Genomic DNA, 43,567 nt, shown 5'->3' with positions numbered 1-43,567 from the left:
GCGCCGCGGAGCTGGCCAACACCATCAGCACCGTCGTGACGATCATGGGCGAGGTCGTCTCCTTCGTCCGCGAGTTCGTCCGAGACCTGGTCGCCGACTGCATCTCCCGGCTCATCACCTACGCCCTGGAAGCGCTGGCCCCGCCCGGGGTCTCGCTGGCATGGGTGGTGCCGCAGGCGGTGGGGTTCATCGGCAGGACCGTTGCCCGCATCGCGAAGATCGTCACCAAACTGATCAGGACGATCAGCAACGTGGCGCCGAAGCTGGCCAAGCTGGTCGAGGTCTTCGGCGACATCATGAAAGCCCTGGGCAAGCTGGGGAAGCAGGCGGCCGACGGCGTCCGCGCCGCGGCGGGCCGCATCGGCAGGGTCGCGGACAGGCTCGACGTCGCGGGCAAGCTCTCGGACAAGGTCGCCGAGAAGGCGTGGAAGAAGGTCGACGACACCTTCGGCACGGACGTCGTCGGCAGGCACAACGCGACGTTCGACGCCCCGGGCGAAGGCTCCGACGGCAGCGGCTCGAGCAACGGCTCGGGCTCGTCCGGCAGTTCTGGTGCATCCGGCAGCGGGTCTGGCTCACCGGGCGACGGCTCGGGTCCGGGTGGGAATGGCTCGGAGTCGTCCGGCGGTCCGCCCGGTCCCGCTGGCGCTTCGCCCGGGGACGGCTCCGCGAGACCGACCGGCTCCGGAACCGGTGGCGGTTCGCCGGAGGCGTCCGCCCGGACTGGCGCCCCCGCTTCGTCGTCCGCAGTGGACAGTCCGACCGCTACGGCGGAAAGTCCCCGCGCTGCCGCCGTTTCCGACGGTGGTGCTGCGGCGCACTCCGGCTCCGGTCCGTCCAGCGCGCCGCAAACCGGTGGATCGGGGATCGGTCCATCCGGTGGCGGCGTCGATTCCTCCGGTGGTCCGCACCCGGGCGGTTCCGGGTCATCGCCCCACGAGGTGCCCACCCACCCGGCGGGCACGTCGTCGGCGAGTGTGGAAGCCCCGACTCGACCGGACGCACCCACAGCTCCGCCGAGCATCGCCCCGCCGCGCGCCGACCAGCCGGTCGCCGGCAGTGGCGCGATGGGAGGTGGCCCCGTCGGCGGCCCAACGACAGGTGCCGCACCGAGTGTGCCCCACACCGGCCGCCCCGGCGCTGGAGGCTGGACAGGCACGCCCGGCAACCCGGGCGCGGCAGGCCGTCCGGTGGGGCCGCACCCGGGTGGTCAGCGGCCGACCGCCCCGCGCCCGGTTGCCCCGGTGCAGGCGCGTTCCGCTGACGCGCAGCGGTGGGACGGTCTCCGGCGTGACGACTTCGCGACCGCCGAACCCCAGGGCTCGCCGAGCTGGGGACCGGGCAGCGCGCCGGAGCGGCCGGTCGACCCGGAACCCGCACCGGACGGCTGGTCCACGACGGAGTCGATGGCTGCCGAAAGGCCACCCGAAGGAGACCCGTCCCAGCACCGGTGGGACGTCCGGGCCGGGGTCAGGGACAGCTCCCCGCTGAACATCTCCGACGAGCTGAAGGCCAAGCTCGGCACAGACGGCCTGCAGCGCATCCTGCACAGCCGCGCCGGGCTCTCGATGGTCCACGGGCGACCAGACATGCACGACGTGGCCGGGAGGCGCCGGTTGCCGGACCCCATGCCGGACCCGCGCCGCTTCACGGTCGAGGTGCACGGCAGCCCCAACGGCGTGTCGGTCCGGGGCGTCGAACTCAGCGCGAAGGGCCTTGCCGAGATCATCAAGGGGTCCCCGGCCTACGAACCGGGCACGCCGGTCCGCCTGCTGTCCTGCCGGACCGGCGCGGACCTGCCGGACGGCAGCCCGAGCTTCGCCGAGCAGCTGTCGAAGGAACTCGGCGTCGAAGTGCTGGCGCCGAAGACGGACGCCTGGGTCGACAACCACGGCAACATCTACGCGAGCGGCAGCCAGGCGAGGTTCGAACCGGACGCCTCCGGCACCCCGCAACCCCACCTGGACGACCCGGGCGAATGGGTCGCCTTCCGCCCGGACGGCACCACAGCGGTCCACGAGAGCCCCTACCCCCCGGGCCACGAACCGGAATGGATCCGCCACGGCGTCCAGGCCGACGCAGCGGAACGCCGGGGCATCCCCCGCGAGTTCCTCCATCCTGGTGGACCCGCGTTCAGCGGCATGCACCACCGCCTGGACGACTACGGGACGCCGATACCCGGACATCTCTCACCCACCGGCGAGTTCGTCCCGCACGGTCATCTCGACGCCTACGGGACGTGGGTGCCGCACGGCCACGTCGACGACCTCGGCCGCTGGGTACCGGGACGCCTGGACGCCGACGGCAGGCTGGTTCCGTGCGGGCACTACGACGCCCACGGCCAGTGGATCGCGCACGGCCGCACGGACGAGCTCGGCCGCTGGATCCCGGTTCACCGGGACGCCAGCGGCTACCACGACCTCGGCCGCTTCAACCCCCGCACGCACCAGTGGGAGCCGCTCGGCCACGTCGACCCGAACACGGGCAGGTTCCACCCCGGTCAGACTCCGCCGGCGGCGGCACCCCACCATGTCCCGCGCGCAGGCCACGGGCCGAACCCGGCCACCACGCCTGCGCACGCTGGGCAGCCGCCGTACCCGCCGCGCAGGCCGCAGCCACCGGTGATGCCCCAGCGTCCGCATGCGGGACCGCTGGCTCCGCCGCGCCCACCACAGCAGCCCGCCGGGCCGCCGCACGCCCCGCGTCCCGGCGAGGGCTTCGGTCCGCGGGGTTCCGGTGGTCGTACCGACGGTGGTTCCGGTCCGGCTGGTGGAAGTGCCAGAAGCGACTTCGATCCGATGGGTGTCGGCGATGGGCGTGCCAAAGGCGGCTACGTTCCGGCGGACCCGAATGCGACTCCTGAAGCACGCCAGCGACTCAGAGAGAAGTACATCAGTCAGTTCGGCGAAGACCCGGACATCCTGGACTGGATTGACGAAGAAGTTGACAAGGAGCTGGGGCCGCGCAAGCCCCAGCCTCCCCTGCTGAACTTCGAAGTCGACAAATCCGTTCAGCCGGTCGCCGCTCCGGACAGCAGGAACCCGTTCGGCAGCGTGGCGGACAGCAGCGGGATGGACCAGGCAGCCGTCGAGCACGCCCTTTCCCATGGGCGACACGACGTGCATCTGCACTGGCGCGACGACCTTGGCGAGCTCTATCGGCATGACAATCGCCATCCCAACGAGATCTGGGGCGGGAAGGTCGGTTTTGAGCCGAAAACTGATGAGCTCAGCCTGCGCAACCACTTCGACGGGAACAACGGCCAGGGTGGTGGCCTGGTCTCCACCACCCGCGACCACGACTACGCGCGCGACCGAGCCATCGCCGGAGCAAGGGGAGCGGGCCAGAGATTCGCGTTCGTATACCGGATCGACGCAGCGGGCGGTCTCGACATGAACATGTCATCGAGCAATCTGGGGCACGACGTGGATGAGTCCGAAGTGGCCTTCGTCGGCGGAATTGACTTCCGGTACATCCCGAGTTGCGACGTCTACGATGTGCAGACCGGGGAGCTGCTCGGGACGTACCACAACCCCTACTACTACAAGAACCTCCAGGGCTGATGAGCATGTCAGAGAGTGAACAGCCAGTCGGTGTGCCGCCGATCACGCCTGCGATGCGGGCGGAGGCACGCAAGCGGGCTGGGGGTTACCTGTACGTGGTTGATCGCATGTACGACCCGAACGGTGATGTTCCGGCGCATGCGATCAAGGGTGTGTTCGCGGTCGATGACAACGGCGAGATCGGGCAGTTCCAGGCCAATCCCCACTATCGGCCGTCGCCGGTCGAGCGCGGGGTGCCGTGGGTGAACTGGCTCGACCGCGGCATGCGGTTGACCATGGCCGGCCGGATTGACCAGTACGTTTTCCTCCAGCTGATCGCCAAGGCCGTGTTGCCCGTTCTCGTGACACCGGACGGGCAGCTGATGATGCTCACCACTCCGGATGCTCCTCGTCTGACGGCGTATGTCGGGTCCAGCCTGGTGCCGGAGGATGCGCGCGCGGAGCTGATGTACCTGCCGAGGTTGTTGCGGGTGCTCCCGCCAGAGGTGGTCCTGGTGGTCAACGGGAGTGCCGAGTTGCAGGTGCAGTACCCGGTTGCGGACCTGGTTGCCGCGCTGCGCAACGACGGCCTGCTCCTGGCCAACCCCTCGGGTGGTCTCGACGTCGGCCCATCGCATTGGGTACAGCACAGTGCACGGCTTGCCGAGCTGGTCGACATGCCGACGTTCACGGCGATTGAGCAGGCCCTGGCCCGGTGGGGAAAGCTCGCCGAGGTCAAAACCGACCGCAGTCGCGCCGTCGAGGTCGCGATCACCGCCGTCGAGGTGCTGGTCAAGGGCGGGGTCACCGATCCGGACGTGCTTGCGGCCACGGCGGTTTTCAACGCCATTGACCCCCTCTACGGCGGTGATCGCCTCCGCGTGACCAATGCGGACGAGGAGCAGACACGGGTGCTGGCGCTCCTGCGGTCGGCAGTGAGCCCACAGGATCCGTCCGAGGAGGACGGTGTCGAGGTCGCGGACGGACTCGTGTACCACCTCTACGCCGAGCACCTGAGCACGATGCCCTGGCAGGTGCGGGCGATCGTGCTCGCCAACCGGATCGCCGATGCCGTCACGCCCTGGGTGCCGGCTGACATACGCGATCACCGGCAGTACGAGCTCTTCAAGCCGCTGCGGGCGTGCTCGGTCGACTTCCCGGCCGCCCTGCGAGTGCAGGTCGCCGAGCACGTCGGTACCGACCCGCGCCGAATGCGGCCGTGGAAGCTGGATCCGGAGCCGCGGGTCTCCATCACCTCCCCTGCCCAGGCCATCGAGCGCGCTCGTGCTGCCACCGGCGAGCCGGCCGATCCGGCGCACACGGAGGACATCGGGCTGGCGTACCTGGTGCGCTTCGAGAGCGACCCCGAGCACGTCCACTTCGTGCACAAGGTGTGGGAGACCGTCATCCGCGACAACGACGGCCCGAACGCCATCGACCACTACCGCGCCAAGTACGACCTGTTCCCGTTCGAGGAGCCGCGTCAGGAAGCCGGTCGGCAGGCAGCGGCGCAGGTGTCCGTTGATCCCCATGAGCGGTTCGTCGGGTCGATGCTGGCCGGCGCGATGGGGGATGCCCTGGGCTTCGCCATCGAGCCGCATGACATGCCGACGATCCGGCAGGATCACGGGCGCGTCGGGCTTTTCGTTCCGGTGCTGCGGGATGGTGTCGCGTGGATCTCCGATGACACGCAGCTGATGTTGTTCACGTTGGAGGGGCTGATCCGGGCGCATGTGGCGCGGCGGCTCAAGCCGACCGACAACGATCCGGTTCCGGAGGTGCAGCACGCCTACCAGCGGTGGTTGCACACCCAGGGGCAGCCGTGGGCGGAGGTCGGCGGGCCGTACGTGCGGCATCTTCCGCAGCCGGATGGTTGGTTGATCGGCAACCCCGGGTTGTTCCGGCAGCGTGGTCCGGGGGCGACCTGCCTTTCGGCGTTGCGGGCGTTCGCGCGGACGCACCGGCACGCGAGTCCGCAGTTCCCGGGCAACGACTCCCAGGGCTGCGGTGGCGTCATCCGGGCCGCGCCGGTTGCGGTGTGGTCGAACGACCCGGCCGAGGTGTTCTTCGCGGCGGTCGGTACCGCTGCGTTGACCCATGGTCACCCCAGCGGATTTCTGCCCGCTGGAGTGCTGGCGGTGATCGTGCACCAGTTGATCCGGGGCGTGTCGTTGCCGGACTGCGTCGGGTTGGCGCGGGATCTGTTGCTGCGGTGGCGTGGGCATGAAGCGCAGCTGCGGGCTCTCGACGCCGCGGTGGAGCTGGCGAAGCGGGGGCCGGTCAGTCCGGAGGAACTCGAGAAGACGCTGGGCCGGGGCACGGTCGGTGCGGAAGTTCTCGCGATCGGCCTGTACGCGGTGCTGGCCACCGACAACGTGCGGGACGCGCTCGTGCTGGCGGTGAACCACTCCGGCTACTCCGCCTCGACGGGGATCGTGGCGGGCAACATCGCCGGTGCCCGCCACGGTGCGCGGGCCGTTCCGCCGGAGTGGCTCGCGACTCTGGAGTTGCGTGACGTCGTCGAGACGATGGCCAAGGACGCCCTGGCGGAATTCAGCCCCGGGCCACCGAACGACCAGGTCTGGATGCGGCGCTACCCGGCGTGGTGAGACACGACGGTCCACTGGGGACGAGGAGGTGGCATGACGGAATCGCAGGATGCGCGGATGACCGCGCGTGAGCAGGTGACCGGACAGCACGCCGCCGAGCAGCCGCCGATCGATCCGCATGAGCGGTTCATCGGGTCGATGTTGGCCGGGGCGATGGGGGATGCGCTGGGGTACGCGATCGAGTTCCACGACATCGGGATGATCCGGCGTCATCACGGGGAGGCCGGGCTGACGTCACCGGTGTTGCGGGACGGCGTGGCGCAGATCTCCGATGACACGCAGCTGATGTTGTTCACGTTGGAGGGGCTGATCCGGGCGCATGTGGCGCGGCGGCTCAAGCCGGCGGACAACGATCCGGTTCCCGAGGTGCAGCACGCCTACCTGCGCTGGTACCACACGCAGAACCAGCCGTGGGAGAGCGCCGGCGGGCCCTATGCGCAGCACCTCCGGCAGCCCGACGGGTGGTTGATCACGCACCCGGAGCTGTTCAGCACCCGGGCGCCGGGAAGCACCTGCATGTCCGCACTGGCCACCTTCGCGCGGACCCACCAGCACGCCACGCCGGAGCACCGGATCAACGACTCCAAGGGCTGCGGTGGCGTCATGCGGGCCGCGCCGGTCGCGGTGTGGTCCCACGACCCCGCCGAGGTGTTCCACGCCGCGGTCGGGACCGCCGCGCTGACGCACAGCCACCCCAGCGGCTACCTGTCCGCCGGGGTACTGGCGGTCGTTGTGCACCAGCTGATCCGGGACGTCCCGCTGCCCGACGCCGTGCGGATGGCGCGGGATCTGCTCATCCGGTGGCGCGGGCACGAGGAGCAGCTGCGCATCCTCGACGCCGCCGTCGAACTCGCCAGGCGAGGCCCGATGCGACCCGAGGCGCTCAGGGACAACCTCGGTGAGGGCTGGGTCGGCGAGGAAGCGCTCGCCATCGGGCTCTACGCCGTGCTGGCCACCGACACCATGCGGGACGCGCTGCTGCTGTCGGTGAACCACTCGGGGGACTCGGACTCCACCGGGATCGTGTGCGGCAACATTGCTGGGGCGCTGTACGGGGCGCGGGCCATTCCGCCGGAGTGGCTGGCGACCCTCGAACTGCGCGAGCTGGTCGAGGCGCTGGCCGGCGACGCGCTTGTCGAGTTCAGCCCCGGCCCGCCGACCGATCCGGCCTGGAGCCGGCGTTACCCCGCCTGGTGACCACGAGGGAGACCCTGCGATGACCGACGCTCCATCCGGCTCGCCGCTGACCTGGGCCGATCGCTTCCGCGGCGCGATGCTCGGCGGCGCCGTCGGCGACGCCCTCGGCGCCGGGGTGCGGACCGCGACCACCGCCGAGATCCAGCAGTGGTTCGGCCCGCGAGGCGTCGTCGACTACCTGCCGGTGTTCGGGCGGCGCGGCGCGGTCACCGACGTGACCCAGCTGACCGTGTTCACCCTGGAGGCGCTGCTGCGTGCCCGGGCGACCGGCGCGTCGTCGGCCGTGCCGGCCATCGAGGCGAACCACCTCGCCTGGCTGCACACCCAGGGCGTGCCGTGGGCGTACGCCACGTCCAAGTACGCGGCCGGCGAACCGACCGGCTGGCTGCTGCAGCGACGCGAGCTGTACTCCACCCGCAATCCCGGCGGCCCGGCGCTCTGTGGCATCGGCCGCCTGGTGCATCGGCCGCCCTTCCCGGACGCCCAGCAGCTGGACCCGCCCCTCCCGGACGGACTGAGCGACTGCATTGCCTGGACCGCGCCGGTGGCCGCGTGGAGCCAGGACCTCAACTCCGTCAACCAGGAGGCCAAGGCCGCGGCGGGCCTGCTGACCGGGCTGGCCGACGTGCTCACCGCGACCCGCCTGCACGCCGACGTGCTGGCGCAACTGCTGCTCGGACACGGCCTGTGGCCGTCCGTCGAATCGTGGCAGGCGCAGCGCGCCTTCACCTCGAACACCCGCCCCGGCGGCGCGCTGCGGGCCGTGCACGCCGCGATGTTCGCGACCAGCGGCGGACGCCGCCCCACCCCCACCCAGCTGGACATCGAGTTCGACACCCGGAGCGGCCCCGGCGACCTGGGCGTCGCGCTGGCCGCGGTCGCCGCCGGCAGCAGCTTCGCGGACGCGGTGGTCATCGCCGTCAACCACTCCGGCGACAGCGCCGTCACCGGGGCGCTGGCCGGACAGCTGGCCGGGGCCCTCCACGGGCCGTCCGCGATCCCGCGGCGCTGGCTCGACGAGCTCGAGGTGCGGGAGGTCATCGAAACCCTCTGCCAGGACGCCGCCGAGGCGTTCGCCCCGCCGCAACGGCCGCAGTGGGCCCAGCGGTATGTGGCGAACCCGCGGCAGCTCGGCGCCCCCGCGGCGAACACCGTGGAGGGTTCTGCCGAGCAGACCATGGTGATGCCGGCCATCGGGGCCGCACCGCCGACACCGTCCCAGGGCATCGGCGCCCCGACATTCCCGGCGCAGCGCGAGCCCTTCGAGGTCACCGAACCATCCGACACCGGCCCCATCCCGGCGCCGCGCCTGCGCTCCGCGGAGACCGCGGTGGAGTCCACGGCCGTACTACCGGTCGTCGACGACGACCGGTCCGGGGCCGAGCCGAGCGTCCCGGCCGACGACCTCCCGGCGCAGCCCGAGGACGTCGCGGTCCAGCAACCGCCGGGTTCGCAGGACGACGTCGAGCAGCCCGAGGACGCTCGTGACCTCGACGAGGTGCCGAGCGTGCGCCGGGCGTCGTTCGAACGCATGCCGGTCGACCTGGAGCCGCCCGCGCGGGCCCCGATCGACCTCGAACCGACCACACCCAGCAGCGACGCCCCGGCGCCCGCTCCGGAGTCGCAGGTCCCCGAACCCTCGCTGGCGCAGGCGCCGGAGGAACGCGACGCCGACCTCACGACCCATGAGTCAACCCAGGAGGACCTCCCGGCGGACGGCATCGAACCGCAGCGACCCGATCAGCCGTCGGACCCCGCATCCGGTCGCTCGGTGGCGGGTGCCTCACGCCCGGCCGACGACGATCCGGCAGCCGCCGAGCCCGCGGCGGTCGAGGAGTCCGTCGGCAGCGAAGCCGAGGAAGCGGAGTCCACGGGCGAGCTTGGCCCCGTCGATGCCGAGGCTTCGGCCGTGGCCGAAGCTGCTCCGGGGCAGGAGCCCGCAGCGGGACCGGACGGTGCGACCGGGCTCGGAGAAGAACCGGAGCCGGAGGCCGCGGCCGGTATCGATGACCTGGCATGGCCCGGTGGCGTGGCCACGCCGGGGGCCTCGGCCGAGCCGGACGGCCCAGTCAGGCCGGACAGCACAGTCGAACCGGAAGCTGGGGCGGACCGGGAAGTGGGGTCGACGGCTGAGCCGGAGACCGCAGGCGGACCGGAACCGATGGACCACGAACCCGTTGCCGCCCGCTCGGTCGAACCCGATTCGGTCGGCGATCCCGCTCATGCCGCCGAGTCCGTCGCCGACGCCATGCCGGAGACCGATGTCGCCGACGTCGACCGGGATGGCGACCCCGGATTCCCCCACACCCCGGAACCCGCCCTCGACCGGGAACCGGCGGCCGAGGCGGAGCCGGACGGTGCTGCCGCCGAGACAGCTCCCGCCGCCGCGCCGATCGCGCGGGGGGAACACGCCAAAGTAGAGGGTCCCGGGGACAGCGCTCCGTCGTTGACCGAGCGTGTGCTGGGTTGCTTCCTCGGCGGTGCGCTCGGTGACGCGTTCGGCGCGGACCTGGAGTTCAGCACCGCCGCGGAGATCACCGCCCGCTTCGGCCCCGACGGGCCGCGCGGGCTGCGCGAGGCGTACGGCGTGCACGGCGCGATCACCGACGACACCCAGATGACGCTGTTCACCGCGGAGGGCCTGATCCGCGGCAGCGTCGCGCAGCGCATGCTCGGCACCGAGGACCCCCTGGCCGAGGTGCAGCTCGCCTACCAGCGGTGGCTGCACACCCAGGGCGTGGCGTGGGAGTCGGCCGCCGGACCGTTCCTCGCCGACTACCCCGCTCCGGACGGCTGGTTGATCGAGGTTCCCGGCCTGTTCAGCACCCGTGCCCCCGGCAAGACCGTGTTGCGCGCCCTGCAGGACTTCGGGGCGGGCCGCCCGGCCGGTTCGTTCACCGAGCGCATCAACGACTCCAAGGGCTGCGGTGGCGTGATGCGCGCCGCCCCGGTCGCGTTGACCTCCACCGATCCCGCGGCGGTGTTCCGGCTCGCCGCGCGCACCGCGGCGCTCACCCACAGCCACCCGGCGGGCTACCACTCGGCGGGCGCGCTGGCGGTGATCGTGCAGCAGGCGCTGCTTGGCCGCAGCCTCGACGACGGGGTGTGGCTGGCGCTGCAGGTGCTGGAGACCTGGGAGGACCACGAGGAGACCACCGCGATGCTCAAGGCCGCGGTGGAGCTGGCCGAGGCCGGTGTGCCGACCCCGCAGCGGATCGCCGAGCGGCTCGGCGGTGGCTGGGTCGGTGAGGAGGCGCTGGCCATCGCGGTGTGTGCGGCGCTGGTCGCCGGTGACGACGTTGAGCTGGCGCTGCGCGTCGCCGTGCACCACGACGGCGACAGCGACTCGACCGGGGCCATCTGCGGCAACATCGTGGGCGCCCTGCACGGCGTTGGCGCGTTGCCGGTGGACTGGCTGGCGGAGCTGGAGCTGCGTGACGTGGTCGAGCAGGTGGCGCTGGACTGCGTGGCCGAGTTCGGCCGGGGTGCGTTCCAGCCAGGCCAGTCCTCGATCGAGCCGCCGACCGACGAGGACTGGCACGAGCGTTACCCTGTCCGTCCACAGTGGTCGTCCGTGGTGGAGCCCGCACCGCGGTCCGACACCGGCGCCGCGCCGGAGTTCCCGGCGCCCAAACCCGCACCGCGGCACATCAACGGCGTCGTCCACACGCGAGCGTTCGAGGGGGACAACCAGTGATCCTGGGGCGGCCGATCGCCGGGGCGGTCTGCGCGGTCGACGGCGAGCTGCGCCCGTTGCTCGACATCACCGAGGCCGGTGCGCAGGTGGGTGGCAGCCCGCAGCCGGTGCCGGTCGAGCAGGTCGCGGCGGTCTTCGTCGAGCAGGAGGACGCCCCCCGGCCGGTGCCGCACCAGTTCCCGGCGCGCGCCGCGTTCGGTTCGGTGCCGGACCGCTCGGCCGAGCACCGCGACCTCCTCGACGCCCTGCGCGACGCCGTCGAGGCCGGGCTGCCGGAGGGCTGGCGCGCCGCCCAGGTGGACTGCACCGCGCTGGGCACCCGCGTCGAGATCACCGCGACCGTGACCACCGACGCGGAGCACCCGTGGCTGCCGACCCAGGAGGTCGTCGACTGCCTGCGTCGGCTGCGCGCGATCGACTACGCGCCGGAGCCGGGCGCGTGGACCGCGGCCCGCTTCCGCCTGGACCGGGACGGCGCGGACCTCCGCACCGGGTACGACGCCCCACGGTGGCTGCGCTCCGGTGACCACCAGCGCACCCACCACGACGAGCTGCGTTACTTCCCGCGGCACGACGCCCCGGAGTGGCTGCTCGAACCGGCCTGGGCGTATCACCAGGCAGCCCGCGGCGAGGCCGAGCTGCCCACCGGGGTGCGGATGGTGCAGGTCTTCGACGGCCGCGGGGCCGACGACCGCCCCACGGCCCACCGGCCCGCCCTGCCGTGGACGGAGAAGCGGATGGTCCTCGACTACCTCGCTGCCGGCGAGATCCTGCTGACCGCGCACGGCGGCTCCCCGGACGAGCTGGACCCGCAGCGCCCGCCGGAGGTGCCCAAGCAGTTCCACACCGACGGCACCTGGGTGTGGCCGCTGGCGATGGCCTACTACCTGGACGTGCACGACGTGGCACCCCCGCGGGACTTCCTCGACCACATCCGCCGCAACGGTCACCGGCCGCCGGAGGTGGTCGCCGAGCGCGCCGCCGCCGAGGCCAAGGCGCTGGTGCTGGGCGCCGACGCCGACTCGCTGGAGGTGTCCAAGCCCGCCGAGGCGATGGACCTGGCCCGCGGGTTCATCGGTGCCATGGGCATGAGCCGCCGCTACTACAGCTTCGAGCAGCCGATCGAGGGCGGCTGGAGCATGCTGCGCGAGTCCGACGGCTGGTGGTCGGTGTTCTGCGTCGACGGCGGCGCGGTCAAAAACCGCTCCCGGTTCCCCGAGCCGTTCGCCGCCGCCGCGCACCTCATCGGTGCCATGGCGCTCACCCGCGACCGGTTCCTGCGGGCCCCGGACGAGCCGCTGGAGGACTTCGAGTGCCCGATCCGGCCGCTGCCGGGCGAGCCGCCACTGTCCGCCTACGACGGCAAGCGGCTGGTCGACCTGCGGGCCGGTGACGAGGTCGACCGGTTCGGCCCACCCACCGGGAACACCGTCTTCGTGGCGGGCACGACGCTGCCGCAGCGCTCGATGCCGCCGCAGCAGCCCCCGGGCGACTACCGCCGGTACCGGGTGCTCCACGGCTTCGAGGTGGTCTCCGGGGTGGTCCGGCCCGAGCACGGGCAGGTCGGCGGTGGCACCGCGTTCGTGCTGCCGAACACGCTGGAGCAGCTGGTCGCCGACGGCTGGCTGGCGGAGGTGTGACCGATCTCGCTCAGCGGGAAGCCCTTGTCAGGGCGGGTACAGTGTGTGGCGAGCAAGACGTGAGCTCGCACTCGGGAAGGTGGCCGCGATCGGCGGCCGGTGATCGAACAGAGTGATCGAGCAGGTCAAGAGGGACCCCGTTTTGACCCCCTGAGAACGGGGCGGGTATCTTTGTTTATCGGACCCGACAGCCATCGGGTCGATCCGCATGCCCGTGCATGACGTGGTCGCCACGTGTTGGTCGGCCGCGGCAGCGCCGAGGATGTGTGGAACTCCTCTCGACAACCCTCTGGGGTCGTTCCCGTTGGGGCGCACCGGCGCCGAAAGGCCGAGGAGCGGGCGACACGCCCGACCTCGTGGTGTGGGGGGAGCCTGGAGAACACAGTGCCTGACAGGTGCTCGACGCCAGGGCACGCGGAGCTCGAACGAGCTGCTGCTTGGTCGAGTACCCAGAAGACGCGAACGCTGACAGAAAGCCGGTCCATGCCCACCATCCAGCAGCTGGTCCGTAAGGGCCGCCAGGACAAGGTCGCGAAGACCAAGACTGCGGCGCTCAAGGGGAGCCCGCAGCGGCGTGGCGTGTGCACCCGCGTGTACACCACCACCCCGAAGAAGCCCAACTCGGCACTGCGCAAGGTCGCTCGTGTCAAGCTGTCCAGCGGCATCGAGGTCACGGCCTACATCCCGGGTGAGGGCCACAACCTGCAGGAGCACTCGATCGTGCTCGTTCGTGGCGGCCGTGTGAAGGACCTCCCCGGCGTGCGCTACAAGATCATCCGCGGTTCCGCTGACACCCAGGGTGTGAAGAACCGTAAGCAGGCTCGCAGCCGGTACGGCGCGAAGAAGGAGAAGAGCTGATGCCCCGCAAGGGTCCGGCCCCGAAGCGGCCGCTGCATGCCGATCCCGTGTATGGCTCGCCGCTGGTCACGCAGCTGGTGAACAAGGTCCTGGTGGACGGGAAGCGTTCGCTGGCCGAGCGGATCGTCTACGCGGCGCTGGAAGGCTGCCGGGAGAAGACCGGCACCGACCCGGTCGTCACGCTCAAGCGTGCCCTGGACAACGTGAAGCCCACCCTGGAGGTGCGCAGCCGCCGCGTCGGTGGCGCCACCTACCAGGTGCCGATCGAGGTGCGCGCCGGTCGCTCCACCACCCTCGCGCTGCGCTGGCTCGTCAGCTTCGCCCGGCAGCGCCGCGAGAAGACCATGGTCGAGCGCCTGATGAACGAACTGCTGGACGCGAGCAACGGCCTCGGCGCGAGCGTCAAGAAGCGTGAGGACACGCACAAGATGGCGGAGTCCAACAAGGCCTTCGCGCACTACCGCTGGTGATGTCGGTCGGGTCTTGCCCGCCTCGGCTCACCGGTTCGACAGCTTGCACCTGCTGTAGGGAACGGGGAAGAAACTCGTGGCACGCGACGTGCTGACAGACCTGACCAAGGTCCGCAACATCGGCATCATGGCCCACATCGATGCGGGCAAGACCACCACGACCGAGCGGATCCTCTTCTACACGGGGATCAACTACAAGATCGGCGAGGTGCACGACGGCGCCGCGACGATGGACTGGATGGAGGAGGAGCAGAAGCGAGGGATCACCATCACCTCGGCTGCTACCACCACCTTCTGGAACGACAACCAGATCAACATCATCGACACCCCGGGCCACGTCGACTTCACCGTCGAGGTGGAGCGGTCGCTGCGCGTCCTCGACGGCGCGGTCGCGGTGTTCGATGGCAAGGAAGGTGTCGAACCGCAGTCCGAGCAGGTCTGGCGTCAGGCGGACAAGTACGACGTCCCGCGTATCTGCTTCATCAACAAGATGGACAAGCTGGGCGCGGACTTCTACTTCTCCGTGCGGACCATCGAGGAGCGGCTCAACGCCCGCCCGCTGGTCATCCAGCTGCCGATCGGCGCCGAGTCGGAGTTCGAGGGCGTCATCGACCTCGTCCGGATGAAGGCGCTGACCTGGCGTGGTGAGGTCAAGAAGGGTGAGGACTACGAGGTCGAGGAGATCCCGGCCGAGCTCGCCGACAAGGCTGCCGAGTACCGCGAGAAGCTGATCGAGGCCGTCGCGGAGTCCGACGAGGAGCTGATGGAGGCCTACTTCGGCGGCGAGGAGCTGACCGAGGAGCAGATCAAGGCCGGCATCCGCAAGCTCACCCTGGCCCGCGAGGCGTTCCCCGTGCTGTGTGGCACCGCGTTCAAGAACAAGGGCGTGCAGCCCATGCTCGACGCGGTCGTGGACTACCTGCCGTCGCCGCTGGACGTCCCGCCGGTGCAGGGCCTCCTGCTCGACGGCGAGACCCAGGCCGAGCGCAAGCCGAGCATCGACGAGCCGTTCTCGGCCCTGGTGTCGAAGATCGCGGTGCACCCGTTCTACGGCAAGCTGACCTACATCCGGGTCTACTCCGGCAAGGTCGCCGCCGGCACCCAGGTGATGAACTCCACCCGGGAGCGCAAGGAGCGCATCGGCAAGATCTTCCAGATGCACTCCAACAAGGAGAACCCGGTCGACGAGGCCCAGGCCGGTCACATCTACGCGGTGATCGGTCTCAAGGAGACCACCACCGGTGACACCCTGTGCGACCCGGCGAACCCGGTCGTGCTGGAGTCGATGACCTTCCCGGAGCCTGTCATCGAGGTGGCCATCGAGCCGAAGACGAAGGCGGACCAGGAGAAGCTGTCCACGGCGATCCAGAAGCTCGCCGAGGAAGACCCCACGTTCCAGGTCAAGCAGGACGAGGAAACCGGTCAGACCATCATCAAGGGCATGGGTGAGCTGCACCTCGAGGTGCTGGTCAACCGGATGAAGAGCGACTTCAAGGTCGAGGCGAACATCGGTAAGCCGCAGGTGGCCTACCGGGAGACGATCCGCAAGTCGATCGACCGGTACGAGTACACGCACAAGAAGCAGACCGGTGGTTCCGGTCAGTTCGCGCGCGTGATCATCGCCCTGGACCCGATCGAGCAGTCCGCGGACAGCCCGACCTACGAGTTCGAGAACAAGGTCACCGGTGGCCGCGTCCCGCGGGAGTACATCCCGTCGGTGGACCAGGGTGCGCAGGACGCGATGCAGTACGGCGTGCTGGCCGGCTACCCGCTGGTCGGCGTGAAGGTGACCTTGCTCGACGGCCAGTACCACGAGGTCGACTCGTCGGAAATGGCGTTCAAGATCGCGGGTTCGATGGCGCTCAAGGAGGCCGCCGCCAAGGCGAGCCCGACGCTGCTCGAACCGATGATGGCGGTCGAGGTGACCACGCCCGAGGACTACATGGGCGATGTCATCGGCGACCTGAACTCCCGCCGTGGTCAGATCCAGGCCATGGACGAGCGCAGCGGTACCCGCGTCGTCAAGGCTCTCGTGCCGCTGTCCGAGATGTTCGGGTATGTCGGCGACCTGCGGTCCAAGACCCAGGGTCGGGCGAACTACTCGATGGTGTTCGACTCCTACGCCGAGGTTCCGGCGAACGTGGCTAAGGAGATCATCGCCAAGGCAACGGGCGAGTGACCTGGTGCTCCGGTCCCGCCCGGGACCGGAGCACGGGAAGCGCACGCGTTGGCGACGGGGAGCAATCCCCTCCATTCGGCGGCGGATGGGCGGCTCCCGGCGGGGCTGCCCCGTTCGCCACCTACCCGACAGGACTCCGCCTGGCAACAACAAGTCGTACGGCGGAAAGTGAACAAGTCCAGGAGGACAATCCAGTGGCGAAGGCGAAGTTCGAGAGGGACAAGCCGCACGTCAACATCGGGACCATCGGTCACGTTGACCACGGCAAGACCACGCTCACGGCAGCCATCACCAAGGTGCTGCACGACAAGTACCCGGAGCTGAACCCCTTCACGCCGTTCGACGAGATCGACAAGGCGCCGGAGGAGAAAGAGCGCGGCATCACGATCCAGATCGCGCACGTCGAGTACCAGACCGAGAAGCGTCACTACGCCCACGTCGACGCCCCCGGTCACGCCGACTACGTGAAGAACATGATCACCGGTGCCGCGCAGATGGACGGCGCGATCCTGGTGGTCGCGGCGACCGACGGCCCGATGCCGCAGACTCGTGAGCACGTCCTGCTGGCCCGCCAGGTCGGCGTGCCGTACATCCTGGTGGCGCTGAACAAGGCCGACATGGTCGACGACGAGGAGATCCTCGAGCTCGTCGAGATGGAGGTCCGCGAGCTGCTGTCGGCCCAGGAGTTCCCGGGTGACGACGTGCCGGTCGTCCGCGTTTCCGCGCTCAAGGCGCTGGAGGGCGACAAGGAGTGGGGCGAGAAGATCCTCGAACTGCTCAACGCGGTTGACGAGAACGTGCCGGACCCGGTCCGCGAGATCGACAAGCCGTTCCTGATGCCGATCGAGGACGTCTTCTCGATCACCGGCCGCGGCACCGTGGTCACCGGCCGCATCGAGCGCGGTGTCATCAAGGTGAACGAGGAGGTGGAGCTGGTCGGCATCAAGGACAAGTCGATCAAGACCACCGTCACCGGTGTCGAGATGTTCCGCAAGCTGCTCGACGAGGGCCAGGCGGGCGACAACGTCGGTCTGCTGATTCGCGGTATCAAGCGCGAAGAGGTCGAGCGCGGCATGGTCGTCGTGAAGCCGGGCACCACCACCCCGCACACCGAGTTCGAGGCCCAGGTGTACGTCCTGTCCAAGGACGAGGGTGGTCGGCACACGCCGTTCTTCAACAACTACCGGCCGCAGTTCTACTTCCGGACCACCGACGTGACCGGTGTGGTGACCCTCCCGGAGGGCACCGAGATGGTCATGCCGGGCGACAACACCGACATGAAGGTGCAGCTGATCCAGCCCATCGCGATGGAAGAGGGTCTGCGCTTCGCCATCCGTGAGGGTGGCCGCACCGTGGGTGCCGGTCGCGTCACCAAGATCATCAAGTGACGTGGCGAGGGCCCGTTCCCGTGCTGCGGGGGCGGGCCCTCTTCGCTTTCGCCGAGCACCGCTGGCGAAGCGGTGATGCCGCTCGGTCCGCCCGTGCAGGGCGGGGCCAGGGCGGGTCCTCGGCGGAGAGCGACCCCCGATTTGGGGTGGCATCTCGGGTATGCCATCCTGTATGGGTTGCTCGTTCAGGGCGGCCGGATTCTTCGAACAGCATCGGAAGGTCCGGCCGCCCTGCTGCGAGGGCCTCGCGCCCTTGTTCGTGGTAGACCGACCGCCTGTGCGGTGGGCGGTGCCGAACGGGGCACACGAAGGTGTACGGGCCGTCAGGCCCATCCACTCGGCGACGTTCGAGGGGACCGGTGTGCGGTAGCCGGGCGACACGCCCGACCGCGTGTACCGGGCACCAGAAACCTGAACAGGGGCGGACCGAGGGCTGTGGCTCCCGGTATTGCATTCGGGGACGACACAAGGCTGAGGCCGCGTGGGGCACCACCGCCCGCAAGGGTGCGGTGCGCCCGCCCCAAGACCAAACCGCGGCACGAGACTAGAGGAACGGCAAGCCACTATGGCGGGACAGAAGATCCGCATCCGGCTCAAGGCCTACGACCACGAGGCGATCGACGCGTCCGCGCGCAAGATCGTCGAGACCGTGACGCGCACCGGCGCTCGGGTCGTCGGGCCGGTGCCGCTGCCCACGGAGAAGAACGTCTACTGCGTCATCCGCTCCCCGCACAAGTACAAGGACTCGCGGGAGCACTTCGAGATGCGGACGCACAAGCGGCTCATCGACATCCTCGAACCGACGCCGAAGACGGTCGACGCGCTGATGCGCATCGACCTGCCGGCCAGCGTCGACGTGAACATCCAGTAAGCGCGGCGACGAGGTAGCTGGAGAGAACGAGACCCATGTCTGACAGGCAGATCAAGGGGATTCTGGGCACCAAGCTCGGCATGACCCAGGTCTTCGACGACCAGAACCGGGTGGTCCCGGTGACGGTCGTGCAGGCCGGGCCGAACGTGGTCACCCAGATTCGAACCCCCGAGAAGGACGGCTACTCGGCCGTGCAGCTGGCGTTCGGCGCCATCGACCCGCGCAAGGTGAACAAGCCGCGTGCCGGCCACTTCGCCAAGGCCGGCGTGACCCCGCGTCGCCACCTGGTCGAGCTGCGCACCGCGGACGCCTCCGAGTACGAGGTAGGCCAGGAGATCAACGCCGACGTCTTCGAGGCGGGGGCGCTGGTCGACGTGGTGGGCACCAGCAAGGGCAAGGGCTTCGCGGGCACCATCAAGCGCCACGGCTTCCGCAGCCAGGGCGCCAGCCACGGTACGCAGGCCGTGCACCGCAAGCCGGGCTCCATCGGCGGCTGCGCCACCCCGGGCCGCGTGTTCAAGGGCATGCGGATGGCCGGGCGGATGGGCCGTGACCGCGTCACCGTCCAGAATCTGACCGTGCACAAGGTCGAGGCCGAGACCGGCCTGCTGCTGATCAAGGGTGCCGTGCCCGGCCCCAAGGGCGGCCTGGTCCTGGTCAAGACCCCGGCGAAGATCGCGAAGGGTGGTGCGTGATGAGCCTGACCCTCGATGTCCGTACCCCGGACGGCGGGACCGACGGCACCGTCGAGCTGCCCGCGGAGATCTTCGACGTACCGGCCAACGTGGCGCTGATGCACCAGGTCGTGGTGGCCCAGCTGGCCGCCGCGCGCCAGGGCACGCACGCCACGAAGACCCGCGGCATGGTGTCCGGCGGTGGCAAGAAGCCGTACCGCCAGAAGGGCACCGGCAACGCGCGGCAGGGCTCCATCCGGGCCCCGCAGTTCACCGGAGGTGGCATCGTCCACGGGCCGCAGCCGCGGGACTACTCGCAGCGGACCCCGAAGAAGATGAAGGTCGCCGCGCTGCGTGGCGCCCTCTCCGACCGGGTTCGCGCCGGCCAGCTGCACGTGGTCACCGGGGTGGTCGGCGGCGAGAAGCCGTCCACCAAGCAGGCCAAGGCCGCGCTGCGCAACTGGACCGAGGCCAAGAAGGTTCTGGTGGTGCTCAACCGCCGCGAGGAGGAGACCTCGTGGCTGAGCCTGCGGAACCTGCAGAACGTGCACCTGATCGACCCGGGCCAGCTCAACACCTACGACGTGCTCAACAGCGACGACGTGGTGTTCACCAGGGCCGCGTTCGAGCGCTTCGTCGCGAGCTCGGCCAAGGGCCGGTCGGTCAAGGCCGCCGCGTCTTCCGCAGAGGAGGCAGAGCAGTGAGCACCGACCCGCGAGACATCATCCTGGCGCCGGTGATCTCCGAGAAGAGCTACGGGCTCCTCGAGCAGGGGCAGTACACGTTCCTGGTCGACCCGCGCTCGAACAAGACCGAGATCAAGATCGCGGTCGAGAAGATCTTCGGCGTCAAGGTGACCAACGTCAACACGATCAACCGCCAGGGCAAGCGCAAGCGGTCCCGCACCGGGTACGGCAAGCGCAAGAACACCAAGCGGGCGATCGTCACCCTGTCGCCGGAGAGCAAGCCGATTGAGATCTTCGGCGGACCGGCCGTCTGACCCGGCGCTGATGAGGACGAGGTTGCGTTAGAGATGGGCATTCGCAAGTACAAGCCGACGACGCCGGGCCGTCGTGGCGCGAGCGTGTCCGACTTCGCCGAGATCACCCGGTCGGAGCCGGAGAAGTCGTTGGTGCGTCCGCTGAACCGCAAGGCGGGCCGCAACGCTCAGGGCAAGATCACCACGCGGCACAAGGGTGGCGGGCACAAGCGGGCCTACCGCCTGATCGACTTCCGCCGCAACGACAAGGACGGTGTGCCGGCCAAGGTCGCGCACATCGAGTACGACCCGAACCGCAGCGCTCGGATCGCGCTCCTGCACTACGCCGATGGCGAGAAGCGCTACATCATCGCGCCGAACAACATCAAGCAGGGCGACGTCATCGAGAGCGGTGCGCGGGCGGACATCAAGCCGGGCAACAACCTGCCGCTGCGCAACATCCCGACCGGCACCGTGATCCACGCGATCGAGCTCCGCCCCGGTGGCGGCGCCAAGATCGCGCGGTCCGCGGGCGCCCGGGTGCAGCTGGTGGCCAAGGACGGCCCGTACGCCCAGCTGCGGATGCCCTCGGGCGAGATCCGCAACGTGGACGCGCGGTGCCGGGCCACGGTTGGCGAGGTTGGCAACGCCGAGCACGCCAACATCAACTGGGGCAAGGCGGGCCGCATGCGGTGGAAGGGCAGGCGCCCCACCGTCCGCGGTGTCGTCATGAACCCGGTCGACCACCCGCACGGTGGTGGTGAGGGTAAGACCTCCGGTGGTCGCCACCCGGTCAACCCGAAGGGCAAGCCGGAGGGGCGCACCCGCCGCCGCAAGCCCAGCGACAAGCTCATCGTCCGCCGTCGCCGCACCGGCAAGAAGCGCTGAGCAGGGAGGTAAGGGAACATGCCACGCAGCCTGAAGAAGGGCCCGTTCGTGGACGACCACCTGCTCAAGAAGGTGGACGCGCTCAACGAGTCGGGCAAGAAGACCGTGATCAAGACCTGGTCCCGCCGGTCGACGATCATCCCGGACATGATCGGCCACACCTTCGCGGTGCACGACGGCCGCAAGCACGTCCCGGTGTTCGTCACCGAGGCGATGGTCGGGCACAAGCTGGGCGAGTTCGCCCCGACCCGCACCTTCAAGGGTCACGTCAAGGAAGACCGGAAGTCGCGCCGCCGCTGAGCGGGTCTGTGACACGAACGAGTAAGAGCAAGGGGTAGCAGGATGACAGCCCGTTCCGACGACACTGCCGCGGAGGAGACCCCGCGCGCAGTGGCGCGGGCCCGGTTCGTCCGCGTGTCGCCGATGAAGGCACGCCGCGTGGTCGAGCTCATCAAGGGCCGGAGCGCCAGCGATGCCCTGGCCGTGCTCCAGTTCGCGCCGCAGACCGCCAGCGGTCCGGTGTCGAAGGTGCTCGCCAGTGCGATCGCCAACGCGGAGAACAACCTTTCTCTCGACCCCGAGACGCTGTGGGTGCACCACGCGTACGTGGACGAGGGTCCGACGTTGAAGCGGTTCCGGCCGCGCGCGCAGGGCCGTGCGTACCGGATTCGTAAGCGGACCAGCCACATCACGGTCGAGGTCGAGTCGCGGCCGAAGGCGGCCAAGTCCCGAAAGAGCCAGAAGGGGAGTGCCCGGTAGTGGGTCAGAAGATCAACCCGCACGGCTTCCGACTCGGCATCACCACGGACTGGAAGTCCCGCTGGTACGCCGACAAGCAGTACGCGGAGTACGTCGCGGAGGACGTCAAGATCCGCCGGCAGCTGTCTCGCGGGATGGAGCGCGCGGGGATCTCCAAAGTGGAGATCGAGCGCACCCGTGAGCGGGTCCGGGTGGACATCCACACCGCCCGGCCGGGCATTGTGATCGGCCGTCGCGGTGCCGAGGCGGACCGCATCCGCGGTTCGCTGGAGAAGCTGACCGGCAAGCAGGTCCAGCTCAACATCCTCGAGGTCAAGAACCCCGAGGCGGACGCCCAGCTGGTCGCGCAGGGCGTGGCCGAGCAGCTGTCCAATCGCGTGTCGTTCCGGCGTGCGATGCGCAAGGCTATCCAGTCGGCCATGCGCTCGCCGCAGGTCAAGGGCATCCGGGTGCAGTGCTCCGGTCGTCTCGGCGGCGCCGAGATGTCCCGCTCGGAGTTCTACCGCGAGGGCCGCGTGCCGCTGCACACGCTGCGCGCGGACATCGACTACGGCTTCTTCGAGGCCCGCACCACGTTCGGCCGCATCGGCGTCAAGGTGTGGATCTACAAGGGCGAGCTGGTCGGCGGCCTGAAGCAGAAGCAGCAGGAGTCCGAGGTCCGCCCGCCGCGCGGCGACCGCGGGGGCCGCTCCGAGCGCGGTGGCCGTCGTCGTGGCGGTGGTGACCGCGCCGCGGCGGACAAGTCCGCCGACAAGGCCAGGGCCTCGGAGGGCGAGCAGCCGCAGGCTGCTGCGGCCGAAGAGAAGACGGAGGGCTGAGACGTGCTCGTCCCACGCAGGGTGAAGTGGCGCAAGAGCCACGCGCCGAAGCGGAAGGGATTCGCCAAGGGCGGCACCCGGATCAACTTCGGTGAGTACGGCATTCAGGCGATCGAGCACGGCTACGTGACCAACCGGCAGATCGAGTCGGCCCGTATCGCCATCACCCGGCACGTCAAGCGCGGCGGCAAGGTGTGGATCAACATCTTCCCGGACCGCCCGCTGACCAAGAAGCCGGCCGAAACCCGTCAGGGTTCCGGTAAGGGTTCGCCGGAGTCCTGGGTCGCCAACGTCAAGCCCGGTCGCATCATGTTCGAGCTGACCTTCCCGAACAAGAAGACGGCGATCGAGGCGCTGACCCGTGCGGCGCACAAGCTCCCGATGAAGTGCAAGATCGTGTCCCGCGAGGGTGGTGACTTCTGATGGCAGCGGGTGTCACCGCTTCTGAGCTGCGCGAGCTGAGCGACGAGGAGCTCGTCCAGCGGCTGAAGGAGGCGAAGGAGGAGCTGTTCAACCTCCGCTTCCAGATGGCCACCGGTCAGCTGCAGAACAACCAGCGGCTGCGCACGGTCCGGAAGGACATCGCCCGGATCTACACGATCATGCGCGAGCGCGAACTGGGCCTGACGGTTTCCCCCGAGGGCGCTGAGGAGGGCGCGGCATGAGCGAGAAAGGACAGGGCGTGGAGCGCAACCGCCGCAAGGTGCGCGAGGGCTACGTCGTCTCGGACAAGATGGACAAGACGATCGTGGTCTCCCTCGAGGACCGCAAGAAGCACGCCCTCTACGGCAAGGTGATGCGCCGCAACACCAAGGTCAAGGCGCACGACGAGGCCAACTCGGCCGGTGTCGGCGACCGGGTGCTGCTGATGGAGACCCGTCCGCTGTCGGCGACCAAGCGCTGGCGGCTGGTGGAGATCCTGGAGAAGGCCAAGTAAACGTCCGGGGGGCGACATGAGCGGCACTGCGCTTTCTGTGGCGCCTCATGTCGTCCGACTGGGTGCGGGTATCCCGCACTGGCACAGTCCGCGGTCGGCCGATCGCTGCGGGACACCCGCACCCGAGCAACGCAGGGGCGATTGTCCCAGCGATCGGCCGGTTCGCGTGCCGGAAGTTGACCGCGCGCGTCAGGTCGGAAATTTGGCGTGCCAGAGTGTGCCCGGGTAGAGCGCTCGGGCACTTAGGGTCAGGAGTCAGACGTGATCCAGCAGGAGTCGCGACTGCGTGTCGCCGACAACACCGGGGCCAAGGAGATCCTCACGATCCGGGTCCTCGGTGGGTCGGGTCGGCGGTACGCGGGCCTGGGGGACATCATCGTGGCGACCGTCAAGGAAGCCATCCCCGGTGCCGGCGTCAAGAAGGGCGATGTGGTCAAGGCCGTCATCGTCCGGCAGAAGAAGGAGAAGCGTCGGGCGGACGGGTCCTACATCCGCTTCGACGAGAATGCCGCGGTTTTGATCAAGCCCGGCGGCGAGCCGCGGGGCACCCGTATCTTTGGGCCGGTCGCCCGCGAGCTGCGCGACAAGAAGTTCATGAAGATCATCTCGCTCGCGCCGGAGGTTTTGTGATGAAGATCAAGAAGGGTGACACGGTCGTCGTCATCTCCGGCAAGGACAAGGGCGCCAAGGGCAAGGTCATCAAGGCCATGCCCAAGGAGCAGCGTGTGCTGGTCGAGGGTGTCAACCGCATCAAGAAGCACACCAAGGTCTCCCGGACCGAGCGTGGTGTGCAGTCCGGCGGCATTGTCACCCAGGAAGCGCCGATCCACGTGAGCAACGTGATGATCCTGGACTCCGACGGCAAGCCCACCCGAGTCGGCTACCGCATCGGTGAGGACGGCAAGAAGGTTCGCATCTCTCGTCGTAACGGTAAGGACATCTGATCATGACGACCGCTGAGAAGATCGTCCCGCGGCTCAAGGTCCGTTACCGCGAGGAGATCCGCCCGGCCCTCAACGAGGAGTTCAGGTACTCCAACGTGATGCAGGTGCCGGGTGTGGTCAAGGTCGTGGTCAACATGGGTGTTGGCGACGCCGCCCGGGACAGCAAGCTGATCGAGGGTGCGGTGCGCGACCTGGCCACCATCACCGGTCAGAAGCCGGAGATCCGCCGGGCCCGCAAGTCGATCGCGCAGTTCAAGCTCCGCGAGGGCATGCCGATCGGTGCGCGGGTCACCCTGCGCGGCGACCGGATGTGGGAGTTCCTGGACCGCCTGGTCACCATCGCGCTGCCGCGCATCCGCGACTTCCGCGGGCTGTCGCCGAAGCAGTTCGACGGCAGGGGCAACTACACGTTCGGCCTCACCGAGCAGTCGATGTTCCACGAGATCGATCCGGACACCATCGACCGTCCGCGGGGCATGGACATCACCGTCGTTACCACGGCCACCAACGATGAGGAAGGCCGAGCGCTGCTGCGGCGCCTGGGCTTCCCGTTCAAGGAGAACTGAAGCGATGGCCAAGAAGGCGCTGGTTATCAAGGCGGCGCGCAAGCCGAAGTTCGCTGTTCGTGGCTACACCCGTTGCCAGCGCTGCGGGCGGCCGCGTGCGGTGTTCCGCAAGTTCGGGCTGTGCCGGGTGTGCTTCCGCGAGATGGCGCACGCGGGCGAGCTGCCCGGCGTGAGCAAGTCCTCCTGGTGAACCTCCCGCCTGCCGGGGCGCTGCCGGACACCGGTACCCTCGGCAGGCGTTACCAGGGCTGATGCCCACGCTCCGCGGCGAAGGCCGTGCTTGCACGCGAATTGACAAGGGGCCTGCCGCCCGCGGTAGGCGACCCCGAACTTCGTCCAGGCCAGGGCCCAGACGACCACCCGGTCCGCCGGGTGGGACCCGGTCGGGGCCCGTCGGAACCAGACGAGAAAGGTTGAGCAGGTCATGACGATGACCGATCCGATCGCAGACATGCTGACGCGTCTGCGCAACGGGAACTCGGCATACCACGACGAGGTCGTGATGCCGCACTCGAAGCTGAAGGCGAACATCGCCGAGATCCTCAAGCGGGAGGGCTACGTGGCCGGTTCCCGCGTCGAGGAGGGCGAGAAGGGCAAGCAGCTCGTCGTCGAGCTGAAGTACGGCCCGAACCGCGAGCGGAGCATCGCGGGCCTGCGCCGGGTCTCCAAGCCGGGTCTGCGGGTCTACGCCAAGTCCACCAACCTGCCCAAGGTGCTTGGTGGCCTGGGTATCGCGATCATCTCGACCTCCGGCGGTCTGATGACCGACCGGCAGGCCATGAAGAAGGGTGTGGGCGGGGAAGTTCTCGCCTACGTCTGGTGAGGGAGGAGGAACGGCTATGTCGCGCATCGGAAAGCTGCCGATCACCGTCCCCTCCGGCGTCGAGGTGACCATCGACGGCCAGACGGTGACGGTCAAGGGCTCGAAGGGCACCCTGCAGCACCGGGTGGCCGAGCCGATCACCGTCGAGAAGGACGACGACGGTGCGGTCCTGGTGAAGCGCCCCAACGACGAGCGGGAGAGCCGCTCGCTGCACGGGCTCACCCGGACGCTGATCAACAACATGGTGATCGGGGTCAGCCAGGGCTACCAGAAGGACCTGGAGATCCACGGCGTCGGTTACCGCGTCCAGCTGAAGGGCTCGAACCTGGAGTTCGCCCTCGGCTACAGCCACCCCATCGTGGTCGAGCCGCCGGAAGGCATCCAGTTCGCCGTCGACGGCCCGACCAAGCTGTCGGTCAAGGGCATCGACAAGCAGCTGGTCGGCGAGATCGCGGCCAGGATCCGCAAGCTGCGTAAGCCCGACCCGTACAAGGGCAAGGGTGTCCGGTACGCGGGTGAGACCATCCGCCGCAAGGTCGGGAAGACGGGTAAGTGACCATGAGCGAGACGACTGCTACGGCAAATGCGTCGGCTTCGCCGACGACCAAGCGCAAGCCCGTGGGCAAGGACATCGCGACCAAGCGTCGGCTTGCCCGGGCCAAGCGGCACACGCGTATCCGCAAGAAGGTTTTTGGCACCCCGGAGCGCCCGCGGCTCGTCGTGACCCGGTCGCTGCGCAACATCCGCGCGCAGGTCATCGACGACACCAAGGGCCACACCCTGGTCTCGGCGTCCTCCCTGGAGGCCGATGTCCAGGCGTTCGAGGGCGACAAGAAGGCCAAGGCCACCAAGGTCGGCGAGCTGATCGCGGCCCGGGCCAAGAACGCCGGCATCGAGAAGGTCGTGTTCGACCGGGGCGGCAACGCCTACCACGGTCGGGTCGCGGCGCTGGCCGATGCGGCCCGCGACGGTGGACTGGAGTTCTGACAAGTGCGTACGACGGAGAACGGAAGGGACGCCTGATGCCTGGACGCACTCGGCGTGAGGGCGGGGAGTCCGGCGGCAAGGACCGCCGGGACCGCCGCGACGGCGGCCGTGGCGGGGCGGCCCAGGAAAAGACCCCGCAGTTCGAGCGTGTCGTGACCATCAACCGGGTCGCGAAGGTCGTCAAGGGTGGTCGGCGCTTCAGCTTCACCGCGCTGGTCGTCGTCGGCGACGGTGACGGCATGGTCGGTGTCGGCTACGGCAAGGCCAAGGAAGTTCCGGCGGCGATCGCCAAGGGTGTCGAGGAGGCGAAGAAGAACTTCTTCCGCGTCCCGCGCCTGGGCGGCACCATCACGCACCCGGTGCAGGGCGAGGACGCCGCGGGCAAGGTCCTGCTGCGCCCGGCCAGTGCTGGTACCGGTGTCATCGCCGGTGGCCCGGTGCGTGCGGTGCTGGAGTGCGCCGGTGTCCACGACGTGCTGAGCAAGTCGCTGGGCAGCGACAACCCGATCAACATCGTGCACGCCACGGTCGCGGCCCTCAAGCAGCTGCAGCGCCCGGAGGAGGTTGCCGCTCGCCGGGGCCTGCCGCTGGAGGACGTTGCCACGGCGCAGATGCTGCGAATCCGCGCGGGGCAGGGAGTCTGATCGACATGGCACAGCTGAAGATCACCCAGGTGCGCGGACTGGTCGGCACCAGGCAGAAGCAGCGCGACACCATGCGCACCCTCGGGCTGCGTAAGATCCGTCAGTCCGTGGTGCGCCCGGATGACCCGAACGTGCGCGGCATGATCAAGACCGTCGCCCACCTGGTGACGGTCGAGGAGGTCGACTGACATGGTCATCAAGTTGCACGACCTGCGTCCGGCCCCCGGCGCCAAGCGCGACAAGATCCGAGTCGGTCGCGGTGAGGGCTCCAAGGGCAAGACCGCGGGTCGCGGTACCAAGGGCACCAAGGCCCGCAAGAACGTCTCCCCGCGCTTCGAGGGCGGGCAGATGCCGATCCACATGCGGCTGCCGAAGCTGAAGGGCTTCAAGAACCGCTTCCGCACCGAGTACCAGGGTGTGAACGTGGGCCGGCTGGCCAAGGCGTTCCCGCAGGGCGGCACCGTCGGCATCGACGAGCTGATCGCCGCGGGCCTGGTCAAGAAGAACGAGCTGGTGAAGATCCTCGGCGACGGGGACCTCGAGGGCGTCAAGCTGGACGTGACCGCGCACGCGTTCACCGGCAGCGCCCAGGAGAAGATCACCGCTGCGGGTGGTTCGGTGACCAAGCTGGACCGCTGAGCGAAAACGGCGCGGAGGGCCGGTCGGCTTCGGTCGACCGGCCCTTTTCCACGATCGAGTGATGAGTGCCGGGCGCCTTCGAACCGAGTGGTCACTGGTGCCCTGTACCCGCCGCCCGATCACGTGAACGGGGCGCATTTCCCGGTGAAACTGGGAACACGCTTGTGTTCGCCGATGGCGGACGCGGTGACCGGCCGGGTGGCTTCGGTCGCCGAACGTGGTGGCCGGTCGGCCTGCTAGAGTCGCCCCGGCAGTGCCGTCATCAGTGGGTGCTGCAGGACATCTGCCGCAACTTTTCCGGCCGGTTCCGACCGGCTCGCGTACAGGAGGTTCGCGTGCTCGGCGCCTTCCGCTCGGCTCTGGCGACGCCGGACCTGCGCCGCAAGATCCTGTTCACCCTGGGCATGGTGGTGCTGTACCGGCTCGGGGCGACGATCCCCTCGCCCGGGGTGTCGTACCCGAACATCCAGCAGTGCATCGAGGAGATCCAGGGCAGTGGCGCGCAGAGCGTGTACTCCCTGCTCAACCTCTTCAGCGGCGGTGCGCTGCTGCAGCTGTCGGTGCTGTCGCTGGGCATCATGCCCTACATCACCGCGAGCATCATCATCCAGCTGCTGCAGGTGGTCATCCCGCGGTTCGAGCAGCTGAAGAAGGAAGGCCAGTCCGGGCAGGCGAAGCTCACCCAGTACACCCGGTACCTGACGATCGCGCTGGCGATCCTGCAGGGCACCGGCGTGGTCGCGCTGGCGGTGCGCGGCCAGCTGTTCCAGGGCTGCTCGACCTCGCCGATCCCGGACGACTCGGTGCTGAACCTGATCACCATCGTGATCGTGATGACCGCCGGCGCCGCGGTGCTGATGTGGATGGGTGAGCTGATCACCGAGCGCGGCATCGGCAACGGCATGTCGCTGCTGATCTTCGTGTCGATCGCGGCCCGTATCCCGGCCGAGGGTGGCGCCATCCTGACCTCGCACGGCGGGTTGGTGTTCGCCGTCGTCTGCGCCTTCGCGATCGCGATCATCGCCACGGTGGTGTTCATCGAGCAGGCGCAGCGCCGGATTCCGGTGCAGTACGCCAAGCGCATGATCGGCCGCCGGATGTACGGCGGCACCTCGACCTACCTGCCATTGAAGGTGAACCAGGCAGGCGTCATCCCGATCATCTTCGGTTCCTCACTGCTGTACCTGCCGCAGCTGATCGGTCAGCTGGCCGGCAACACCAACACCTGGTGGTCGCAGTTCATCCAGCAGTACATCGTCTCGCCGTCCAGCTGGGTGCACATCCTGCTGTACATGTCGTTGATCATCTTCTTCGCGTACTTCTACGTGTCGATCACGTTCAACCCGGAAGAACGCGCCGACGACATGAAGAAGTTCGGCGGCTTCATCCCGGGCATCCGGCCGGGCCGCCCAACCGCCGAGTACCTGAGCTTCGTGCTCTCCCGCATCACCCTGCCCGGCTCGCTGTACCTGGGCATCATCGCGATCCTGCCGAACTTCTTCCTCGGCATCACCGGTGGTCAGGGCCAGAACCAGAACTTCCCGTTCGGCGGCACCGCGGTGTTGATCATGGTGAACGTCGGCCTGGACACCGTGAAGCAAATCGAGAGCCAGCTCACGCAACGCAAGTACGAGGGTTTCCTCCGGTAGTCTGGACGCCTTGGTGCATCCACTAGCCCGCGCCCGGTACGTCGGCGCGGGCTAGTGGATGCGTCCGTCCGGCGGTACCGGCACATGCGTAGGGTGGACCGGTGTCCGGTGGCAGGGCGGGCAGGCGGAGCGCTCGCCGGCAGGTGGCGCGCGATCGGATTGATTCGGAGGCAGACCCTTGGTGCGATTGGTTCTCGTCGGCCCGCCCGGTGCGGGTAAGGGCACCCAGGCGGCCGTGCTGAGCGAGGAGCTCGGCGTTCCGCACATCTCCACCGGAGATCTGTTCCGCGCGAACATCGGTAACGAGACACCGCTCGGCCAGAAGGCCAAGAGCTACATGGACGCCGGTGAGCTGGTGCCGGACGAGGTCACCAACGAGATGGTCCGCAACCGGCTCGCCGACTCCGACACCGCGCAGGGGTTCCTGCTGGACGGCTACCCGCGCAACACCGCGCAGGCCACGGTCCTCGGCGAGATGCTCGCCGAGCAGGGCCACGAGCTGACCGCGGTGCTGCAGTTCGACGTGCCCGAGGAGGAGCTGGTCAAGCGGATGCTGGCCCGCGGGCGCTCGGACGACACCGAGGACGTGATCCGGCGCCGGCTGGCGGTCTACCGCGAGGAGACCGAGCCGCTGCTGGACTACTACCGGGACAAGATCCTCAGGATCGACGCCGTCGGTTCGATCGAGGAGATCACCGCCCGTGCGCTGGCGGCGCTGCGCGCGTGAACCGGTCGCCCCGGACCGGGGCGTTCTCCGCGAGCGGCGCGGGCTGCCGCGCCTGCGCCGCTGCGCGAACCGTTCGAAGGCTCTACTGAAGGATGAGTGCCGTGTTGCGTCGGGGGAAGGGCATTGAGCTCAAGTCGCGGGGCGAGATCGAGGCGATGCGCGCCGCCGGGCTCGTCGTGGCCCGCGCGCTGGCCGCGGTGTCCGCGCAGGCAAGGCCGGGCGTCAGCACCGGCGAGCTGGACGAGGTCGCCGAGCAGGTGATCCGCGACGCCGGTGCGGTGCCCTCGTTCAAGGGCTACCACGGGTTCCCGGCGTCGATCTGCGCGTCGGTGAACGAGAAGGTGGTGCACGGCATCCCGGCGCGGACCGAGGTGCTCGCCGAGGGCGACCTGCTGTCGGTGGACTGCGGCGCGATCCTGGACGGCTGGCACGGTGACTCCGCGGTGACGCTGGCGATCGGCGAGGTCAGTCCCAAGGACCGCGCCCTGTCGGCGGCCACCGAGCGCTCGATGTGGGCCGGTATCGAGCAGGTGCGGGCCGGGAACCGGCTGACCGACATCTCGCACGCGGTGGAGACCGCGGCCCGGTCGGCCGCGGCGGCCGACGGGCTGGAGTACGGGATCATCGCCGAGTACGGCGGTCACGGCATCGGGTCGCAGATGCACATGGAGCCGTTCCTGCCGAACCTCGGCAAGCCCGGCAAGGGCCCGAAGCTGCGGGTGGGCATGGCGATCGCGGTGGAGCCGATGCTCACGCTCGGTACCGCGGAGACCGAGGAGCTCGACGACGGCTGGACCGTGGTGACGGCCGACGGTTCGCGCGCGGCGCACTGGGAGCACACCGTCGCCATCACCGAGGACGGCCCCTGGGTGCTCACCGCTGCCGAGGAGTGACGCTGTCGGCCTTCGGGCGGCGGCAGGCGTAGATCCGGGCTGGCGGCAGGTTGCGCCACACCGCGGTCCGCGGCAGCACCTCGTCAAAGGTGTCGTGCAGGGCCGCGACGAAGGCGCGCGTGTTCGGTCGCCACAGGGTCGTCAGGTAGGTGATCGTGGTCAGCACGCCGTCGGGCACCAGCACGGCGGCGACCTCGCGGAGCAGGGTGCGCTGCCGGTCCGGCGGTAGCAGGGTCCACGGAATGCTGCTGATCACCACGTCCACCTGCTCGACCGCGGCGGCATCAAGCAGCTCGCGCAGGTGCGTGGCGTCGCCCTCGATGACCTCCAGCCACGGCTTGCTGCGGTGCAGGTAGCGCACCATCTCCGGGTCGATCTCGACCGCGAGGTGCCGGGCGCCCTCCGCGAGACGCCGCTGGATCGGGCCACTGAGCGCGCCGGTGCCGGGGCCGAGCTCGAGGACCGTCGGGCTGCCGAAGCTGGGTACCACGGCGGTCACCGCCGTGGCGACGTGGCGGGATGTGGGCAGCACGGCGCCCACCCGGGTGGGCTGGCGGACGGCGCGGGCCAGGAACGTCGCATACTCGCGCAGTGTGCTGCTCACGGCTGCTCCCGCTCTCCGGTGGACGCGCTGCTGCCACGCAGCGTGCAACCCTTCCGGTCGGACCGCAGCGCAAGCTCTCCGCTTCCGGATGACCTGCGGGTACGCCGCGGGTGGGTGCCGCGGCGTCCGATGCGTTCCGCCGGAAGCCGGTGCGTCAGGAGAGGGGGCGGCGGCAGATGTAGTGCAGGATCGGCGGCAGGTTCCGCCAGGTGATGTGGGTGAGGACCTCGTCGAAGGTCTGGGTGAGCTTGGCGCGGAAGCGTCGCCCACCCGGCATCTGGTCGGCCGGGAGGTAGGTCAGCGCCGTGAACGCGCCCTGCGGGGCCAGCGCCTCGGCGGCCTGGCGGAGGATGTGGTCCTGGGCGTCGCCGGGCAGCAGGGACCACGGGATGCTGCTGATCACCGCGTCGACCCGGTCGACGCCGTGCTTGTCCAGCAGCGCCAGCAGGTCGGCCGCGTCACCGTGCACGATCTCCATCCACGGCTTGTGCGCGCGGAGGTGCTCGACCAACTCCTTGCCGAGTTCGATGCCGATGTGCCGGGCACCCGCGGGCAGGCGGCGGTGGATGCCGTTGCTGAGCGACCCGGTGCCCGGGCCGAGTTCGACGACGACCGGGGTTCCTGTGGTGGGCACCACCTGGGCGACGGTGGCGGCGACCGCAGCCGAGGTGGGGGTGGCGGCGCCGACCATCTTCGGGTTGCGCACCGCGGTGCCGAGGAAGGTCCGGTACTCGACCAGCTTGCTGGCGGCGTTCTGGGCGACCCGGTCGATCCACGGTCCGATGTTCGAGCGGTGCTGTTGGGGTGTCACGCTTCTCCTCGGTTGTCCCCCGGTGTGGGTTCTCGCCCCCGCTGTCGAGCGCGTGATCGAAAGTAATGAGCCCCGGAGCGACCGCGCAAGCCGCCGACGGCTCCCCGGTGGCGGAGCGAGGTGGGATCGTTGCGCTCCGTGCTCGCGGTGGCGATGAGCTGCCCCGATGTGCGGCCCCGAACCAGCGGCGCGTACAGTGGAGCATCGGTGCACTCGCAGCGCCGGTTCGCCCTGCCTGGGTATTCACCTGAGTATCCGCGCCCGATCCACTCGGTCGGGCGAAATCAGCAGGTTCGGCGGACCGGGGTGCGGTGTGCTCGTCGCGGGCGCCGGGGCCTCCGGTGCCGGCGGCGGGACCGTCAGGTCCGAACAACCGTCACCGTCACGAAACGCGGAGGACATGGGCAAGAAGGACGGGGCCATTGAGGTCGAGGGTCGGGTGATCGAGCCGCTCCCCAACGCGATGTTCCGCGTCGAGTTGGAGAACGGCCACAAGGTCCTCGCACACATCAGTGGCAAGATGCGCCAGCACTACATCCGCATCCTGCCTGAGGACCGGGTCGTGGTGGAGCTCTCGCCCTACGACCTCTCCCGTGGGCGCATCGTCTACCGCTACAAGTGACCTCCACGGTGTCCGGGCGACCGGACACGCGTCCGAGCAGGAGAGCACGACCGTGAAGGTCCAGCCGAGTGTGAAGCGAATCTGCGACAAGTGCCAGGTCATCCGCCGTCACGGGCGGGTCCTGGTGATCTGCGACAACGCCCGCCACAAGCAGCGTCAGGGCTGAGCGCGGCACTTCGTCGCGATGAGTAAGGACCTCCCTCGACCTGTCGGCTCGCGAGTGAGTCGGCTGACCCCCGGACCAGGCCGGGGCTCCGCACCCACGTGCGGGGACGGCGGGGGAGCAGACCTGGACGACACGAAGGAGAACCGGCCTCATGGCACGGGTCGTCGGTGTCGATCTCCCGCGCGACAAGCGCATGGAGATCGCGCTCACCTACATCTACGGGATCGGCAAGACCCGGTCGAGGGAGATTCTTGCCGCGACCGGCATCTCGCCCGACGCGCGTCCGCGCGAACTCGACGACGAGCAGCTCACCAAGCTGCGCGACTTCATCGAGAACAACTACCGGGTCGAGGGTGACCTCCGCCGCGAGGTGCAGGCCGACATCCGCCGGAAGATCGAAATCGGGTGCTACCAGGGGCTGCGGCACCGCCGCCACCTCCCGGTGCGTGGGCAGCGGACCAAGACCAACGCCCGCACCCGCAAGGGCCCGAAGAAGACGGTCGCCGGCAAGAAGAAGGCCGGGAAGAAGTAAGCCTCGCTAGGAGACAGCTGAAACATGCCACCCAAGCAACGCGCTGGCGCCGTCAAGAAGGTGCGGCGCAAGGAGAAGAAGAACGTCGCGCACGGCCAGGCGCACATCAAGAGCACGTTCAACAACACCATCGTCTCGATCACCGACCCCACCGGTGCGGTGATCAGCTGGGCCTCCGCCGGCCACGTCGGGTTCAAGGGCTCCCGCAAGTCCACCCCGTTCGCCGCGCAGATGGCCGCGGAGAACGCTGCCCGCAAGGCCGCCGAGCACGGCATGAAGAAGGTCGACGTGTTCGTCAAGGGCCCGGGCTCGGGCCGTGAGACGGCGATCCGGTCGCTGCAGGCGGCCGGTCTCGAGGTCGGCACCATCCAGGACGTGACCCCGCAGCCGCACAACGGCTGCCGCCCGCCGAAGCGTCGTCGGGTCTGAGCCGCGGGAAGGAGTGAGGGAACAACAATGGCTCGTTACACCGGTCCCGCGACCCGCAAGTCCCGCCGGCTGAAGGTTGACCTCGTCGGCGGCGACCAGGCGTTCGAGCGCCGTCCGTACCCGCCGGGGCAGCACGGCCGCGCCCGCGTCAAGGAAACCGAGTACCTGCTGCAGCTCCAGGAGAAGCAGAAGGCGAAGTTCACCTACGGCGTGCTGGAGCGGCAGTTCTCGAACTACTACGAGGAAGCCAACCGGCGGCCGGGCAAGACGGGTGACAACCTGCTGCAGCTGCTGGAGTGCCGGCTGGACAACGTCGTGTACCGCGCCGGCCTGGCCCGCACCCGCCGCATGGCGCGGCAGCTGGTCAGCCACGGCCACTTCCTGGTCAACGGCAAGAAGGTGAACGTCCCCAGCTTCCAGGTCTCGAAGTGGGACATCATCGACGTCCGGCCGAAGTCGCTGAACACCACGCCGTTCATCATCGCCAAGGAGACCCTGGGCGAGCGGCCGGTTCCGGCCTGGCTGCAGGTCGTGCCCTCCAACCTGCGGATCCTGGTGCACCAGCGCCCGGAGCGCGCGCAGATCGACACCCCGGTCACCGAGCAGCTCATCGTCGAGCTCTACTCGAAGTGACGCGTCCCGCCGGCGGCCGTCCGCGGCCGTCGGCGGCTCGCCGCTACCGGTGGCGGTACCGGAATCCGCCGCCCGCCCGCGACCTTCGCGGGCACGCCATTCCGTCGGCGTCAAATGGCGGGCGCCGTGAGGAAAGGAAAGTCCAGTGCTCATCTCCCAGCGACCCACACTGTCCGAAGAGACGGTGTCGGAGACCCGCTCCCGGTTCGTCATCGAGCCGCTGGAGCCGGGCTTCGGCTACACCCTCGGGAACTCGCTGCGCCGCACCCTGCTCTCGTCCATCCCGGGGGCGGCGGTCACCAGCCTGCGCATCGACGGTGTGCTGCACGAGTTCACCACGATTCCGGGTGTGAAGGAGGACGTCACCGACGTCATCCTGAACATCAAGGAGCTGGTCGTCAGCTCCGAGGAGGACGAGCCGGTGACGATGTACCTGCGCAAGCAGGGTCCTGGCGAGGTCACCGCCGCTGACATCGTGCCGCCGGCCGGTGTCACGGTGCACAACCCCGACCTGCACATCGCCACCCTCAACGCGAAGGGCAAGCTGGAGATCGAGCTCGTCGTCGAGCGTGGTCGTGGCTACGTCCCCGCGATGCAGAACAAGCAGACCGGTGCCGAGATCGGCCGCATCCCGGTGGACTCGATCTACTCCCCGGTGCTGAAGGTGACCTACAAGGTCGAGGCGACCCGTGTCGAGCAGCGGACGGACTTCGACAAGCTGATCCTCGACGTGGAGACCAAGCCGTCGATCACCCCGCGGGACGCGGTGGCTTCGGCCGGTCGCACCCTCGTCGAGCTGTTCGGGCTCGCCCGCGAGCTCAACGTCGACGCCGAGGGCATCGAGATCGGTCCGTCGCCGGCCGAGGCTGACACCATCGCGGCCTACGCGATGCCGATCGAGGACCTCGACCTGACGGTGCGCTCCTACAACTGCCTCAAGCGGGAGGGCATCCACACCGTCGGTGAGCTGGTTTCGCGCAGCGAGGCGGACCTGCTGGACATCCGCAACTTCGGTGCGAAGTCCATCGACGAGGTCAAGATGAAGCTGGCCGGTCTTGGTCTTGCGCTCAAGGACAGCCCGCCCGGTTTCGACCCGTCCGCCGCCGCGGCCGAGTACCCGACCGAGGGTTGGCCGGCCGAGCCGACCAGCACCGTCGGCACGGTCGGGCAGGACAACGGCTACGACGACGGTCAGGACTACGCGGAGACAGAGCAGCTGTAGCTGTGTTGCGCGTCCGGGGTCACCGGCGCGCCCTGAGAGGAGCAACCGATGCCCACCCCGACCAAGGGTCCGCGTCTCGGCGGGTCGCCGGCGCACGAGCGGCTCATTCTGGCCAACCTGGCCACCTCGCTGTTCGAGCACGGCCGGATCACCACGACCGAGGCGAAGGCGAAGCGGCTGCGGCCGCTCGCCGAGCGGCTGATCACCAAGGCCAAGAAGGGCGACCTGCACAACCGTCGCCAGGTCATGAAGACCATCCGCGACAAGGATGTCGTGCACAAGCTCTTCGCCGAGATCGGCCCGTTCTTCGCCGACCGCAACGGCGGTTACACCCGCATCATCAAGACGATGCCGCGCAAGGGTGACAACGCGAAGATGGCCGTCATCGCGCTGGTGACGGAGAAGACCGTCACCGCCGAGGCCGAGGCCGCTCGCGGCACGAAGTTCGCCAAGGACGAGCCGAAGGCCGAGCCGGAGGCCCCGAAGGCCGAGGCCACCGAGGCTCAGGAGACCGAGGCACCGGCCGCCGAGGCCAAGGCCGAGGACACCGCCGCCGAGAAGAAGGACGAGTCCTGATTCGAAGCAGTGCTGCCGTGGACGAGCCCGCCACTCCCGCAGGGGAGGGCGGGCTTGTCCGTCTACGCCTGGACCTGTCCTACGACGGCACGGACTTCTCCGGTTGGGCCAAGCAACCCGGTCTGCGTACCGTGCAGGGTCTGCTGGAGGACGCGCTGGCCAAGCAGCCCCCGGGCCGTTCGGTGCCGCGGCCGGTCGTGGTGGCCGGGCGCACCGATGCCGGGGTGCACGCCTCGGGCCAGGTCGTGCACGTCGACGTGGAGCCCCTGGATCCGGCTGCCGGAGGGCGGCTCCCCGTCGACGAGCGAGGGATTCCGGACCTGGAGCGGATGGTGCACCGGTGGAATCGCATCCTGCCGCCGGACGTGCGCGTGCTGGGCGCGCGGGTGGCGCCCCCCGGGTTCGACGCCAGGTTCTCGGCGCTGCGGCGGCACTACCGCTACCAGGTGTCGGACGCGCCGTGGGGCGTTGACCCGCTGCGGCGCCGCGACACACTGGCCTGGAACCGCCCGCTGGACGTGGAGGCGCTCAACGAGGCCGCCCGGGAACTGGTGGGTCTCAACGACTTCGCGGCGTACTGCAAGCCGCGCGACGGCGCCACGACGGTGCGGGAGCTGCAGCGCTTCACGTGGGAGCGGGTGTCCGAGCACCTGGTCGTCGCGAGCGTGACGGCGGACGCGTTCTGCCACTCGATGGTGCGCAGCCTGGTGGGCACGTTGCTGATGGTCGGAGACGGCCGCAGAACCCCGCCGTGGCCGGCGGAACTCCTGCGGGGAGCCACGCGGACCACGGCGGTGGCTCCCCCGCACGGCCTGACCCTGACGGCGATCGACTACCCGTCGGACGAGGACCTCGCATCCCGGGCAGCCCAGACCAGAGCCGTCCGCACCCTCCCCTGACCCAGCGGCATCCGAACCTCGCTCGTCCGAGGGCACAGACACCGAAGCCCCGGCCGGTTGGGCCGGGGCTTCGGCATGTCTGCGGGGAGGGTCAGTCTCCTCGGCGGATGGGGCCGAGGATTTCCATCTCCTTGTGCTTGGTCACCAGGCGGATCGTCTTCCAGCTCATGTTGCCCAGGGCCACCACGCCGTCGTCCGCCAGCTGGGTCAGCTGCTGGACCTGGTGGCCGTGCAGGCTCCAGATGCGCTGGGCGAGTTGGGCCTGGTTCAGCGGGAGGCGCTGTAGCAGGACCAGGTCCGCCGTGTTCGCCGCCGTGCCGCTGCTGACCTGCGGGTGCAGGTAGGGTAGCACGTACATGGTGGTCTGCCACGGGGCCCGCGGCGGGAACAGCTCCTGCGGCACGGCGCCGCCGTCGTGCACCATCAGCAGCGGGGTGTCCTCAGTGGACATCGGGAGGTCGAACTGGGTGAGCCGACGGATCTGCATCAGGGGGACCGGCTTGCCGTCCGGGGTCTGCCCGGCCGCGCGCTCCAGCATCTTCCATGCCGCCGGGCGACCGGTGGCCACGATCACGAAGGCGCCGGTGGCCAGGGCGCGCAGCGCCAGCTGCCGGGCCAGGTACAGGCCGCCGACGGTGACCATGCGGGTCGGATGCGGCCGCAGGATCGACGCCGCCTGCGCCCGGCCGTTCAGGTCGGAGCCGATGATCACACCGCCGCGGTCCGGGGACGGGCTGACGGCGTCCAGGGTTTCCGCGGTGACGAGGAATTCCGGTGCCGGGCCATGGGCGCCGGGCACGTCGATCGTCCTGCTTCGGCTCATGCCGCACCTCCCAGTGGCAGCGTCGCCGCAAGACCGGCCAGTTGCGAACCGCGCAGCGGGGTGAGGGTCAGCCCGATGCGGCTGCTGATCGCCTTGAGCCGCTCATCGGCCGTGTCGAGTTCGGCGGGGGTGCGGGCGCTGACCCGCACCAGGCCGCGCAGCCCGACCTCGCCCTCCTCGCCCGTCGGCGAGATGGACAGCGCAATGCTCGTGGACAGCGCGCGGATGCCGGTGAGCACGTTGAGGCTGTCGTTCATCTGGCTCGGCCAGCCGGTGATGGCGTAGCTGGAGTGCCCGACACCGCCGGCGGTGACGCCGTCCCAGCGCTCCTTCAGCCCCACCGGGCGTTGCGAACCGAGCGCGCTGTGCAGCTCCGCCGACGAAATCCCGGCCTGCAGCAGCTCGTCCGGGTCCAGCGGCCGGGTCACGACACCGCGCTGCTCCAGGGCGTTGCGCACGCGGGACATGGCGCCGATGAGCGCCCGGTGCGCGCCGAGAACACCGCCGCCACGTTCGCCGATCGCCTTGGCGCAGCGCTGCGGGTCGAGGCGCACCGCGATCCACGTGGTGCGGCGGGCCGCCGCGGGCAGCCGACCGAGGACCTCGAGGTAGGAGTTCAGTGCGGGCGAGTTCGACGGCAGCGCCGCGCTGCCCGGGTAGCAGTGCCAGATCACCTGGATCGCGTCGAGCACCACGCCGCGGTCCTCCAGGCACGGAACCAGCACGCCCAGCGGCAGGTTCGGCGTGTCCTCAACCGGGTTGAGCAGCGACGGCGCGGGTTCGGCCATCAGCACCCCGGTCCACTTGCCGTTGTGCCAGGCCATGCCGACCGGGTTGCGGTCGTGGTCCTGGGTGCGGGCGACCACCAGATCCTCGACGACCAGCCGCAGCAGCGCCACCCGGTGGTTCTCGTCGGGCCCGATGATGCCGTCGCCGTCCTTGTCCTCGGCCGGTTCCGTGGCGTCCACATTGACCGGGTGCGACACCCGGGTGTGGTTGCGGCCGCGGTAGTCCAGCACCAGCCCGAACCACTGGGTGAACCAGCGGCCGCGCCGGCGCAGCAGCGCGATGATGAGCGTCAACACCGCCACGCCCGCGCCGACCGGCAGCAGCATCTGGTTGACCAGGAAGAGGATCAGGCCGATGGCGAGGCCGACCTCGATGAGCACGATGTTGGCCGCCGGGATGCCGCCGAGCGTCACGCCGTTGGTGCGCCGCCGGCGCGCGCGGATTCGGGCGCGGGGCGGCGGGCTGGCGGGCCCGGGGGTTTTCGGCTGGGCCGGATGTTGTGTCGTCACGGACATCCGTTCGGTCTCTCCCCCTCGCAGGTAGGTGCGGCGCGCGGTGCGCTGGGACGCGTTCCTCGGTCAGCCGCGTGACGAGAATACTGACGGACTCGGTCGAACCGCACCCATTCGGTATCTCTCTGCGACTATCCTGCGAAACCGTACCTCGGACGGGAGAGCTGTAGGCGAAGAATGGCATCAACACCCACAACCAAGTCACAGGTCCAGGCGTATCGCTTCGTGTTGCGCCGGATGGAATCGGCGCTGGTGCGCAAAGACGCGGTGATGCTCCACGATCCGATGGGTGCGCACAAGCGGGCCACCATCGCGGGTGCGGTGCTCGCGGCCGTCGGCATGATCGGATTCCTGGTCTGGGGTCTGTTCGGCGGCAGGGGAACGGTGCCCGAACCGGGATCGATCGTGATCGCCAAGGAAAGCGGCGCCGTCTACGTCGTCACCTCCGACCAGCAGGCGCAGAAGCGGCTCATCCCGATGCTCAACCTCGCGTCGGCGAAGCTGCTGGTGATGGCGCAGGGCGGCGGTCAGGGCGGTGGATCGGTGGAGCCGACGATCGTCAAGGAGGCGGCCCTCGCGGACTTCCCGCGCGGTTCGCTGACGGGTCTGGTGAACGCGCCCACCTACCTGCCGAAGGCCGACAACCCGGCGGAGCCGTCGTGGGCGATCTGCGACGTGGGCCTGGTCCGGAACTCCCTCAACTCCGCCCGGGTGGAGGCCGCGACGAAGGTGGAGACCACGGTGATCGGTGGTGACGGCAACCACGGCACCGAGCTCGCGCCGAACCAGTCGCTGTACGTCAGGGACCAGACCTCCGGTGACGAGTACCTCGTCTACCGGGTGGAGAACCTGCCGGGCCGCCCGCACACCCGCGCCGTGAAGGCGAAGGTGCGGCGGTCCGAGGGCGCGGTGCTGGACATGTTCGGGCTGCGGGGCGCGACGCCGCGCACGATCAGCACCAACATGCTCAACGCGATCCCGTCCGTGCCGGACCTGGTGGTGCCGGACATCGATGGCCGGGGCGACCGGTTGTCCTACATGCCCAACCGACAGGTCGGTGACGTGGTGCGGCGGACCGTGCCGGGCCAGCCCGACGAGTTCTTCCTGCTGCTGCAGGATGGAAAGCAGAAGATCAACGAGGGTGCCGCGGCCGTGCTGCACGCGGACAAGAACAACAGCCGCGACATCCCGAACGCGACCGGTGCGGTGACCGACGCGCCGGAAGCAGAGGAGAAGCTCGACCTGTCGAACTTCCCGATGGCGGTGCCCACTCCGGTGTCCTTCCAGCAGTCCGACACCTCGTGCCTGAGCTGGAAGAACGTGCTGGGTGACCAGAACATCACGGTGACGCTGCACAAGGGCTCACCGGCCGCGAAGGCGCCGGTGAAGCTGGCCCAGTTCGACGGCCCGGGTCCGAAGGTCGACTACTACTACATGCCGGCGGGCAAGGCGGCCGTGGTGCGCGGCGCCGCGAACGAGGCCGGTGCGGACAGCGGGCCGATCTTCCTGGTGTCCGACCAGGGTGTGCAGTACGGCATCAAGGACGTGGCCACCGCGCAGGGCCTCGGTGTCATCGGCGGTGCCCTGGACATCAAGGCGGGTCCGGCGTGGCTGATGCGGACGCTGCCCAAGGGCGACTTCCTCGACCCGGCGAATGCGAGCATCACCTACGACTCGGTGCCGGTGGGGCCGGGCGGAGTGAACCGCCAGCCGCCGAAGCCGCAGCAACAGCAGCAGGTCGCCCAGGCCGGCCGCTGACCGGGAACCGAACAGGCCGGCTCCAACGTCCGAGGAGCAAGCGATCCGCCCGCAGCGCACGGTGACGTGACGCTGCGGGCGGATCGTCTTGAGAGCGACCGAAGTGGGAGGTGCTCGATGTCGGGGATCCGGGTCGATACCGAGTGGTTGGCCGCCTACGCGCGCGAGGTGCGGTTGGCCGGTGAGGAGATTTCCGCTGCGCAGCAGCCCTTGTTGGCCGCGCAGCTCACGCCGGAGGCGTTCGGGGAGGTCGGCCGCCAGGTGGGTGCGGCCGAGTCCTACCAGCGGCTCTGCACGCTGCTGCTGGACCAGCACCGCCGCGCCGGGGAGACGTTGACCAGCGCCGGTGACGAGCTGAGGCAGGTTGTGGAGTTCCACGCCGGGGGCGACGACGACAGCGCCAGCCAGCTGGCCCGGAAGCAGGAGGGGTGAGCATGGCGCGCAGCGATTCCGAGGTGGCCGAGCACCTCGACTACCTGACCCGCATCGCGGACTCCCTCGACGTCTCCGACGTGGTGCCCGAGGTGTTCGCGGACCTGGTGGGGCACCAGGACATGCTGCGCGAGGCCGCGGCGGTGTGGCGGCGCGGTGCCGAGCGCGTGGAGAAGGCCGCGGGCGACGTGCAGGGCAAGCTCGGCGGTATCGATTCCGCGTGGCAGGGCGCGGACGCCGACGCGTTCCTCGACCACATGCAGCAGGTGGGTCTCGCGGGCAACGACCTGGTGGACACCATGCGCGTGCTGGGCGACGCCCTGGAGGAGACCGCGGAGGCGATCCGCCTGCAGCTGGAGGACCTGGGGGATCTGCTGGCGGACACGGCTGATTCGGTGTCCGCGGCGCTGCTCGCCCCGGCCGAGGGCGCGAACCGGGCGCGCCGGCACCTCCTCGACCTGGCGGAACCGGCGGCGGACCTCGCGGAGTCCATTGCGGACACCTATCGGGCCTTTGCGCGGCTGTGTGACGACCTGGGGGCGGGGCGCGACGTCGGCGACACCCGGTTCGACCGCCGGATGCCCGACAAGCCGTGGGACTTCACGCCGCCCGCACCGGCTCCTGCGCCCGCGCCACCCGCTTCCGCGGAGGCCGCGTCGGCAGGCGCCGGTGCCGCGAGCGGTGGCGGTGGTACCGCGGGTGGTGGTGGCGGTGCTGCCGGCGTGGGTGGCGCGGGCGCCGCCGGGGTCGGTGGCACAGCGCCGCAGCCGGAACTGTCCCCCGGTGGGACCACGCGGGCTGTGGAGCCCTCGACGATGCCCCCGGCCGCGGCCGCGGGTGGTGCCGCGGCGGCCGGTGCGGCGGCCGCGGGCGCGGGAGCCGGTGGTATGTACGGCGGCATGATGCCGATGGGCATGATGGGCGGCATGGGCCAGCAGGGCGGCGAGCAGGAGCGCAAGAACAGCTCGCGGCTGAAGTCCAGACCGGAGGAGTTGTTCGGCACGCCCCCGGACGCGGCCCCGGCCGTGCTCGGCGACCCGCCGCGCAAGCAGGCCGGTAACAAGCCCGCCGCCACCAAACCGGCGGGTACGGGGCGCCTCAACCTGCCGTCGACGCCGGAACCGGCGGGCCCGCGCAGGTCCATCGACGACGCCCTGCACCCGAAACCGGCTGCGGCTTCGGGTGCGACGACGCGGAGGCTGACGACGAGCACGTCCTCGGAAGCCCCGCGGCGCAGGCTCAGGACCGGCACGGCCTCGGTGGGCGATGCTCCGCCACCGAAGCCGAAAACGGGCACGGCGTCGGTCGGTGATGCTCCGCCGCCCAAGCCACGCAAGCAGGACTGACGAGAACGGCCCGGTGTCCGTTGTGGACACCGGGC

48 protein-coding genes are annotated in these 43,567 nt (G+C 69.6%); 44 read left to right on the top strand and 4 right to left on the bottom strand.

What is annotated here, in order from left to right; genetic code table 11:
- The 33 genes from IEY17_RS07725 to map all read left to right on the top strand — a co-directional run.
- Positions 1 to 3,563: scabin-related ADP-ribosyltransferase (locus IEY17_RS07725; protein ID WP_422662579.1), on the top strand; the 3,563-nt coding region annotated here is incomplete at its 5' end.
- A gap of 107 nt (positions 3,564 to 3,670) precedes the next feature.
- Positions 3,671 to 6,151, top strand: coding sequence for an ADP-ribosylglycohydrolase family protein (locus IEY17_RS07720; RefSeq protein WP_229679924.1), 2,481 nt, complete (start codon positions 3,671 to 3,673; stop codon positions 6,149 to 6,151).
- Positions 6,152 to 6,184: 33 nt separating this feature from the next.
- On the top strand, positions 6,185 to 7,348 hold the full coding sequence (locus IEY17_RS07715) for an ADP-ribosylglycohydrolase family protein (RefSeq protein ID WP_229679923.1): 1,164 nt from the start codon (positions 6,185 to 6,187) through the stop codon (positions 7,346 to 7,348).
- Between the two features lie 19 nt (positions 7,349 to 7,367).
- Positions 7,368 to 11,045, top strand: coding sequence for an ADP-ribosylglycohydrolase family protein (locus tag IEY17_RS07710; protein WP_188986590.1), 3,678 nt, complete (start codon positions 7,368 to 7,370; stop codon positions 11,043 to 11,045).
- A complete protein-coding gene (locus IEY17_RS07705) occupies positions 11,042 to 12,685 on the top strand; it encodes a TNT domain-containing protein (protein ID WP_188986589.1) in 1,644 nt (547 codons plus the stop codon). Before IEY17_RS07710 ends, IEY17_RS07705 begins: the two co-directional genes overlap by 4 nt.
- 483 nt (positions 12,686 to 13,168) lie before the next feature.
- Positions 13,169 to 13,543 (top strand): 30S ribosomal protein S12, encoded by a 375-nt coding sequence (gene rpsL / locus IEY17_RS07700; protein ID WP_188986588.1) that lies wholly within the window; start codon positions 13,169 to 13,171, stop codon positions 13,541 to 13,543.
- Positions 13,543 to 14,013 carry a 30S ribosomal protein S7 gene (rpsG, locus tag IEY17_RS07695; RefSeq protein WP_188986587.1) on the top strand — a complete coding sequence of 157 codons (471 nt, stop codon included), beginning with the start codon at positions 13,543 to 13,545 and terminating at the stop codon, positions 14,011 to 14,013. Before rpsL ends, rpsG begins: the two co-directional genes overlap by 1 nt.
- A gap of 76 nt (positions 14,014 to 14,089) precedes the next feature.
- Entirely contained in the window at positions 14,090 to 16,192 is a 2,103-nt protein-coding gene (gene fusA, locus IEY17_RS07690) for an elongation factor G (RefSeq protein WP_188986586.1), read from the top strand.
- Positions 16,193 to 16,386: 194 nt separating this feature from the next.
- The gene (tuf, locus tag IEY17_RS07685) at positions 16,387 to 17,580 is read left to right on the top strand and encodes an elongation factor Tu (RefSeq protein ID WP_188986585.1); all 1,194 of its coding nucleotides are present in this window, start codon (positions 16,387 to 16,389) and stop codon (positions 17,578 to 17,580) included.
- 565 nt (positions 17,581 to 18,145) lie between these two features.
- Positions 18,146 to 18,451 carry a 30S ribosomal protein S10 gene (gene rpsJ / locus IEY17_RS07680; protein WP_009948626.1) on the top strand — a complete coding sequence of 102 codons (306 nt, stop codon included), beginning with the start codon at positions 18,146 to 18,148 and terminating at the stop codon, positions 18,449 to 18,451.
- Positions 18,452 to 18,486: 35 nt separating this feature from the next.
- Positions 18,487 to 19,146 carry a 50S ribosomal protein L3 gene (rplC, locus tag IEY17_RS07675; RefSeq protein ID WP_188986584.1) on the top strand — a complete coding sequence of 220 codons (660 nt, stop codon included), beginning with the start codon at positions 18,487 to 18,489 and terminating at the stop codon, positions 19,144 to 19,146.
- Positions 19,146 to 19,829 (top strand): 50S ribosomal protein L4, encoded by a 684-nt coding sequence (rplD, locus tag IEY17_RS07670; protein ID WP_188986583.1) that lies wholly within the window; start codon positions 19,146 to 19,148, stop codon positions 19,827 to 19,829. Before rplC ends, rplD begins: the two co-directional genes overlap by 1 nt.
- The gene (gene rplW, locus IEY17_RS07665; RefSeq protein ID WP_188986582.1) at positions 19,826 to 20,125 is read left to right on the top strand and encodes a 50S ribosomal protein L23; all 300 of its coding nucleotides are present in this window, start codon (positions 19,826 to 19,828) and stop codon (positions 20,123 to 20,125) included. The genes rplD and rplW overlap by 4 nt, the downstream gene beginning before the upstream one ends.
- Positions 20,126 to 20,158: 33 nt before the next feature.
- The gene (gene rplB, locus IEY17_RS07660) at positions 20,159 to 20,992 is read left to right on the top strand and encodes a 50S ribosomal protein L2 (RefSeq protein ID WP_188986581.1); all 834 of its coding nucleotides are present in this window, start codon (positions 20,159 to 20,161) and stop codon (positions 20,990 to 20,992) included.
- Between the two features lie 18 nt (positions 20,993 to 21,010).
- Positions 21,011 to 21,292 (top strand): 30S ribosomal protein S19, encoded by a 282-nt coding sequence (gene rpsS / locus IEY17_RS07655; RefSeq protein WP_188986580.1) that lies wholly within the window; start codon positions 21,011 to 21,013, stop codon positions 21,290 to 21,292.
- 42 nt (positions 21,293 to 21,334) lie between these two features.
- Positions 21,335 to 21,751 carry a 50S ribosomal protein L22 gene (gene rplV, locus IEY17_RS07650; RefSeq protein WP_188986579.1) on the top strand — a complete coding sequence of 139 codons (417 nt, stop codon included), beginning with the start codon at positions 21,335 to 21,337 and terminating at the stop codon, positions 21,749 to 21,751.
- Positions 21,751 to 22,569 (top strand): 30S ribosomal protein S3, encoded by an 819-nt coding sequence (rpsC, locus tag IEY17_RS07645; protein WP_188986578.1) that lies wholly within the window; start codon positions 21,751 to 21,753, stop codon positions 22,567 to 22,569. Before rplV ends, rpsC begins: the two co-directional genes overlap by 1 nt.
- Before the next feature lie 3 nt (positions 22,570 to 22,572).
- Positions 22,573 to 22,992 (top strand): 50S ribosomal protein L16, encoded by a 420-nt coding sequence (gene rplP, locus IEY17_RS07640; protein ID WP_188986577.1) that lies wholly within the window; start codon positions 22,573 to 22,575, stop codon positions 22,990 to 22,992.
- A complete protein-coding gene (rpmC, locus tag IEY17_RS07635) occupies positions 22,992 to 23,234 on the top strand; it encodes a 50S ribosomal protein L29 (protein ID WP_188986576.1) in 243 nt (80 codons plus the stop codon). The genes rplP and rpmC overlap by 1 nt, the downstream gene beginning before the upstream one ends.
- Positions 23,231 to 23,506 carry a 30S ribosomal protein S17 gene (gene rpsQ / locus IEY17_RS07630; protein WP_188986575.1) on the top strand — a complete coding sequence of 92 codons (276 nt, stop codon included), beginning with the start codon at positions 23,231 to 23,233 and terminating at the stop codon, positions 23,504 to 23,506. Before rpmC ends, rpsQ begins: the two co-directional genes overlap by 4 nt.
- A gap of 261 nt (positions 23,507 to 23,767) precedes the next feature.
- On the top strand, positions 23,768 to 24,136 hold the full coding sequence (gene rplN / locus IEY17_RS07625) for a 50S ribosomal protein L14 (protein WP_188986574.1): 369 nt from the start codon (positions 23,768 to 23,770) through the stop codon (positions 24,134 to 24,136).
- Complete coding sequence (rplX, locus tag IEY17_RS07620; RefSeq protein WP_188986573.1) at positions 24,136 to 24,450, top strand: 50S ribosomal protein L24; 315 nt, start codon at positions 24,136 to 24,138, stop codon at positions 24,448 to 24,450. The genes rplN and rplX overlap by 1 nt, the downstream gene beginning before the upstream one ends.
- Before the next feature lie 2 nt (positions 24,451 to 24,452).
- Positions 24,453 to 25,016, top strand: coding sequence for a 50S ribosomal protein L5 (gene rplE / locus IEY17_RS07615; protein ID WP_188986572.1), 564 nt, complete (start codon positions 24,453 to 24,455; stop codon positions 25,014 to 25,016).
- Positions 25,017 to 25,020: 4 nt separating this feature from the next.
- On the top strand, positions 25,021 to 25,206 hold the full coding sequence (locus IEY17_RS07610; protein WP_188986571.1) for a type Z 30S ribosomal protein S14: 186 nt from the start codon (positions 25,021 to 25,023) through the stop codon (positions 25,204 to 25,206).
- 234 nt (positions 25,207 to 25,440) lie between these two features.
- Positions 25,441 to 25,839, top strand: coding sequence for a 30S ribosomal protein S8 (gene rpsH, locus IEY17_RS07605; protein WP_188986570.1), 399 nt, complete (start codon positions 25,441 to 25,443; stop codon positions 25,837 to 25,839).
- Between the two features lie 16 nt (positions 25,840 to 25,855).
- The gene (gene rplF, locus IEY17_RS07600) at positions 25,856 to 26,395 is read left to right on the top strand and encodes a 50S ribosomal protein L6 (RefSeq protein WP_188986569.1); all 540 of its coding nucleotides are present in this window, start codon (positions 25,856 to 25,858) and stop codon (positions 26,393 to 26,395) included.
- 2 nt (positions 26,396 to 26,397) lie between these two features.
- Positions 26,398 to 26,826 carry a 50S ribosomal protein L18 gene (gene rplR / locus IEY17_RS07595; RefSeq protein WP_188986568.1) on the top strand — a complete coding sequence of 143 codons (429 nt, stop codon included), beginning with the start codon at positions 26,398 to 26,400 and terminating at the stop codon, positions 26,824 to 26,826.
- Between the two features lie 35 nt (positions 26,827 to 26,861).
- Complete coding sequence (rpsE, locus tag IEY17_RS07590; protein ID WP_188986567.1) at positions 26,862 to 27,470, top strand: 30S ribosomal protein S5; 609 nt, start codon at positions 26,862 to 26,864, stop codon at positions 27,468 to 27,470.
- Between the two features lie 5 nt (positions 27,471 to 27,475).
- Positions 27,476 to 27,658 carry a 50S ribosomal protein L30 gene (rpmD, locus tag IEY17_RS07585; RefSeq protein ID WP_188986566.1) on the top strand — a complete coding sequence of 61 codons (183 nt, stop codon included), beginning with the start codon at positions 27,476 to 27,478 and terminating at the stop codon, positions 27,656 to 27,658.
- A 1-nt stretch (position 27,659) separates the two neighbouring features.
- Complete coding sequence (gene rplO, locus IEY17_RS07580; RefSeq protein WP_188986565.1) at positions 27,660 to 28,109, top strand: 50S ribosomal protein L15; 450 nt, start codon at positions 27,660 to 27,662, stop codon at positions 28,107 to 28,109.
- Positions 28,110 to 28,444: 335 nt separating this feature from the next.
- Positions 28,445 to 29,758 (top strand): preprotein translocase subunit SecY, encoded by a 1,314-nt coding sequence (gene secY, locus IEY17_RS07575; protein WP_188986564.1) that lies wholly within the window; start codon positions 28,445 to 28,447, stop codon positions 29,756 to 29,758.
- A 178-nt stretch (positions 29,759 to 29,936) separates the two neighbouring features.
- A complete protein-coding gene (locus tag IEY17_RS07570; RefSeq protein ID WP_229679922.1) occupies positions 29,937 to 30,485 on the top strand; it encodes an adenylate kinase in 549 nt (182 codons plus the stop codon).
- A gap of 92 nt (positions 30,486 to 30,577) precedes the next feature.
- A complete protein-coding gene (gene map / locus IEY17_RS07565; protein ID WP_188986562.1) occupies positions 30,578 to 31,378 on the top strand; it encodes a type I methionyl aminopeptidase in 801 nt (266 codons plus the stop codon).
- On the opposite strand, the gene IEY17_RS07560 is transcribed toward map, so the two are convergent.
- Both IEY17_RS07560 and IEY17_RS07555 read right to left on the bottom strand, forming a co-directional pair.
- Positions 31,359 to 31,982, bottom strand: coding sequence for a class I SAM-dependent methyltransferase (locus tag IEY17_RS07560; protein WP_188986561.1), 624 nt, complete (start codon positions 31,980 to 31,982; stop codon positions 31,359 to 31,361). The two genes, map and IEY17_RS07560, sit on opposite strands and share 20 nt — an antisense overlap.
- 154 nt (positions 31,983 to 32,136) lie before the next feature.
- Complete coding sequence (locus IEY17_RS07555; protein WP_373289852.1) at positions 32,137 to 32,793, bottom strand: class I SAM-dependent methyltransferase; 657 nt, start codon at positions 32,791 to 32,793, stop codon at positions 32,137 to 32,139.
- 400 nt (positions 32,794 to 33,193) lie between these two features.
- Between IEY17_RS07555 and infA the strand changes: the two genes are divergently transcribed.
- The 8 genes from infA to truA all read left to right on the top strand — a co-directional run bounded on the left by infA (position 33,194) and on the right by truA (position 37,872).
- Positions 33,194 to 33,415, top strand: a complete 222-nt coding sequence (infA, locus tag IEY17_RS07550; protein WP_009948665.1) for a translation initiation factor IF-1 — start codon at positions 33,194 to 33,196, stop codon at positions 33,413 to 33,415.
- 52 nt (positions 33,416 to 33,467) lie between these two features.
- The gene (gene rpmJ, locus IEY17_RS07545; protein WP_010315372.1) at positions 33,468 to 33,581 is read left to right on the top strand and encodes a 50S ribosomal protein L36; all 114 of its coding nucleotides are present in this window, start codon (positions 33,468 to 33,470) and stop codon (positions 33,579 to 33,581) included.
- 151 nt (positions 33,582 to 33,732) lie between these two features.
- Complete coding sequence (gene rpsM / locus IEY17_RS07540) at positions 33,733 to 34,113, top strand: 30S ribosomal protein S13 (protein ID WP_188986560.1); 381 nt, start codon at positions 33,733 to 33,735, stop codon at positions 34,111 to 34,113.
- Between the two features lie 24 nt (positions 34,114 to 34,137).
- Positions 34,138 to 34,542: a 30S ribosomal protein S11 gene (gene rpsK, locus IEY17_RS07535; RefSeq protein WP_093155193.1), complete on the top strand. Its 405-nt coding sequence runs from the start codon at positions 34,138 to 34,140 to the stop codon at positions 34,540 to 34,542.
- A 27-nt stretch (positions 34,543 to 34,569) separates the two neighbouring features.
- Positions 34,570 to 35,175: a 30S ribosomal protein S4 gene (rpsD, locus tag IEY17_RS07530; protein WP_188986559.1), complete on the top strand. Its 606-nt coding sequence runs from the start codon at positions 34,570 to 34,572 to the stop codon at positions 35,173 to 35,175.
- A gap of 145 nt (positions 35,176 to 35,320) precedes the next feature.
- Positions 35,321 to 36,397, top strand: a complete 1,077-nt coding sequence (locus IEY17_RS07525) for a DNA-directed RNA polymerase subunit alpha (protein WP_188986558.1) — start codon at positions 35,321 to 35,323, stop codon at positions 36,395 to 36,397.
- A gap of 48 nt (positions 36,398 to 36,445) precedes the next feature.
- Positions 36,446 to 36,973 carry a 50S ribosomal protein L17 gene (rplQ, locus tag IEY17_RS07520; protein WP_188986557.1) on the top strand — a complete coding sequence of 176 codons (528 nt, stop codon included), beginning with the start codon at positions 36,446 to 36,448 and terminating at the stop codon, positions 36,971 to 36,973.
- Positions 36,974 to 36,990: 17 nt separating this feature from the next.
- Positions 36,991 to 37,872: a tRNA pseudouridine(38-40) synthase TruA gene (truA, locus tag IEY17_RS07515; RefSeq protein ID WP_188986556.1), complete on the top strand. Its 882-nt coding sequence runs from the start codon at positions 36,991 to 36,993 to the stop codon at positions 37,870 to 37,872.
- Between the two features lie 91 nt (positions 37,873 to 37,963).
- Here truA and IEY17_RS07510 read toward each other — a convergent pair whose 3' ends face one another.
- Positions 37,964 to 38,695, bottom strand: coding sequence for a hypothetical protein (locus IEY17_RS07510; protein WP_188986555.1), 732 nt, complete (start codon positions 38,693 to 38,695; stop codon positions 37,964 to 37,966).
- Positions 38,692 to 39,999 carry a type VII secretion protein EccE gene (eccE, locus tag IEY17_RS07505; RefSeq protein WP_229679921.1) on the bottom strand — a complete coding sequence of 436 codons (1,308 nt, stop codon included), beginning with the start codon at positions 39,997 to 39,999 and terminating at the stop codon, positions 38,692 to 38,694. The genes IEY17_RS07510 and eccE overlap by 4 nt, the downstream gene beginning before the upstream one ends.
- A gap of 174 nt (positions 40,000 to 40,173) precedes the next feature.
- On the opposite strand from eccE, the gene eccB reads away from it, so the two are divergent.
- From eccB to IEY17_RS07490, 3 genes are all read left to right on the top strand, one after another.
- A complete protein-coding gene (gene eccB, locus IEY17_RS07500) occupies positions 40,174 to 41,754 on the top strand; it encodes a type VII secretion protein EccB (protein ID WP_188986554.1) in 1,581 nt (526 codons plus the stop codon).
- A 117-nt stretch (positions 41,755 to 41,871) separates the two neighbouring features.
- Positions 41,872 to 42,186 carry a PE domain-containing protein gene (locus IEY17_RS07495; RefSeq protein ID WP_188986553.1) on the top strand — a complete coding sequence of 105 codons (315 nt, stop codon included), beginning with the start codon at positions 41,872 to 41,874 and terminating at the stop codon, positions 42,184 to 42,186.
- 2 nt (positions 42,187 to 42,188) lie between these two features.
- The gene (locus tag IEY17_RS07490; RefSeq protein WP_188986552.1) at positions 42,189 to 43,532 is read left to right on the top strand and encodes a WXG100 family type VII secretion target; all 1,344 of its coding nucleotides are present in this window, start codon (positions 42,189 to 42,191) and stop codon (positions 43,530 to 43,532) included.
- Positions 43,533 to 43,567: the final 35 nt, after the last annotated feature.

The organism is Saccharopolyspora thermophila (genome assembly GCF_014646075.1).
Taxonomy (GTDB): domain Bacteria; phylum Actinomycetota; class Actinomycetes; order Mycobacteriales; family Pseudonocardiaceae; genus Saccharopolyspora; species Saccharopolyspora thermophila.
The sequence above is the reverse complement of the archived record's forward strand: the minus strand, read 5'-3'. Positions and strand labels throughout refer to the sequence as shown.

Coding starts and splice junctions, on each gene's coding strand:
- IEY17_RS07720 (WP_229679924.1), top strand. CDS start 3,671: ATGTACGACCCGAACGGTGATGTTCCGGCGCATGCGATCAAGGGTGTG.
- IEY17_RS07715 (WP_229679923.1), top strand. CDS start 6,185: ATGACGGAATCGCAGGATGCGCGGATGACCGCGCGTGAGCAGGTGACC.
- IEY17_RS07710 (WP_188986590.1), top strand. CDS start 7,368: ATGACCGACGCTCCATCCGGCTCGCCGCTGACCTGGGCCGATCGCTTC.
- rpsL (WP_188986588.1), top strand. CDS start 13,169: ATGCCCACCATCCAGCAGCTGGTCCGTAAGGGCCGCCAGGACAAGGTC.
- rpsG (WP_188986587.1), top strand. CDS start 13,543: ATGCCCCGCAAGGGTCCGGCCCCGAAGCGGCCGCTGCATGCCGATCCC.
- rpsJ (WP_009948626.1), top strand. CDS start 18,146: ATGGCGGGACAGAAGATCCGCATCCGGCTCAAGGCCTACGACCACGAG.
- rplC (WP_188986584.1), top strand. CDS start 18,487: ATGTCTGACAGGCAGATCAAGGGGATTCTGGGCACCAAGCTCGGCATG.
- rplD (WP_188986583.1), top strand. CDS start 19,146: ATGAGCCTGACCCTCGATGTCCGTACCCCGGACGGCGGGACCGACGGC.
- rplB (WP_188986581.1), top strand. CDS start 20,159: ATGGGCATTCGCAAGTACAAGCCGACGACGCCGGGCCGTCGTGGCGCG.
- rpsS (WP_188986580.1), top strand. CDS start 21,011: ATGCCACGCAGCCTGAAGAAGGGCCCGTTCGTGGACGACCACCTGCTC.
- rplV (WP_188986579.1), top strand. CDS start 21,335: ATGACAGCCCGTTCCGACGACACTGCCGCGGAGGAGACCCCGCGCGCA.
- rpmC (WP_188986576.1), top strand. CDS start 22,992: ATGGCAGCGGGTGTCACCGCTTCTGAGCTGCGCGAGCTGAGCGACGAG.
- rpsQ (WP_188986575.1), top strand. CDS start 23,231: ATGAGCGAGAAAGGACAGGGCGTGGAGCGCAACCGCCGCAAGGTGCGC.
- rplX (WP_188986573.1), top strand. CDS start 24,136: ATGAAGATCAAGAAGGGTGACACGGTCGTCGTCATCTCCGGCAAGGAC.
- rplE (WP_188986572.1), top strand. CDS start 24,453: ATGACGACCGCTGAGAAGATCGTCCCGCGGCTCAAGGTCCGTTACCGC.
- IEY17_RS07610 (WP_188986571.1), top strand. CDS start 25,021: ATGGCCAAGAAGGCGCTGGTTATCAAGGCGGCGCGCAAGCCGAAGTTC.
- rpsH (WP_188986570.1), top strand. CDS start 25,441: ATGACGATGACCGATCCGATCGCAGACATGCTGACGCGTCTGCGCAAC.
- rplF (WP_188986569.1), top strand. CDS start 25,856: ATGTCGCGCATCGGAAAGCTGCCGATCACCGTCCCCTCCGGCGTCGAG.
- rplR (WP_188986568.1), top strand. CDS start 26,398: ATGAGCGAGACGACTGCTACGGCAAATGCGTCGGCTTCGCCGACGACC.
- rpsE (WP_188986567.1), top strand. CDS start 26,862: ATGCCTGGACGCACTCGGCGTGAGGGCGGGGAGTCCGGCGGCAAGGAC.
- rpmD (WP_188986566.1), top strand. CDS start 27,476: ATGGCACAGCTGAAGATCACCCAGGTGCGCGGACTGGTCGGCACCAGG.
- rplO (WP_188986565.1), top strand. CDS start 27,660: ATGGTCATCAAGTTGCACGACCTGCGTCCGGCCCCCGGCGCCAAGCGC.
- map (WP_188986562.1), top strand. CDS start 30,578: ATGAGTGCCGTGTTGCGTCGGGGGAAGGGCATTGAGCTCAAGTCGCGG.
- infA (WP_009948665.1), top strand. CDS start 33,194: ATGGGCAAGAAGGACGGGGCCATTGAGGTCGAGGGTCGGGTGATCGAG.
- rpsM (WP_188986560.1), top strand. CDS start 33,733: ATGGCACGGGTCGTCGGTGTCGATCTCCCGCGCGACAAGCGCATGGAG.
- rpsK (WP_093155193.1), top strand. CDS start 34,138: ATGCCACCCAAGCAACGCGCTGGCGCCGTCAAGAAGGTGCGGCGCAAG.
- rpsD (WP_188986559.1), top strand. CDS start 34,570: ATGGCTCGTTACACCGGTCCCGCGACCCGCAAGTCCCGCCGGCTGAAG.
- rplQ (WP_188986557.1), top strand. CDS start 36,446: ATGCCCACCCCGACCAAGGGTCCGCGTCTCGGCGGGTCGCCGGCGCAC.
- IEY17_RS07510 (WP_188986555.1), bottom strand. CDS start 38,695: ATGAGCCGAAGCAGGACGATCGACGTGCCCGGCGCCCATGGCCCGGCA.
- eccE (WP_229679921.1), bottom strand. CDS start 39,999: ATGTCCGTGACGACACAACATCCGGCCCAGCCGAAAACCCCCGGGCCC.
- eccB (WP_188986554.1), top strand. CDS start 40,174: ATGGCATCAACACCCACAACCAAGTCACAGGTCCAGGCGTATCGCTTC.
- IEY17_RS07495 (WP_188986553.1), top strand. CDS start 41,872: ATGTCGGGGATCCGGGTCGATACCGAGTGGTTGGCCGCCTACGCGCGC.
- IEY17_RS07490 (WP_188986552.1), top strand. CDS start 42,189: ATGGCGCGCAGCGATTCCGAGGTGGCCGAGCACCTCGACTACCTGACC.